Below are 57,171 nucleotides of genomic sequence, written 5' to 3'. Positions count from 1 at the left end.
CGACGGCGCGCTGCAACTGGCGCGGCAAGGCTTCGAGAACGTTTTGACGCGCTACAGCATCGCACCAGCCCTGGAGTCCGGCCGCTGACACTGCGGCGACCGGACGAATGAATACAAACCACCATCGATAGGAGACGACACATGCCCAGCTATAACCCGCCCTTGCGTGACATGCAGTTTTTGTTGCACGAGGTGTTCCAGGTCACGAATGAGTTCAAGGCCATGCCCAGGCATGCCGAGGTCGATGCCGACACCATCAATGCCGTGCTCGAAGAGGCGGGCAAGTTCGCGGTCAATGTGACGTTTCCGCTGAACATCAGCGGTGACGAAGAGGGTTGCACGCTGGACAAGACGACCCATGCGGTGACCACGCCCAAGGGCTTCAAGCAGGCCTATGCCCAGTTTGTCGAAGGCGGCTGGGCGGCGCTGAGCTGCGATCCTGCCTACGGCGGCCAGGGCCTGCCGTTTGTGGTCAACCAGTGCCTGTATGAAATGCTCAACAGCGCCAACCAGGCCTGGACCATGTACCCGGGTCTGTCGCATGGCGCCTACGAGGCCTTGCACGCCTACGGTACCGACGCGCAAAAGCAGCTGTACCTGCCCAAGCTGACCAGCGGCGAGTGGACCGGCTCCATGTGCCTGACCGAGTCGCATTGCGGCACCGATCTGGGCCTGTTGCGCACCAAGGCCGAGCCGCTGCCCGACGGCAGCTACAAGCTCACGGGCAACAAGATCTTCATCAGCGCCGGCGAGCATGACTTCACGAGCAACATCGTGCACCTGGTGCTGGCCCGCCTGCCCGATGCGCCAGTGGGCTCCAAGGGCATCAGCCTGTTTGTCGTGCCCAAGTTCCTGGTGAATGCCGATGGCAGCCTGGGCGAGCGCAACCCGATTTTCTGCGGCGGCCTGGAGCACAAGATGGGCATCCATGGCAATGCCACGGCCCAGCTCAACCTCGACGGCGCCGTGGGCACGCTGGTGGGCCAGCCCAACAAGGGCCTGGCCGCGATGTTCGTGATGATGAATGCCGCGCGCCTGGGCGTGGGCAACCAGTCGCTGGGCCTGACCGAAGTGGCGTTCCAGAACGCGCTGGCCTATGCCAAGGACCGCCTGCAAATGCGCAGCCTGTCGGGCACCAAGGCCAAGGACAAGCCGGCCGACCCCATCATCGTCCATCCCGACGTGCGCCGCATGCTGCTCACGGCCAAGGCCTATGCCGAAGGCGGGCGCGCGCTGTCGACGTTCTGCTCGGTGCTGATCGACAAGGAGCTGCACCACCCTGACGAGAAGGTGCGCCAGAACAGCGCCGAACTGGTCGCGCTGCTGACCCCCATCGTCAAGGCCTTCCTGACCGACAACGGCTGGACCGCGACCACCATGAGCCAGCAGGTCTATGGCGGCCACGGCTTCATCAAGGAATGGGGCATGGAGCAGTTTGTGCGCGACGCGCGCATCAACATGATTTACGAAGGCACGAACGGCATCCAGGCGCTGGACCTGCTGGGCCGCAAGGTGCTGGGCAATCAGGGTGCGAGCTTGAAGAAATTCGGCAAGCTGGTGGGCCAGCTGGTGGAAGAAGAAGGCGTCAACGAGAAGATGGCCGAGTTCATCAATCCCATCGCCATGCTGGGCGAGCAGATGACCAAGTTCACCACCGAAATCGGCTTCAAGGGCATGCAAAACCCCGACGAAGTCGGCGCGGCTTCGGTCGACTACCTGCGCGTGGCCGGCCATCTGGTGTTCGGCTATCTGTTTGCGCGCATGGCCCAGGTGGCGCTGCGTGAAATCGCGGCCGGCAACGCCGACCCGTTCTACCTGGCCAAGCTGCAGACCGCGCGTTTCTACTTCGCCAAGCTGTTCCCTGAGACCGCGACGCTGATGCGTACGGCGCGCGCGGGCAGCCGGGTGCTGATGGACAGCGACGCGGCCCTGGCCTGAGGCCGCCGCCACTCGACGAACTTTTGCCTGTTCTTTCCAGGAGGTGCCGTATGTTCAAAGCTTTTGCCACGTTGGTCTGCATGGCCATCACCGCGCCCGCCTGGGCGCAGATGTCGCCCGTGGGCCTGTGGAAATCGGTAGACGAAAAGACCCATGAGCCCAAGTCCGAGATCCGCATCAGCGAGCAGGGCGGAGGGCTCAGCGGGCGCATAGAGCGGCTGCTGCGCAAGGGGGCCGACCCGGCGGCGCTGTGCACGGCCTGCACCGACGAGCGCAAGGACCAGCCCATGGTCGGACTGGAAATCATCCGCGGCGCAAAAAAGGCCGAAGGCAAGGACGTCTGGGAAGACGGCAAGATTCTCGATCCTGAAAGCGGCAAGTCCTACACCCTGCGCATGACGCCTATCGACGGCGGCAGCAAGCTCGACGTGCGCGGCTCCTTCGGGCCGTTCGGGCGCACCCAGACCTGGGTCCGCGTTCAATAAGTCCCCTTGCTTCAGATCCGCCTGCGCTGCAGGCGGGTGCATTACATGGAACCCAAGATGTCACGATTTCCTGTGAAGAAAGTCGCCGTGCTCGGCGCTGGTGTGATGGGCGCGCAGATCGCCGCCCATCTGGTCAATGTCAAGGTGCAGGTCATTCTGTTCGACCTGCCGGCCAAGGAAGGATCCAAGAGCGCCATCGCCGAAAAAGCGATCGCCAATCTGAAGAAGCTCAAGCCTTCGCCCCTGGGTCTGGCGGATGACGCCGAACTGATTCAGCCCGCGAACTACGAAGAGCACATGAAGCTGCTCAAAGGCTGCGATCTGGTGATCGAGGCCATTGCCGAGCGCATGGACTGGAAGACCGACCTGTATCACAAGATCGCGCCCTTCGTCGCCAAGCACGCCATCCTGGCCAGCAACACGTCGGGCCTGTCCATCACCCAGCTCAGTGAAGCCCTGCCCGAAGCCATGCGCGCGCGCTTTTGCGGCATCCATTTCTTCAACCCGCCGCGCTATATGCAGCTGGTGGAACTGATCGCCACGCCGGGCACCGACGCCCATGTGGTCGACCAGCTCGAAGCTTTTGTCACCAGCGTGCTGGGCAAGGGCGTGGTGCGCGCCAAGGACACGCCCAACTTCATCGCCAACCGCATCGGCATCGCCGGCATGCTGGCGACGATGAAGGAGGTGGAGAAATTCGGCCTGAGCTACGACGTGGTCGACGACCTCACGGGCAAGAAGCTGGGCCGCGCATCGAGCGGCACCTTCCGCACCGCCGACGTGGTGGGCCTGGACACCATGGCCCATGTGATCAAGACGCTGCAGGACAACCTGACTGCCGAGACCGACCCGTTCTACGACAGCTTTGCCACGCCGCCCGTGCTGCAAAAGCTGCTGGCGCTGGGCAATCTGGGGCAAAAGACCGGAGCCGGCTTCTACAAGAAAGTCGGTCGCGACATTCTGCGTTTCGAGCTGGAAAGCGAAGACTATGTACCCGGCGGGCAGAAGGCCGACGAGGTCTATGCGCGCATGCTGAAGAAACCGGCGGTCGAGCGCCTGAAGCTCTTGCGCAACGCCGAAGGCGCGGCTGGCCAGTTCCTCTGGGCTATCTTGCGCAACAGCTTCCACTACGCGGCCGTGCACCTGGAAAGCATTGCCGAGAGCGCGCGCGACGTCGACCAGGCCATGCGCTGGGGCTTTGGCATGCGCCAGGGTCCGTTCGAGCTGTGGCAGGAAGCGGGCTGGCTGGAAGTGGCCAAGATGGTCCAGGAAGACATCGATGCAGGCAAGGCATTGAGCCGCGCGCCGCTGCCGGCCTGGGTCTTCGCCGGTCCGGTGGCCGAGGCGGGCGGCGTGCACCAGGCCCAGGGGTCGTGGAGCCCGGCAAAGCAGCAGTTCGTGCCGCGCCGCAGCTTGCCGGTCTATGCGCGCCAGATCTTTCCCGAGCGCCTTCTGGGCGAGGCCGGAGAGGGCTTCGAAACCGCGGGCACGACGATCAGCGAGACCGATGCGCTGCGCGTCTGGACTTTGGATGCGGCCGGCCCAGGTGCGGCCGGCCCAGGCGCGGCCGAAGGCGAAGGCCGCGTGCTGATTGCCAGCATCAAGAACAAGATGCACGCCATCAGCCCGGCCGTGATGGAAGGGCTGATGGAAGCGCTGGAGCTCGCCGAGTCCGAATATGCGGCCATGGTGATCTGGTCGGGCGATGCGCCATTCAGCGTGGGCGCCGACCTGCAGGCCACCATGCCGGCCTTTGTGGTTGGCGGCGCGGACGCGGTGGAAAGCATTGAGCAGGAGCTGCAGCAGCTGATGCTGCGCCTGCGCTATGCCCAGGTGCCCGTGGTTGCGGGCATCCACGGCATGGCGCTGGGCGGCGGCTGCGAGCTGGCCGTGCACTGCGCGCGCCGCGTGGCGCACATGGAAAGCTATATGGGCCTGGTCGAAGTCGGCGTGGGCCTGGTGCCGGGCGCGGGCGGCCTGACCTATATCGCGCGCCGCGCGGCTGAAAACGCCGCCAAATCCACGGGCAAGGACTTGCTGCCCTTCCTGACCGAAGGCTTCACGGCCGCGGCCATGGCCAAGGTCGGCACCAGCGCGCTGGAATCGCGCCAGTTGGGCTATCTGCTGGAAAGCGACCTGGTTGTCGCGCACAAGGACGAAGTGCTGTTCGTCGCGCTCAACGAAGCCCGGGCCCTGGCCGCGGGCGGCTGGCGTGCGCCGCACAAGCGGCTGTTCCCGGTCGCCGGGCGCAGCGGCATCGCGACCATCCGCGGCTCGCTGGTCAATATGCGCGACGGCGGCTTCATCAGCGACCACGACCAATACATCGCGACGCTGATCGCGCAAGTGGTCTGCGGCGGCGATGTCGACGCGGGCACGCTGGTCAGCGAGGAGTATTTGATGCAGCTCGAGCGCAAGGCGTTTTGCGGCCTGATTGCCCATCCCAAGAGCCAGGAGCGCATCCTCGGGATGCTGTCGACCGGCAAACCTTTGCGGAACTGAAGGAATAGAACATGAAACAGATCCAGGACGCCTACATCGTTGCCGCCACGCGCACGCCCATCGGCCGCTCGCACAAAGGCTTTTTCCGCAACTACCGCCCCGACGACCTGCTGGCCCAGACGCTCAAGAATGCGCTGGCCCAGGTGCCGGGGCTGGACCCGGCCAGCATCGAGGACATCATCTGCGGCTGCGCTATTCCCGAAGCCCAGCAGGGGCTGAACGTGGCGCGCATCGCGGCCGTGCTCGCGGGCCTGCCGACCAGCGTGGGCGGCATCACCGTCAACCGCTTTTGCGCTTCGGGCCTGTCGGCCGTGCAAATGGCCGCCGACCGTATCCGCGTGGGCGAAGCCGACGTGATGATTGCCGCGGGCGTGGAAAGCATGAGCATGGTGCCGATGATGGGCAATGCGCCCAGCCTGTCGCCCAGCATCTTCGCGCGCGATGGCGACGTGGGCATTGCCTACGGCATGGGCCTGACCGCCGAGAAGGTGGCCCAGCAATGGAAGGTCAGCCGCGAAGCCCAGGACGCGTTCGCGCTGGCCTCGCACCAGAAGGCACTGGCCGCCCAGGCCGCGGGTGCGTTTGCCGACGAGATCACGCCCATCGAAGTCACGGACCGCGCGCTGAACCTCGCGACGGGCGAAATCGCGCTCAATACGCGCATGGTGTCGCTGGACGAGGGCGCGCGCCCCGACACCAGCCTCGAAGGCCTGGCCAAGCTGCGCACGGTGTTCGCCGCGCGCGGCTCGGTCACGGCCGGCAACAGCTCGCAGACCAGCGACGGCGCGGGCGCATTGATTCTGGCCAGCGAGTCGGCCATCCAGCGCTACGGCCTGACGCCGCTGGCGCGTTTCGTGAGCTTTGCCAGCAAGGGCGTGCCGCCGGCCATCATGGGCATAGGCCCCATCGAGGCCATTCCCGCGGCGCTGCGCTACGCCGGCCTGCGCCAGCAGGACATCGACTGGTACGAGCTCAACGAAGCGTTTGCTGCCCAGTCGCTGGCCGTGATCAACACCCTGGGCCTGGACCCGTCCAAGGTCAATCCCATGGGCGGCGCGATTGCCCTGGGCCATCCGCTGGGCGCGACGGGCGCGATCCGCGCGGCGACGGTGGTGCATGCGCTGCGCCGCAACAAGCTGAAGTACGGCATGGTGACCATGTGCGTGGGCATGGGGCAGGGCGCTGCCGGAATTTTTGAATCTGTTTGAACCGTGTTGCGCAGCGGTGCTGGCGCTGTATGCTGAGATGGCTTTCGCATCGCTGGGTGGCCGTCGCCAAGACGACGGCCACCGGCACTTCTTCAGCGCACACTTGGCTCTATGACCATGACACATCCTCTTGATTTGGCCTTGCAATTGCAATCGACGTCCAGCGGCCAGTACGAAGGACACACCAGCCCCGGCTACTGGAACATGGTGGGGCCGTTTGGCGGCATCACCGCGGCCGTGCTCGTCAAGGCCGTGATGGACCATCCGGACCGGCTGGGCGAGCCACTGTCGCTCACGGTGAACTATGCGGGCGCGCTCACGGCCGGCCCCTACACCTTGCAGGTCACGCCGGTGCGTACCAATCGCTCGACCCAGCACTGGACGCTGTCGGTGTTGCAGACCGATGGTGAAGGCAATCTGGTGGTGACGACGACGGCGACCGTGGTGACGGCCGTGCGCCGCGAGACCTGGAGCGTCTCCGATGAGCCCATGCCCGAAGTCGCCGCGCCTGGCGATTTACCGCGCATAGAACCGGGCTTTGGCGTGGAGTGGCTGCAGCGTTACGAAATGCGCCAGGTGCAGGGCGGCGTGCCCAAGGACTGGGACGGCTCGACCAGCCCCAGCCTGTCGCAGCTGTGGATGCGCGACAACCCACCGCGTCCGCTCGATTTCCCCGCGCTGGCCGCGTTGGCCGATGTCTTTTTCCCCCGCGTCTGGCTGCGCCGCGCGCGCCAGGTGCCGGCCGGCACGGTGTCCATCACCGTCTACTTCCACGCCAGCCAGGACCAGCTGCAGACCACGGGCACGGGCTATGTGCTGGGCCAGGCCCGGGGCCAGGAGTTTCGCAACGGATTTTTCGACCAGACAGCCCGTTTGTGGAACGAGGCCGGCTATTTGCTCGCCACCAGCCACCAGATTGTTTATTTCAAGGAATGAGCCGCGTTGCGCGCAAAGGAAAATACCGACATGACTGACACCCTCTCCCAAGACATTCTTGTGCACACCGAAGACGGCGTGTGCACGCTCACGTTCAACCGGGTTGCCAAGAAGAACTCCATCACCCAGGCCATGTATGGCGCCATGGCCGAGGCCTTGGCCGCGGCCCGCCAGGACGCCGCAGTGCGCGTCGTGGTGTTCCAGGGCGATCTGGCGATCTTCAGCGCCGGCAACGACCTGGGCGATTTCCTGAACGCGCCACCCCGAAGCCTGGGCGAGGAGACTCCCACGCTACGTTTCATGGGCGAGCTCGCGGATTTCCCCAAGCCGGTGATCGCTGCCGTCTGCGGCCCGGCCGTGGGCATCGGCACCACCATGCTGCTGCACTGCGATCTGGTCTATGCCGGCGACAACGCGGCCTTCTCCCTGCCTTTCGTGAACCTGGGCCTGTGCCCCGAGTTCAGCTCCAGCCTGCTGCTGCCCCAGATGATGGGCCACCACCGCGCGGCCGAAGCCTTGCTGCTGGGCGAGCCTTTCCTGGCCGAAGCGGCGCTGGAAGTCGGCCTGGTCAATCGCGTGGTGCCCCCCAACGAATGCAATGCCCTGGCCCAGCGCCAGGCCCGCAAGCTGGCCGCCAAGCCGCTGTCGGCGCTGATCGAATCCAAGCGCCTGATGAAGATGGGCCAGGCGACGCTGGTGCGCAAGCAAATGCTCGAGGAAGGCCAGAGCTTCGGCCGCATGCTGCACGAGCCGGCGGCGCGTGAAGCGGTGTCGGCGTTTGTGGAAAAGCGTCGCCCCGATTTCAGCAAAGTCTGAGGTGTCGCTGGGCTGTGTGACGACGCAGCCCAGCCGAAACACTGTGTGATCAGGCAAAGATTGCAAGCATTTGAATCAATCGAGCGGGTTGGTTACTTTTATTGCGAGATGGAGGGAATTGTTGCCAGGATGACGACTAGCATGGTCCTTTTCCAAGGAGAGACCATGGCTGTGCAGAACCCGTTTTTTGGCAAGCGTGATACCGACGCATTCACCCCCCGCAACTCCGCCACCGGCATGGCGTCGACTGGCAGCAGCTTCGGTAGCAGCCAGGCTGGCGTGCAGCCCGCAGGCCAGAGCGCCAGCACGGTTTCCGCAGCCGCCGCACCAGCGCAGAGCCAAGGCGGCAGCCGCCTCATCGTTGGTCCCAACATCAAGCTCAAGGGCGTGGAAATCACCGACTGCGACACGCTGGTTGTCGAAGGCACGGTGGAAGCGACCATGGATTCGCGCGTCATCGAAATCGCCGAGCAAGGCGCTTTCCACGGCACGGCTGAAATCGATGTGGCGGAAATCCGCGGCGTGTTCAACGGCACGCTGATCGTGCGCGAAAAACTGGTGATCTACAGCACGGGCAAGGTCAGCGGCAAGATCCGCTACGGCCGGGTGGTGATCGAAGAGGGCGGTGAGCTCACGGGCCAGATCGAGGCAGGCTCGCCAGTGGCGGCGACCGCGGCCCTGGCACTGGGCAACAGCGCAGCACAGAGCCCGGTCGCTTCCGCTGCCAGCGCGGCGACGTCCAGCGCCACCAGCACTTCTTCCGCCAGCCAGTCCAGCATCAACCCGGTGCGCAACGTACTGGGCAGCGTTCCGGCCTGATTCTTTTACCGCCGTGACATGGCCAGCCCCTGGCAGCAGGGCCTGGCCATTTTTGCGTTCAATTGCCGGCTTGGGCCTTCAGCTCGGCATTGCGCTGCGCCGTCTGGCGCCAGGCGGCGGTCTGTGCGTTTTCTGGCAAGGCCTGGGGCGCGCCCTGGGCGTCAATGGCCACATAGGTCAGCAGTGCTTCGGTCACTTTGACAAAGCGGCCCTGGTTGGCAAAGCGCTCGGCATAGACTTCCACGTCCACCGTGACCGAAGTACGGCCCACGCGCTGCACGCTGGAATAGAACGACAGGATGTCGCCCACGCGCACCGGCTGCTTGAAAATGAATTCGTTGACGGCCACCGTGACCATGCGCGGTCCCAGGCGGGACGGCAGGACCGATCCGGCCAAGTCGACCTGTGCCATGACCCAGCCGCCGAAGATGTCGCCATTGGCGTTGACATCGGCTGGCATGGGAATCACCTTGAGCACGAGATCCTTGTCTACGGGCAATGGGTGAGGAGGAAGGTCTGGACGCGGTGGCATGGGCACAATCGGAGGATATAACAACAGGAATTGTCCCCGATGCGCCGTTCTGCCGAGTCTCCTCAGGATTTACCCGTATCAGCATCCACAGCTTCCCGCGCGGAATGGGCGGCGCTCAAGCGCCTGCTGCCCTATCTGTGGGAATACAAGTGGCGCGTGCTGGCGGCCTTGCTGTTCATGGTGGTGGCCAAGGTGGCGAATGTCGGCGTGCCCGTGCTGCTCAAGGAGCTGGTCGACGCCCTGACCTTGAAGCCGGGTGACCCGGCGGCGGTGCTGATCGTGCCCGCGGCCATGCTGCTGGCCTATGGGGCGCTGCGCTTTTCGACCTCGCTGTTCACCGAGCTGCGCGATCTGGTGTTCGCCAAGGCCACGCAGGGCGCGGCGCGCAGCATTGCGCTGTCCACCTTCGAGCATTTGCATGCGCTGAGCCTGCGGTTTCACCTCGAGCGCCAGACCGGCGGCATGACGCGTGACATCGAGCGCGGCGTGCGCAGCACCGAATCGCTGATTTCGTATTCGCTCTACAGCATTCTGCCGACGCTGATTGAAATGCTGCTGGTGCTGTCCATCCTGGCCATACGCTTTGACGTCTGGTTTGCCGTCATCACCTTGGCCGCGCTGGTGGGCTACATCGTGTTCACGGTCAAGGTGACGAGCTGGCGCACCCGTTTTCGCCGTGAGGCCAACGCCCAGGAATCGGCGGCCCATACCAAGGCCGTGGATTCGCTGCTGAACTACGAGACCGTCAAGTACTTCAACAACGAAGCGTTCGAGGCCAGGCGCTACGACGAGAACCTGGAAGAGCTGCGCCGCGTGCGCCTCAAGAGCCAGGTCACGCTGAGCCTGCTGAACACCGGTCAGCAACTCATCATTGCCGCGGCGCTGGTGGGCATTCTGTGGCGTGCCACGCAGGGCGTGGTCGACGGACGCATGACGCTGGGCGATCTGGTCATGGTCAATGCCTTCATGATCCAGCTGTACATCCCGCTGAACTTCCTGGGCGTGATCTACCGCGAAATCAAGCAAAGCCTGGCCGATCTGGACCGCATGTTCGTGTTCATGGACCGTGAGCGCGAGGTGGACGATGCGCCCGATGCCGTGCCATTGCAGCTGGCGACATGCCCGGCCGTGCGCTTCGAAGACGTGCACTTTGCCTACGACCCGGCGCGGCCCATTCTGCGTGGTGTGAGCTTCGAGATCCCGGCGGGCAAGACCGTGGCCGTGGTCGGCCCTTCGGGCTCCGGCAAGTCCACGCTGGCGCGGCTGCTGTTCCGCTTCTACGACGTGCAGCAGGGCCGCATCGCGATTGCCGGCCAGGACATCCGCAGCCTGACCCAGGCCAGCCTGCGCCAGGCCATAGGCATCGTGCCCCAGGACACGGTGCTGTTCAACGACACGGTGGAATACAACATCGCCTACGGCCGCGCGGGCGCCAGCCACGACGAGGTGGTGGCCGCGGCCCAGGCCGCGCGCATCCATGACTTCATCGCCGGCACGCCCCAGGGCTATGCCACGCGGGTCGGCGAGCGCGGGCTCAAGCTGTCGGGCGGGGAAAAGCAGCGCGTGGCGATTGCGCGTACCTTGCTGAAGAACCCGCCGATTCTGATTTTCGACGAGGCGACTTCGGCGCTGGATTCGGCCAACGAGCGCGCCATCCAGGCCGAACTGCAAAGCGCGGCGCGCAACAAGACCACGCTGCTGATCGCCCACCGCCTGTCCACCGTGGTCGATGCACATGAAATCCTGGTGCTGGACGCCGGCCAGATCCTGGAGCGCGGCACCCATGCGCAGTTGCTGGCCCTGGGCGGGCGCTACGCCGAGATGTGGTCGCTGCAGCAAAGCCAGGCCGTGGGCGACGAAGCCCTGGCCTGATGTCGCCGATTCTTTTGTTGTTGGACTGTCTGCCATGAAACCTGTACTGCTTGCGCTGAACTTTCTTTCCCCCGGGCACCTGGCCCAGCTGGCCCGCGCCTTCCCCACGCTGGAGCTGGCCTATGAGCCCGACACCACGCGGTGGGCCGAGGCCATCGCCACGTTCGGCCCGCGTGTGCAAGTGGTGTTGACCATTGGCTCGACGGGCCTGAGCGCGGCGCAGATGCAGGCCATGCCCGGTTTGAAACTGGTCAGTGCCTTGGGCGCGGGCTACGAAAACATCGATCTGGCCCATGCCAGGGCGCATGGCATTCAGGTCGCCAATGGCGCGGGCACCAACGACGAGTGCGTGGCCGACCATGCGATGGGCCTGTTGCTGGCCTCGCTGCGCGGCATCGTGCGGCTGGACCGCCTCACGCGCGCCGGTGTGTGGCGCACGGCCTTGCCCTTGCCGCCCCATGTCTCGCACAAGCGTCTGGGCATCGTCGGCCTGGGCACCATTGGCGCGCGGATTGCGCAGCGCGCCCTGGGCTTCGAGATGGAAGTCGGCTATCACAACCGCCGCCCGCGCGAAGGCCTGGCCTATCGCTACTTCGACGATCTGCTGGCACTCGCGACCTGGGCCGATGTGTTGCTGGTGGCCACGCCGGGCGGCGCGGACACGCGCCACCTGGTGAATGCCGAAGTCCTGGAGGCCTTGGGCGCCAACGGCCATCTGGTGAACATCGCGCGCGGCAGTGTGGTCGATACGGCCGCGCTGGCTGCGGCGATCAGAGGCGGCCGGCTGGCGGGCGCGGGGCTGGATGTCTATGAAAGCGAGCCCCTGCCGCCGGCCGAGCTGCTGGACCTCGACGCCGTGGTGCTCACGCCCCACGTAGGCGGCTGGTCGCCCGAAGCCGTGCAGGCTTCGGTGGACCGCTTCGTGGCCAATGTGCGCTGCCACCTGGAAGGCCGGCCGCTGATTTCTCCGGTGTAATCTGTAGGTAGAAAAAAAGCCCCGCTCTGCGGGGCTTTTTGTCAGTGGAGGGCAGGTTTACTGCTTGCGCTCGGCAATCGCCTTTTCTGCCTTGGCGACCAGGTCGGTGCCGATCTGGCCCTTCCACTTGTCGTAGACCGGACGCGTGGTCTTGACGAAAGCTTCGCGCTCGGCGGGGCTCAGCTGGGTCACGGTCACGCCCATGCCGGCGATTTCCTTGAGCACGGGCTTGTCGGCTTCGATCAGTCCCTTGCGGGCAATGGCGATTTCCTGCTTGCCGGCATCGAGCGCGGCCTGGCGCACGATGGCCTGGTCGGCCGGAGTCCACGAGGCCCAGATTTCCTTGTTGACCACGAACACCAGCGGATCGGCCATGTAGCCCCAGGTGGTGACGTATTTCTGGCCCACGGTGTGCATTTTCAGCACGGTGAACATGAACAGGGGATTTTCCTGGCCGTCCACGGCGCCGCTGGCCAGCGCCGGCTGGGCATCGGCCCAGCTCATCTGCGTGGGGTTGGCGCCCAGGGTGCTGAACATGTCGGAGAAGATGGGTGAGCCGACAACGCGGATCTTCAGGCCCTTGAGGTCATCGGGCTTGCGGATGGCGCGCTTGGAATTGCTGATTTCACGGTAGCCGTTCTCGCCCCAGGCCAGCGGCACGACGCCGGCCTTTTCCAGGTTCTTGAAGATGTCCTTGCCGACTTCGCCCTGGGTCAGCGCGTCCACGGCCGCGTAGTCGGGCGTGAGAAAGGGCAGGGAGAACAGGTTCAGCGACTTGACCTGGGGCGACCAGTTGATGGTCGAGCCCACGGCCATGTCGATCACGCCCTGGCGCAGCGCGCTGAACTCGCGCGTCTGGTCGCCCTGGATCAGCGAGACGCCGGGATAGAGCTTGACGTTGATGCGTCCCTGGGTGCGCTCCTTGACCAGCTTGGCCCAGATCTCGCCGGCCTGGCCCCAGGGCGATGGTGGGCCCAGCACCAGCGACATGCGGTACTCGCTCTTGTAGTTCTGGGCCAGTGCCGCCGGAGCGGTGAAGGCCAGGGCCGCGGCCGCGGCGACCGCGGTGGTCAGAAAGCTGCGCAGTTTCATGTGTTGTCTCCTCTGTTGGTTATTCAAATTCGTGATTCAAGGCGCAGTCCATGCAACTGGCGTGTCCCAGCAAGGGGGCAGCGAGCAAGCGCCGCCGCGCAGCGAGGCTGCCGTCCCCCTCCACCGAAGGATGAGAGGGGGAAGACGCGTAGCGGCTCAGGGGGTGTCATTTCAATATCCCAGCCGGTGGGGCAGCCACAGCGCGAGCTGCGGGAAGGCGATCACCAGCAGCATCACCATGAACATGGCCAGCAGCATGGGGCCGACCCAGCGCACGGTGGACTCCATGCGCACGCCGGCGATGCGGCAGGAAACCATCAGGTTCACGGCCAGCGGCGGAGTGAACTGGCCCAGTGCGACCTTGAGCGTCAGGATCACGCCAAACCAGACCGGGTCCCAGTGGTAGTGCTGCATGATGGGCAGCAGCAGCGGCACGAAGATCAGGAACACGGAAATGCCGTCGAGGAACATGCCGACGGTGATGAGCAGCAGGATCAGCAATGCCAGCACGCCGTATTCACCCAGGCCGGAGTTGACGATGGCCTTGGCCACCGGATCGATCACGCCCAGCGTGGACAGCGAGAACGCGAAGATGCCGGCCAGCGAGACCACCAGCAGGATCACGGCCGACAGTTCGCCGGCTTCGCGCAGGATGGGGAACAGGTCGCGCACGCCGATGGTGCGGTGGATCACCATGCCCACGAACAGTCCGTAGAACACGGCGACCACGGCGGCTTCGGTGGGGGTGAACCAGCCGGCGCGCATGCCGCCCAGAATCAGCACCGGTGCGGCCAGGCCCCAGGCGGCGTCGCGCAGGCTTTTCCAGAACTCGGGGCGGGGCAAGGTGGCTTCGAGCGCGCCCATCTTGTGGCGGCGCGACAGCCAGACGGCCGGCACGATCAGCGCAATGCCGGCCAGCACGCCGGGAATCATGCCCGCGGCAAACAGTGCCGGCACCGAGGCGCCGGGCACGAGCACCGAGTAGATGATGAAGGCCACCGAAGGCGGAATCAGGATGTCGGTGGCGGCGGCGGCGCCGACCACGCTGGCCGAGAACGAGCCGGGGTAGCCGGCGCGGCTCATGGCCGCGATCATCACGCCGCCCACGGCCGCCGCATTGGCCGGCCCCGAGCCCGAAATGCCGCCCAGGAACATGGCCACGGCAATCGCCACCAGCGGCAGCATGCCCGGGCCGCGGCCGACGATGGCGATGGCGAAATTCACCAGCCGCAGGGCCACGCCCGAACGGTCGAAGATGGAGCCCACCAGCACGAACATGGGAATCGCCAGCAGCGGGTACTTGCCCAGGCCGGCGTAGAAGTTCTGCGGCACGGCCAGCAGGCCGAACCATTGGGCGTCGGCGTTGGCCAGCGCAATGCAGGCCGCGCCCGCCAGGCCCAGGGCCGCACCGATGGGGACACCAGCGCACATCAGCGCCACAAAGGCCACAAACAACAGCGTGGCGATCATAGTTGCGGTCCTTGGGGCAGGCTGGACTCAGCGTCGTCTTCGGTGAAGGCGCCAGGCAGGCCCTGGCGCTTGAACAGTCCCAGGGCGCGCAGCATGATCACCGTGGAGAACACCGGCAGCCAGACCGAGTACCACCACTGCGGCACGCCGATGCCCGGAGAGGTTTCATCGAAGCGAAAGTCGTCCCAGACCACGCGCACGCTCAGCACGGCGATCAGGCCGAACAGCAGCGCGACCAGCAGGGAGCCCAGGCGTGCCAGACGCCGGCGGCGCTGGACCGAGCCGCTGTGGGCAAAGTATTCGATGCGGATGTGCTGGTCGCGGGCCACGGCGGCCGAACCGGCGACCAGGGCCAGCACGATCATCAGAAAGACCGAAATTTCTTCGGTCCAGGCAAAAGAGGAGTTGGTGAAGTAGCGCACCAGCACGTTGGCAAACGTGATCAAGGCCAGGGCGCCCATGATGATCACGGTGAGCCAGTCTTCGATGCGCAGGGAGCGGGGAGGGGCCGAGGCGTCATCGCGCTCGGGTGCTGAAGGTGGAAGAGGCATGAAGGCAGGCAGTCAGAAAAACGCGTAACAACGGAGAAAAGACTTCGCCTTGCCCTGTGGTGTTGTGTACCGGAGGGACGTGACGCAGCCCCGCCGGATAGGTGGGGGCAAATCATTATCTGACCCTGTAACGCGTCTGAACATGCGGGTTGGCCCGGGCATAAGAGCCTGTCGCGCGGATAATGCGCGCATGGAAACCAAATGGCTTGAAGATTTTGTGAGCTTGGCTGAAACCCGCAGTTTCAGTCGCTCGGCGCAATTGCGACACGTGACCCAGCCCGCATTTTCCCGCCGCATCCAGGCGCTGGAAGCCTGGGCCGGGACCGATCTGGTCGACCGCAGCTCCTACCCGACCCGCCTCACGCCGGCAGGCAAAACCATGTACGACCAGGCGATCGAGATGCTGCAATCGCTGCAAAGCACGCGCAGCATGTTGCGTGCGCACGTCAGCGCCGGCAAGGGCATGATCGGTTTTGCGGTGCCGCATACGCTGGCGTTCACGTTTTTCCCGGCCTGGGTGTCGAACCTGCACGGTCTGTTCGGGCCGTTTCGCAGCCGGCTGTTCGCGCTGAACGTGCATGATGCCGTGATGCGCCTGGTCGAAGGAGGCTGCGACCTGCTGATCGCTTATCACCACCCTTCGCAGCCGTTCCAGCTCGACCCCGACCGCTATGAAATGGTCAGCCTGGGCCGCGAAGTCCTGGCCCCCTATGTGAAGCCCGATGCCCAGGGCCAGCCCATGCACCTGCTGCCGGGCACCCAGGCCCAGCCGCTGCCCTATCTGGGCTATGCCGCAGGCGCTTACCTGGGCCAGGTGACGGAGCTGATCCTGAAAGAGGCTGGCGAAGCCATCCATCTGGAGCGGGTCTACGAAACCGACATGGCCGAAGGCCTCAAGGCCATGGCCCTCGAAGGCCATGGCGTGGCCTTTCTGCCCTACAGCGCCGTGCGCAACGAGCTGAAATCCGGCCGGCTGGTGAGCGCCGTGCCGCAAGGCGTGGAATCGTTTCGCATGCACATGGATGTGCGCGCCTACCGCGAAAAGCCCACGGCCAAGGACGCGCCCAAGGGCGTGGCGCAAAACCTCTGGACCTTTCTGCAGGAACACGGCAATACGCTGGAGATGGGCCAGCCCTAGGCTCGCCGCGAGCCACACGAAGTGTGGCCTAGGGTAAGCCGGGTCGTGGCGGGGGCATATCGCCGCTAGCATCTAGGGGGCGACAAACTGCCTGGCTTGCGTCGCTGCGCGCCCGTCCGACCCTGCCGGCGTGGATGGTTTCAGCGGATCGGGCCTGCTTCTTGCTAGGTGTTTGCCCTGAGGGCGCGCCCTGTTTTGCCTGAATCGCCATGGTTTTCACCATCTGGCGGGACGGTCAGTAGCAGAATGTCGCAACCGTCGAGTAATGCAAGCGGTCCACAGCGTGTTCCCGCTCCGCTTATTTATCAGCAGTCATCCAGAGGAGATCGGTATGAAGAAACATTTATTGGCAGTCGCAGTCATGGGTTTGCTCGCAGGCAATGTGTGGGCGCAAACCAATGACACGTTGGCCAAGATCAAGTCGTCAGGCACCATCACGCTGGGTGTGCGCGAATCTTCGGGCGCCCTGGCCTATACGCTGGGCGACGGCAAGTATGTGGGCTTTCATACCGAAATGGCCGAGCGCGTGACACGCGATCTGCAGCGCCAACTGGGCCTGACCAAGCTGGAAGTGCGCTACCAGCCCGTGACCTCGCAAAACCGCATTCCCCTGGTGACCAATGGCACCGTTGATCTGGAGTGCGGCTCGACCACCAACGACACCAACCGCCAGAAGGACGTGGACTTCGCCATGACCACGTACATGGAAGAAGTGCGCATTGCGGTGAAGGCCAATTCGGGCATCAACGGCATCAAGGACTTGAACGGCAAGTCGGTGGCCACCACCACGGGCACCACTTCGGTGCAGATCCTGCGCAAGAACGAGCGCGCGCAAGGCATCGACTTCAAGGAAGTCATGGGCAAGGACCACGCCGACAGCTTCCTGCTGCTCGAGTCGGGCCGTGCCGACGCCTTCGTGATGGACGGCTCCATCCTGGCGGGCAATATCTCCAAGTCCAAGAACCCCAAGGACTTCAAGATCGTCGGCGAAGTGCTGTCGGTGGAACCCATCGCCTGCATGGTGCGCAAGAACGATCCAGCCTTCCTGAAGGCCGTGGACGCCAGCATTCAGCGCCAGGTGGCCGATGGCACCCTGGAAAAGAGCTATGACAAGTGGTTCATGCAGCCCATCCCTCCTGCCAACCAGAAGGTGGGCCTGCCTTTGTCCGAAGCCACCAAGAACGCCTGGATGCATCCCAACAACAAGCCAAAGGAAGCTTTCAACAAGTAAGCACGGCTGGCGTGCCTAAGGAAAACCCTCTTCTGGCTGAGCCTGAAGGGGGTTTTTGTGTAAAGGGCCGCGGCCCTTCGCAATGGGATCAAATAAAGGAAATCCTATGAGTTGGGATTGGCAGGTGTTCTGCGAGGACACGCTGGACCGCGTGGCGGTGCAAGGGTGCTTCGGCAAGGGCGGCGACATCACCTATATGGACTGGATGTTGTCGGCCTGGGGGTGGACGGTGTCGGTGTCGCTGCTGGCGCTGCTGATAGCGCTGGTGGTGGGCGGTGTCATTGGTGTGATCAGGACGTTGCCCAACAGCCCCTGGCTGGTGCGTTTCGGCAACGCCTGGGTGGAGCTGTTTCGCAATATTCCCCTGCTGGTCCAGATTTTTCTCTGGTACCACGTGGTGCCCGCCTTCGTGCCGGCGATGAAGTCCGTTCCGGGCTTTGTGCTGGTGGTGCTGGCCTTGGGTATTTTCACTTCGTCACGGATCGCCGAGCAGGTGCGTTCGGGACTGCAGGCCCTGCCGCGGGGCCAGCGCTATGCGGGCATGGCCGTGGGCTTCACGACCTGGCAGACCTACCGCTATGTGCTGCTGCCGATGGCGCTGCGCATCATCATTCCGCCGCTGACCAGCGAGACGATGAACATCTTCAAGAACTCGTCGGTGGCCTTTGCCGTGTCGGTGACGGAGCTGACCATGTTCGCCATGCAGGCCCAGGAAGAAACCGGCCGCGGCGTCGAGGTCTACATGGCCGTCACGGGCCTGTACGTGATTTCGGCGTTTGCGATCAACCGCATCATGGCCTGGATTGAAAAACGCACCCAGGTGCCCGGCATGATTGCCGTCTCGAATGCAGGAGGGCATTGAGCATGAACCTCCAAATCGACTTTGGTTTCTACAACTGGGACCTGCTGAGCAACTTCGTGCTCAAGGGTGTGTACTTCAGCCTGATGCTGACGGCCGTCGCCACCTTGGGCGGCGTGCTGTTCGGCACGGTGCTGGCGCTGATGCGTCTGTCGGGCAAGAAGTGGCTCGTGGTGCCGGCGACGATCTACGTCAACGGCATGCGCTCGATTCCGCTGGTCATGGTGATCCTGTGGTTCTTCCTGCTGATGCCCGCGCTGATCGGCAAGCCCATTGGCGCCGAACTGTCGGCCTACATCACCTTCATTGCCTTCGAGGCCGCCTATTTCAGCGAGATCATGCGCGCCGGCATCCAGTCGATCTCACGCGGTCAGGTGAATGCGGGCCAGGCGCTGGGCATGAGCTACGGCCAGAACATGCGTCTGGTGATACTGCCGCAGGCGTTTCGCAACATGCTGCCGGTGCTGCTGACGCAGACCATCATCCTGTTTCAGGACACATCGCTGGTCTATGCCATCGGCGCCTACGACATGCTCAAGGGCTTTGAAGTCGCGGGCAAGAACTACGGCCGGCCGATCGAGGCCTACCTGGCCGCTGCCGTCGCCTATTTCGTGCTGTGCTATGCGCTGTCCTGGATGGTCAAGCGCCTGCACAAGAAAATCGCAATTATTAGGTAGCACCCCCTGAGCGGCTGCGCCGCTCCCCCCTCTCATCCTTCGGTGGAGGGGGGCGACACCATCGCTGCGGGGCGGCCCTTGCTCGGTGTCCCTGAGTTGGGGAGCGCCAGTGGCTGTACAGGGATGGATCACTGAATACGGATATGGAGAGCAAGCAAATGATTGAAATGAAGAACGTCTCCAAGTGGTACGGCAGCTTTCAGGTGCTGACCGACTGCTCGACCGAGATCAAAAAGGGCGAAGTGGTGGTGGTTTGCGGGCCTTCGGGCTCGGGCAAGTCCACGCTGATCAAGACCATCAACGCGCTCGAGCCTTTCCAGAAGGGCGAGATCTACGTGGATGGCACGGCCGTGCACGACCCCAAGACCAACCTGCCCAAGCTGCGCAGCCGGGTCGGCATGGTGTTCCAGCACTTCGAGCTGTTTCCGCACCTGTCGGTGACGGAAAACCTGACCATTGCCCAGATCAAGGTGCTGGGCCGCAGCCCCGACGAAGCCCGCAAGCGCGGCCTCAAGATGCTCGACCGCGTGGGCCTGACGGCGCACAAGGACAAGTTTCCGGGCCAGCTGTCGGGTGGCCAGCAGCAGCGCGTGGCCATCGCCCGCGCGCTGTCCATGGACCCCATCGTGATGCTGTTCGACGAACCGACTTCGGCGCTGGATCCGGAAATGGTCGGCGAAGTGCTGGACGTGATGGTGGGCCTGGCCCACGAAGGCATGACCATGATGTGCGTGACCCATGAAATGGGCTTTGCGCGCAAGGTGGCCAGCCGCGTGATCTTCATGGACGTGGGCGGCAAGATCCTCGAGGACTGCACGAGCGACGACTTCTTCAACCACCCCGAAGCCCGTCAGCCGCGCACCAAGGACTTTCTCAACAAGATCCTGCAGCATTGAGGCACCCCCTGAGCGGCTGACGCCGCTCCCCCCTCTCATCCTTCGGTGGAGGGGGGCGGCAGCCTCGCTGCGGGGCGGCCCTTGCTCGCTGCCCCTTGCTGGAGCACGCCAGTTTCAAGCGCTGCGAGCCGCGATGAATAACCCGGAGCCTAAGGTTAGATGTTGTGGATAGGGGGGTGGGCGTGGACAATAGCGGCCCATGACCGCCCCCATCGACACCCTCACCATCACCCGCCCCGACGACTGGCACCTGCATGTGCGCGACGGCGAAGCCCTTCGCACCGTGGTGCCGCACACCGCCGCCCAGTTCGCGCGTGCCATCATCATGCCCAACCTCAAGCCGCCGGTGACGACGGCCGAGCAGGCCATGGCCTACCGCGAGCGCATTCTCGCGGCCGTGCCGCCGGGTGTGGCCTTCGAGCCGCTGATGACGCTGTATCTCACGGACAACACCCCGGCCGACGAGATCGCGCGCGCCAAGGCCGCCGGTGTGGTGGCACTCAAGCTGTATCCGGCGGGCGCCACGACCAACAGCGATGCGGGTGTGAGCGACATGCGCAAGACCTACGCTACGCTCGAAGCCATGCAGCGCGAAGGCCTGCTGCTGCTGGTGCACGGTGAAGTCACGGGCAGCGATGTCGACCTGTTCGACCGCGAAGCGGCTTTCATCGACCAGCAGCTGATTCCGCTGCGCCGCGATTTCCCCGAGCTGAAGATCGTGTTCGAGCACATCACCACGCGTGAAGCCGCGCAATACGTGACCGAGTCTGATCGTTTCGTCGGCGCGACCATCACGCCCCAGCACCTGCTGTTCAACCGCAACGCCATCTTCACCGGCGGCATTCGCCCGCATTACTACTGCCTGCCCGTGCTCAAGCGCGAAACCCACCGCCTGGCCCTGGTGGAAGCCGCCACCAGCGGCAACGCCAAGTTCTTCCTGGGCACGGACAGCGCGCCACACGCTGCCCACCTCAAGGAGCACGCTTCGGGCTGCGCCGGCTGCTACAGCGCGCACGCGGCCATCGAGATGTACGCCGAAGCTTTCGACAACGCGGGTGCGCTCGACAAGCTCGAAGCCTTTGCCAGCTTCAACGGCCCGGACTTCTACCAGCTGCCGCGCAACACCGGCACCATCACGCTGCGCCGCGAGTCGTGGATGCCGCCCGAAAGCTTTGCGTTCGGCGAAGCCCAGCTCAAGCCCTTGCGCTCGGGCGATGCGCTGCCCTGGAGAATGGTCACCCCCTGAGCGGCTGACGCCGGATGGCCGGCCCCGGCTTCCCCCTCTCATCCTTCGGTGGAGGGGGGCGACACCATCGCTGCGGGGCGGCCCTTGCTCGGTATCCCCTTGCTGGGCCGCGCCAGTTGCATGGGCTGCCAACCCATTGCACCCCGAAGGCGATGGTGTACGCTGCACTCCTGTGTACCCCACCGAGGATTGCCCATGCTCGCTGAGTCCCCCCTGCGCATTGCATTGCTGATCGATGCGGACAACGCGCCCGCAGACAAGCTCGATGAAATCCTGACCGAGCTGTCGACGCTGGGCGTGATCAACATCCGCCGTGCCTACGGCAACTGGACCAAGGCCGGCTTGCAGGGCTGGCAGGCCCGGCTGCTGGAGTTCGCGCTGCGCCCCATGCAGCAGTTCGACTATTCCAAGCGCAAGAATGCGACCGACATGGCGATGACCGTGGACGCCATGGAGCTGCTCTACACCGAGCGGCCCGACGCTTTCGGCATTGTCTCGTCGGATGCGGATTTCACGCCCCTGGTCATGCACCTGCGGGCCAAGGGCGCGGCCGTCTATGGCTTTGGTGCCAAGCAGACGCCCATGCCCTTCGTCAACGCCTGCTCACGCTTTCTTTATCTCGAGGCCCTGGGCTCGGGCCATGCCGATGGCACGCTCGCCGCGGAAGAGGTCAGCGAAGTGGCGGCGCAGCCGTCCGCCGAGCGTGTGGAGGCGCCGCCGGTACCTGTCGTCCGAGCGGCCAGCCTGCGCGTGCCCACGCAGCAGTTGCGCCAGGACAGCCAACTGCTCAACCTGCTGCGTGACGCGGTCAATGCCACCCAGGACGAGGACGGCTGGGCGCGTGTCGGCGCCGTGGGCACGCAGATCGGCAACAAGGCCTCGTTCGATGCGCGCAACTACGGCTATGCCACGCTGACCAAGCTGCTGGCCGCGACCCAGGCTTTCGAGATGCGCGACGAAGGCACTTCGCGCGTGGCCGTGCGCGACAAACGGCAGGGCCGCGCGCCGTGAAGGAAGTGATGGCGGCCACGACCTGGCCCGCGCTCGACTGGTCGGCGCCCTGGTTTGCGAGCCTGCGTGCCGTCGCCCAGCCGCTATACGCGCGCATTGCCGCCGGAGAGACCGTCGCCGACGCCGTGAACGCCGGCCTGGCCGCGCTGCAGGCCCAAGGCCGGCTGGCGCTGCTCGCCGGCTGGCGTTTCGTGCCGCAGGCGCAGTTGCCGCCGGGCATGGCCTACGAAGCTTTCATTTACCGCCACCAGGCCGTTCCCACGCGCTGCAATCTGCACGATTTCTTCAATGCCATGGTGTGGCTGCATTACCCGCGGCTCAAGCGCCAGCTCAATGTGCTGCAGGCGCAGCAGATCGGCCAGGCCGGCGTCGGGGCCGTGCGCGGCGCGTTGCGCGATGCGGCCACGCTGCTCGACGAAAACGGCGCGCTGCTGCTGGCGCCGCCTGCGCTACAGCAGGCCTTGCGGTCGCGCGACTGGATGCAGCTGGGCGTGGGCCAGCGCAGCCTGTGGCAGCAGGCCCGGCTGCTGCCCATAGGCCATGCGCTGCTGGAAAAGCTGGTGCAGCCGCGCAAATCCATCTGCGCCCATGTGCTGTGCCTGGCCGGCGAGACGCCCGCGGCCGATGTCGACGACGCGCTGGCCTTGCAATGCAGCGCCGACTGGCTGGCGCAAAAGCCTTTCAGTCCCCTGCCGGTGCTGGGCGTGCCGGGCTGGTGGGCGGGCAATGAGGAGGTTTGCTTTTATGATGATCCTTTTGTGTTTCGCAGCGCCCGGCCTGATAAGCCAACACAACAGACAGAACGTACGCTGCGCAGCTTGAACTTTGCCCCCGCCGCCCCCAGATCTGGGCATACGGTGGGAGCCCACCTTTCCCCCTTTGTGGAGAACCATTCCCAATGAAACGAATTGCCCTTTTTCTGTTGACCAATATTGCCGTCGTGGCGGTGTTGGGCATCGTCGCCAGCCTGCTGGGCGTCAACCGCTTTCTCACGGCCAACGGCCTGAACCTCGGCGCTTTGCTGGGCTTTGCCTTCATCATGGGCTTTGGCGGCGCCATCATTTCGCTGCTGATCAGCAAGCCCATGGCCAAGTGGACCTCGGGCGTGCACGTGATCAACGAGCCGCGCAATGCCGATGAAGCCTGGATCGTCAACACCGTGCGCGGTTTTGCCGACAAGGCCGGTATCGGCATGCCCGAAGTCGGCATCTACGAAGGCGAACCCAATGCGTTCGCCACCGGCGCTTTCAAGAACTCGGCCCTGGTGGCGGTGTCCACGGGCCTGCTGTCGGGCATGACGCGCGAAGAAGTCGAAGCCGTGATCGGCCATGAAGTGGCCCACATCGCCAATGGCGACATGGTGACCATGACGCTGATCCAGGGCGTGATGAACACTTTCGTGGTCTTCCTGTCGCGCGTGATCGGCTATGCGGTCGACAGCTTTCTGCGCAAGAACGATTCCGAAAGCTCGGGCCCGGGCATTGGCTACTACGTGACCACCATCGTGCTTGACATCCTGCTGGGCTTTGTCGCGGCCATGATCGTCGCCTGGTTCAGCCGCCAGCGCGAATTCCGCGCCGACGCGGGTGCCGCTCAGCTGATGGGCCGCAAGCAGCCGATGATCAACGCCCTGGCGCGTCTGGGCGGCATGCATCCGGGCGAGCTGCCCAAGAGCGTGGCCGCGATGGGCATCACCGGCAATATCGGCAAGCTGTTCTCTACCCATCCTCCGATGGAAGAGCGCATCGCCGCTTTGCAAAAGGGCTAAAGCACCCCCTGAGCGGCTGACGCCGGATGGCCGGCCCCCGCTCCCCCCTCTCAACCTGCGGTGGAGGGGGCGCCCGGCCAGGGACGACACCATCGCTGCGGGGCGGCCCTTGCTCGGTGTCCCTGAGCTGGGACACGCCAGTTGCACAGGCAGTCGGCTTTGCGAGCCGCGCACTTCATTTTGCCGGTGCGTAGTCCCGCCAACGAAAATGCCCCCGTCCGAAAGGCGGGGGCATTTTCGTTGGCTGTCGCAGGGTTAGGCGTTGCGGCCAATCCAGAGCCGGAAAGGCAGCAGCAAGCCCACGCCCATGGCCAGCTTGACGCCCAGATCGCCAATGGCCCAGGTGACCCAGGGCAGGTCTTCACCCGCAAAACCTATGCTCCAGAACACGGCCGTGTCGAGCATGGCGGCCAGCAGCGTGGCGACCAGCGGCGCACGCCACCAGCGGCCGCTGCGCAGGCGGTCGAAGACATGGATGTCCAGCAGCTGCGAGCAGGCAAAGGCCAGGCCCGAGGCGAGCGCAATGCGCAGCGGCGCCAGCAGCAGCGAGGCCGCGACCGCCACCGCAAAGCCCACATAGGCGATGCGCCGCGCATGCGCAGGGCCGTGGGCGCGGTTGGCCAGCTCGCTGACCAGAAAGGCAAACGGATAGGTGATCGCGCCCCAGGTCAGCCAGTCGTTGATGGCGTACTGCACCAGGATGTTGGAGGCGAGCACCACGACCGCCATGGCCAGCGCGGCCAGCAGCAGCTCCCGCCGGGAGGGGGGCGTGAAAGTGTTTCTGTACGTCATTTCAGTTATCCATGGCCCATGCAACTGGCGCGGCCCAGCAAGGGGGCACCGAGCAAGCGCCGTCGTCCCCCTCCACCGAAGGTTGAGAGNNGGGGCCGGCCATCCGGCGTAGCCGCTCAGGGGGTGTATTCCATTTCAGCGGCGGCTGGGAGGAACTGGTAGACCCAGGATGTCACGCGCCAGGGCTTCGGCCACGCGGATGCCGTCGACGCCGGCCGACAGAATGCCGCCCGCATAGCTCGCGCCTTCGCCGGCCGGGTAGAGGCCGCGCGTGTTGAGGCTTTGGTAGCTGTCGTCACGGCCGATCTTGAGCGGCGACGACGTGCGCGTTTCCACGCCCGTGAGCAGCGCATCGGGCATGTCGTAGCCGCGGATCTTCTTGCCGAACGCCGGCAGGGCTTCGCGCATGGCTTCGATGGCATAGGCCGGCAGGGCCTGGTGCAGATCGCCCAGGCTCACGCCGGGCTTGTACGAAGGCTCGACTTCGCCCAGCGCCGTCGACGGCTGGCCGGCGAGAAAGTCGCCGACCAACTGGGCCGGGGCGTCGTAGTTGCTGCCGCCCAGCACATAGGCGCGGGATTCGAGCTCGCGCTGCAGGACGATGCCCGACAGCGGGTGGAATTCACCGTCCGCGAGGTTTTCGACGCCATGGGTCTGGCCGTCGAAGGCCGCGGCGAAAGCCTGGGCCGTGCGCGGGAAGTCGGGCGGATCGATGGCCACCACCATGCCGGCGTTGGCGTTGCGCTCGTTGCGCGAGTACTGGCTCATGCCATTGGTCACCACGCGGCCGGGCTCGCTGGTGGCGGCGACGACGGTGCCGCCGGGGCACATGCAGAAGCTGTAGACCGCACGGCCGTTGGCGGCGTGGTGGACCAGCTTGTAGTCGGCCGCGCCCAGCAGCGGGTGGCCGGCGTGGCGGCCCCAGCGTGCGCGGTCGATCACGCTTTGTGGGTGCTCGATGCGAAAGCCGATGGAAAACGGCTTGGCTTCCATGCTCACGCCGCGCTCATATAGCTTGGCGAAGGTGTCGCGCGCGCTGTGGCCCAGGGCGATGACCACCTGCGAGGCCGCGAGTTCCGACGTGACGCCCGTGGCCAGGTCTTCGACCACCAGGCCGCGCAGACGGCGCATGCCGTCGGCGTCGGCGGCGTCGACCAGCACGTCGTTCACGCGCTGGCTGAAACGCACTTCACCGCCCAGGGCCGTGATTTGCGCGCGGATGTTTTCCACCACCTTGACCAGCTTGAACGTGCCGATGTGGGGGTGGGCGGCGTAGAGGATTTCGGGCGGCGCCCCGGCGTCGACGAATTCCTGCATGACCTTGCGGCCCAGGTGGCGCGGGTCCTTGATCTGGCTGTAGAGCTTGCCGTCCGAGAAGGTGCCGGCGCCGCCTTCGCCGAACTGCACGTTCGACTCGGGCGTGAGCTCACGCTTGCGCCACAGGCCCCAGGTGTCCTGGGTGCGTTCGCGCACGTTCTTGCCGCGCTCGAGCACGATGGGCTTGAAGCCCATTTGCGCCAGGGCCAGGGCCGCGAAGATGCCGCAGGGGCCGAAGCCCACGACGACCGGGCGCTGGTCCAGGTCGGCCGGGGCCTGGCCCACGGGCTTCCAGGCCATGTCGGGCGTGGGATTCACATGGGGGTGGGTCTCGAAGTCTTCGAGCAGCGCCGCTTCCTGGCTGGGGTCGGCCAGCTCCAGGTCGACGATGTAGACCGCCTGCAGATCGGCCTTGCGCGCGTCGAAGCTGCGTTTGAAGACCTGCAGCCGGCCCAGATCGGCCGGCGCGAGCTCCAGCAACTGGGCGGCAAGCCTGCGCAGCTGGGCTTCGGGATGGAATTCGGTGTGGTTTTCGGGATCGAAAGTGATCGCCGACAGGGGGAGTTTGAGTTCAGTGATGCGGATCATGGGACGGCTCGTACTTATCAAGCAAGGCGGCGATGGTAAGGCAAATGCGGTTTTTTCTGCGCCTTGGCCTGAGGCAACCTTGATCGTCGATCAGATAAGGGCCAGTATGATTTCCCCAGCGCACCTGCGCGCGACACGAGAGAGTTCTAGACACCCCATGCCCCTGTTCCTGCATACGGCTGACTGGCAGATCGGCCGCCAGTTCAGCAGCTTCGACGCCGAAGCTGCCCCTCACCTGGCCGAAGCGCGTTTCGCGGTCGTGCAGCGGCTGGCCCGGATCGCTACCGAGCGCCAGGTCGACGCCGTGCTGGTCGCGGGTGACGTGCTGGACGCGCAAACCGTTTCCGACCGCACGATACGCCGGCTGTTCCATGCCATGGAAGGCTTTCGCGGCCCTTGGCTGCTGATTCCGGGCAACCACGATGCGGCGCTGGCCGAAAGCGTCTGGACCCAGGCGCAGCGCATGGGCGTGGTGCCGGCCAACGTGCACCTGCTGCTCAAGCCCGAAGTGACGCTGTTTGCCGCCCAGGGCTTTGCCGTGCTGCCCGCGCCGCTGACCCAGCGCCACAGCTACAGCGACCTGAGCGCCTGGATGGACGATGCACAGACGCCCGAAGGCCTGCTGCGCATAGGCCTGGCGCACGGCAGCGTGCAAGGCATCCTGCACGAAGGCATAGATTCCACCAACCCGATAGCGCCCACGCGCTGCGAGACGGCGCGGCTGGACTGGCTGGCGCTGGGTGACTGGCACGGCACCAAGTCCATCCATGAACGCATGGCCTACAGCGGCACGCCCGAGGCCGACCGCTTCCATAACAACGATGCGGGCAATGCCCTGCTGGTGGCGATTGACGCGCCCGGCGCCGTGCCGCGCGTGGAGAAGATCGCGACCGGGGCCTATGTCTGGAAAGAGCTGGTCCACAGCCTGCGCGTGGCCAGCGATGTAGACGCCGTGGAGCAGGCGCTGGATGCGCTGGGCGCGAGCGACGTGGTGCGCCTGCAACTGGCGGGCCAGGTGGATCTGGCCGGCCAGCAGCGCCTGGACGCTGCCGTGGCGCGTGCCGATGCCCGGGTGCGCAGCCTACAGTGCGAGCGCACGGCGCTGGCGCTGGTGCCCACGGATGAAGACCTGGCCCAGCTGCAGGCCGATGGCTATGTCGGTGAGCTGCTGGCCGAGCTGCGTGCCGAAAGCGCGGCCGGCGGTGCCGACAGCCCGGCGGCCGCGGCCCTGGCCCTGCTGGCCGCGGCCTTGATGCCCGTGGGAGAACGCGCATGAGCATGCATTTGACAGGGCTGCGCGTGGAGCAGCTGCGCAAGTTTTCCCTGCTGGAGCTGGCCGGCCTGACGCCCGGCCTGAACATCGTCGCCGGCCCCAATGAGGCCGGCAAAAGCACGCTGGTGCGCGCCATTCGCGCGGCTTTCCTGGAGCGCTACAGCTCCAGCGCGGCCGTGGAAGACCTGCGGCCCACGGGCCACAGCGCGGCTTCGCCGACGGTGGTGCTGGATTTTCAGCTCGACGGCGTGGCCCACCAATTGCGCAAAAGCTTTCTGAGCCGCGCGCGCTGCGATCTGCAAATGGGCACGCAGGCGCTGTCGGGCAAGGAGGCTGAAGACCATCTGGCCCAGCGCCTGGGCTTTGCCATGGCCAGTCGGGGTCAAGCCAAGGCCGAGCACTGGGGGATTCCAGGGCTGCTGTGGATAGAGCAGGGCACTGGCCAGGATCTGCCCGTGGAACATGCGCGCGACTACCTGCGCTCGGCCCTGGGTGCCCAGGCCGCCGATGCGCCGGATGTGGCGCCGCTGGCCGGCGGCCTCGCTGCGTCGGTGGGCGACAGCCTGTTGGCGCGCCTGCAGGATGAACGCGACTCCCTGTTGACCAAGGCCAGCAAGCCGCGCGGCGAATATGCCCAGGCCGTGGAGCAGGGCGAGGCCGGCGCGCTGGAACTGCAGGCGCTGGATGCACGCATTGCCGCCTACCGCAGCCAGGTCGACGAGTTGGGCCGGCTGCAGGCCGAGGCCGAAGCCGAACGCTTGCAGCCGCCCGAAACGGCCTTGCGCGCGGCCCTGGAGCAGGCGCGCGTGCAACTGGCGCAGCTGCAGCAGCAGGCGCAGCAAGCGCGTGCCGACGAGGAGCGGGCGCAGCAATTGCAGCGGACCCTGGATGTGCTGGGCCAGCAACTGCTGCACTTCCAGCAGCAGGCGCAGGCGCTGGCGCAACGCGCCCAGGCCCGGAACGAGGCCGAGCAGGCGCTGGCCGTGGCACAGCAGAAACAACAGGCGGCAGCGCAGCAGCTCGAAGCAGCCCGCGCACGCAACGACGCAGCCCGCGAGCACTGGGACAGGGCGCAGCAGGCCCAGGCCTGGCGCGAAGCGCACAGCCGCGGGCAGGAAGCGCTGGCGGCGCAGCAGCATTGGCAGGACGCCGCAGCCCAGGCCGAGCTGCTGCTGGCGCAAATGCAGCAGCTGCGGCAGCAACTCTCGGGCCTGGGCCTGGAGCAGGCCGATATCGAGGCCTTGCGCCGCAGCGAAAAGGAGTGGCAGAAAGCCGAGATGCGGCGCGATGCCGCGGCCACCCGTTTGGAGTTCGCGCTGGAGCCCGGTCAGACCCTGGCCTGGCGTGATGCGGCCGGCCGTGAAGGTCGCCTGGATGGCGGCGGCGCCCAGTGGCTGGACCAGGCCACGACGCTGGACTGGCCCGGCCTGGGCCGCTTGACCATCACGCCGGGCGGCGCGGGAGTGGCCGACGTGGCGCGGGCCTGCGCGCAGGCGCAGTCCGCCCTGGCCCAGGCCTTGGCGCGCCTGGGCGTGGCCGATCTGGCCGAAGCCGAAGCGCAATGGGCGCGCCGCAGCGCGCTGCAAGGCCAACTCGCCCCGCTGCAGAACGCGCTGACGGCGCTGGCGCCGCAGGGCGTCGAGGCCTTGCAGTCCCAGCGCGACCAGGCCCGTGCACGCGCTGCCCAGGCCCAGCAGGCCCTGGCCCAGCACCCGGAGCCGGCCGGCGAGGCCCCGGACTGGACAGGCGCCCAGGCCGCGGCCGAGACGGCGCAAAAGGATTTGTCGCGGGCGCAGCAGGCGCTGGTGCTGGCCGAGCAGGCCCAGGCCCTGGCCCAGAGCCACAGCGCCCAGGCGGCGCGCGAGCATGGCGCAGCCCAGGCGGCCAGCCAGGACCCGGCCCAACGCGTGCGCGAGAGTGAAGCCCAGGAGCAACTGGTCGGCTGTCGCGCCGAGCAGGCGGCGCTGGCCCAGCGCGTGCAGCGCAGCCGCGAGGCCTTGGCGCAGACGCCGCTGGCCTTTGTCGAGCAGGACATGCGCCGCTACGAAGACAGCCTGCGCCAGTTGGCGCAGCGCCAGCAGCTGCGCAGCAACCGGCTGCTGGTGCTGGGCACCGAGCTGCAGGCGGCCAGTGCCCAGGGGCTGGAAGAGCAGCGCGCGCAACTGGCGGGCGAGCAGGCGCGGCTGGCGCTGCGCCGCAGTGAATTCGAGCGCCGCGCCCAGGCGCTGGAGCTGCTGGTGACGCGGCTGGCAGCCAAGCGCCAGGCGGCCTTGCAGCGCTTGCAGGCACCGCTGCAGCAGCGCTTGCAGCATTACCTGGGGCTGCTGATGCCCGGCGCACGGCTGGAAGTGGGGGAGGACCTGGCCCCGGCCAGTCTCACGCGCACCAGCCTGGAGGCCGTGCCCCAGGTCGGAGCGATCACTACACTGAGTTTTGGCGCGCGTGAGCAACTGGGTGTAATCAGCCGCCTGGCCTATGCCGACCTGCTGCAGGCCGCGGGACAGCCTACGCTGCTGATGCTCGACGACACCCTTGTGCACAGCGACGCCTTGCGCCTGGCGCAGATGAAACGCGTGCTCTATGACGCGGCCCAGCGCCACCAGTTGCTGCTGTTCACCTGCCATCCCGAGGACTGGATGGACCTGGGCGTGGAGGTGCGCACCCTGCCCGGGTAAGACGGCGTTGAACTTACATTTGTTTCAAGAATAAAGTATTTCGTTCTTCAAACTTACGTCACTTACCAATGTGACCTTGTGCGCGCAGCCATGATCCGGCGCATGCTGAGTGGTTCCGGTGGCTTGCCGGAACTTTGAAAGGCATATATGAAGCGCAACATCTATGGCATGGCTGCGGTAGGCGCCATCGCCGTTTTCGTACTGACTGCCTGCATGGCGCCGCCAACCCAAGGGGGCGCACAGGGCAGCGCGGATATGGCCTCGCAGGCCCTGGGCCCGGGAGGGATACAGGGACACGCACCTTATGGGGCGGACCCGGAGTCGCACCACCATCGCCTGGCAGAGAACCGCTAGGACATAGCACCCCCACGCTCGCCCACTGCGTGTGGCTCGCTGCCCCCCAGAGGGGCTTCCACCGCCTTGGGGCGGTCTGTGGTGCAAGAGGGCCGTGTTACAGCGGCCCGTCGATAGGCTCGCCCAGGAAACCGCCGCTTTGGTGGGCCCACAGGCGCGCATAGACGCCGCCCAGCTGCAGCAACTGCTGGTGCGAGCCTTCTTCCACGATACGCCCCTGGTCCATGACGATCAGCCGGTCCATGGCCGCAATCGTCGACAGCCGGTGGGCGATGGCGATCACGGTCTTGCCTTCCATCACCTTGTAAAGGCTTTGCTGGATCGCGGCTTCGACTTCCGAGTCCAGGGCGCTGGTGGCTTCGTCGAGCAGCAAAATGGGCGCGTTCTTGAGCATCACGCGCGCAATCGCCACGCGCTGGCGCTGGCCGCCCGAGAGCTTGACGCCGCGCTCGCCGACCTGGGCGTCCAGACCCTGGTTGCCGTGGCGGTCGTTGAGGTGCTGGATGAAGTCGGCCGCTTCGGCGCGCTGGATCGCAGCCTGCAGTTCGGCTTCGCTGGCGTCGGGTCGGCCGTAGAGGATGTTGTCGCGCATGGAGCGGTGCAGCAGTGAAGTGTCCTGCGTGACCATGCCGATCGCCTGGCGCAGGCTGTCCTGCGTTACCTTGGCAATGTCCTGGCCGTCGATCAGGATGCGGCCGTGGTGCAGGTCGTGAAAGCGCAGCAGCAGGTTGACCAGCGTGGACTTGCCCGCACCCGAGCGGCCGATCAGGCCTATGCGCTCGCCGGGGCGAATGGTCAGGTTCAGATGCTCCATCACGGGCTTGCCGTCGCGGTAGCCGAAAGACACGTCGTCGAACACCACTTCGCCGCGCGTCACGCGCAGTGGCTGGGCGTCGGGCGCATCGCGCACCGTGGGCGGGTGGGTCAAGGTGTTGATGCCGTCCTGGATGGTGCCCACGCTTTCGAACAGGCTGGTCATTTCCCACATCACCCAGCGCGCATGGCCCGAAATGCGCAGCGCCATGGCCGTGACGGCCGCCACCGCGCCCGCGCCGACCTGGCCCTGGGTCCACAGCCACAGCGCCAGCCCGCTGCTGCCCAGAATCAGCAGCACGATCAGCACATGGTTGACGATTTCAAACTGGCTCACCAGCCGCATCTGGGCATTGCCGGTGGCGCGGAAAGCTTCCATCGCCGAGCGCGCGTAATCGGCTTCGCGGCGCGTGTGGGCGAACAGCTTGACGGTGGCGATGTTGGTATAGGCGTCGGTGATGCGTCCGGTCATCAGCGAGCGCGCGTCGGCCTGGGCCTTGCCCACGGCGCCGAGCCGGGGCACGAACCAGCAGCAGGCGGCGATATAGGCCGCGGTCCACAGCAGCAGCGGCAGCAGCAGCCAGGTGTCGAAGGACGCGGCCAGCACCATCATGGTGATCAGGTAGACCGTCATGCCGACCACGATGTCGGTGGTGGTGAAAATCATGTCTCGCACGGCGAGCGCGGTCTGCATGATCTTGGTGGTGATGCGGCCGGCGAATTCGTCGGCGTAGAAGGCCATGCTCTGGCCCAGCATCAGCCGGTGGAAGTTCCAGCGCAGGCGCAGCGGAAAGTTGATCGCCAGCACCTGGTGCTTGACCAGGGTCTGCAGCGCCACCAGGCCAATGCTCAGCAGCATGACGGCCACCAGCCCCCACAGCGCGCCACGGTGCTCGGTCAGCAACTGGGCCGGCTCGACGCGGGTCAACCAGTCCACCACCCGTCCCATGACCGCGAACAGCCAGGCCTCATAGGCCGCCGTGACGGCCGCCAGCAGCGCCATGGCCAGCACATGGCCGCGCAGACCCTGGGTGCAGGCCCAGACAAAAGCCACGAAGCCCCGGGGCAGGCCCGTGGGCTCGGCTGCCGGGTAGGGAGGGATGCGTTTTTCGAAATAGCCGTACAAGATCTATCCTTTGTGAACGGATAGATAGTAGAACCTTGGACCGATCTTGTGGCGCTGCCCCGCTATTGCCCTGCGCCACCAAGGCGTTGGCCCGCGGCGCGGGCAAGGGCCGGAAAAAGCAGGCACGGTGCAGGCCGACCAGTTGCACAGGAGGCCGTTATCCTCTGCGCTCGCAAAGCATCCTGCCTATGAAACTGGCGCGCCCTAGCAAGGGGGCAGCGAGCAAGGGCCGCCCCGCTGCGAGGCTGCCGTCCCCCTCCACCGCAGGTTGAGAGGGGGAAGCCGCGCAGCGGCTCAGGGGGTGCCCCCTTTTTTACGGCAAAAAGCCTTCCACCGACAAATAGCGCTCGCCGGTGTCGTAGGAAAAGCCCAGCACCCGGCTGCCGGCCGGCAGTTCGGGCAGCTTCTGGGCGATGGCGGCCAGGGTCGCTCCCGACGAAATGCCGACCAGCGTGCCTTCCTCGCGCGCGGCGCGGCGGGCGTATTCACGCGCCGGCTCGGCTTCGACCTGGATCACGCCGTCGAGCAGGCTGGTGTCGAGGTTCTTGGGGATAAAGCCCGCGCCAATGCCCTGGATGGGGTGGGGTGCGGGCGCGCCGCCCGAAATCACGGGCGAAGCCGCGGGTTCAACCGCATACACCTTGAGCTGGGGGAATTTGGCCTTGAGCACGCGCGCCACGCCCGTCAGGTGGCCGCCGGTGCCGACTCCGGTGATCAGCACATCCAGGCCGTCGGGAAAGTCGGCCAGGATTTCCTGGGCCGTGGTGCGTTCATGCACTTCCACGTTGGCGGGGTTCTCGAACTGCTGGGGAATCCACGCGCCGGGCGTTTGCGCGGCCAGTTCCTCGGCGCGGGCGATCGCGCCCTTCATGCCTTTTTCCTTGGGCGTCAGGTCGAAGCTGGCGCCATAGGCCAGCATCAGGCGCCGGCGCTCTATGGACATGCTGTCGGGCATGACCAGCACCAGCTTGTAGCCTTTGACCGCCGCGACCAGGGCCAGGCCCACGCCGGTGTTGCCGCTGGTGGGCTCGATGATGGTGCCGCCGGGCTGCAGGCGTCCGGTCTTTTCCGCGTCCTCGACCATGGACAGCGCGATGCGGTCCTTGATGGAGCCGCCGGGGTTGGCGCGCTCGGACTTGATCCACACCTGGGCGCCCGGGCCAAACAGGCGGTTCACGCGCACATGGGGGGTGTTTCCTATGGTCTGCAGAATGCTGTCAACTTTCATGGCGTCTCCTTGGGGATGGCGGGGGTAGATCGCACATTCTGGCGCAGTTGATCTGCGTTCTGGGCATATTCTTATGCCGTGGCCAGGCCCTGAAGGCAGGCGCCGGGCGCAGGGCATTGCGCCTGGGTGATAATCCGGGGGTGAAGTTCGCCAGACCGTCGCTGGTGCTAGTGTCGAAAGACCGCACTGGAGGAACGTCCGGACTGCATAGGGCAGCGTAGCAGCTAACGGCTGTCCACCGCGAGGTGAGGATCAGAGCAACAGAGACGAGCCGCTTTAGTGCGGGTGAAACGGGCAATCTCTACGCGCAGCAATACCAAGTAGGCACACGTTGACGGGGCCCCCGGAGTGTGCGGGTAGGTAGCATCGAGCTGGTTGGGCGACCACCAGCCCAGAGTAATGACGGTCACGCGACCGGCGTTCGCAAGAATGTCGGCCGTGCACAGAATCCGGCTTATCGGTGGACTTCACACTTTTCACGCAAAAAGCGCTTGAAACCCAGGAATGGGCTTCAGGCGCTTTTTCTTTGGGGATTCCGATGCAGCGCACAGCCTGTGAAACTGGCGCGGCCCATCTCAGGGGCAGCGAGCAAGGGCCGCCCCTCCCCCTGGGGGGAAGGCGCGCAGCGCCTCAGGGGGGCTAAAATTTTTCCCAGGGCAGCAGATAGCGCCACTGCCCTTCAGGCAGCTTGGCCATGGACACGCGGCCCACGCGCAGGCGCCGCAGGCTCACCACTTCCAGGCCCACTTCGGCGCACATGTCCGCGATCTTGTCGGGCCAGAAGCCCTTGATGGCGAAGCGCAGATGGGTTTCGTTCTGCCAGCTGACCTTGGCCGGCGGCAGGGGCTGGTGGCGGTCCATGATGATGCCGCCCTTGCACAGGCGCTGCAGGCCGCCTTCGACGATCTGGCCCTTGACCCCGACCACGCATTCCTGCTCCAGCGCATAGGCGTCTTCCTGCAGCTTGCGCGCAATGCGCGGATCCTGCGTGTAGATCACCAGGCCGCTGCCCGGCACGGGAATGGGCAGGAAGGCCACCTGGTCGTCAAAGTGGCGCGAGAGCACGCGCACCGGTGCCGGTGTGTCGTACTCGGCCAGGTTGGCTTCGGTCAGCAGGCTGTGCGCGCTGGGCACGCGGCCATAGGCTTCGCCCTGGGTGTAGCCCGCGGGCTTGTGCAGCAGCAGGGTCACGGGAGGGATGGCTTCGGCCTTGGCGCCGGGAGCGAGCCGGACCTCCTGGTCCGGGCCGATATGGGTGCCGGGCACGAGCACGACCTTGCCGTCGACCTGCACGTGGCCGGCTTCGATGTACAGCTCGGCTTCGCGGCGCGAGCAGCTTTGTTGTTCCGCCAGGCGCTTGGACAGGCGAACGGATTCAGTTTGAGACATGCGCCAAGCCTAAAGCACGAATGCGCTCCACATGGGCCAAAAGGGATCTTTCTGCAATCGGCCAGAGGGCAGGGGGGGTGTCGGCATAGGCCAGGCGCACCCAATCCAGGGGCGATCCGTCGGGCGCGGCCTGCATGGCGCGCAGGATTTTGGCCTCGCGCGCCAGCCGGTGGGCCTGCAGATGGGCGATGACGCGGCGCGCCTGGCCCAGCACGTAGCCATGGGCCGGCAAGATGAATTCCACGCCGTGCAGCGCGCAAAGCGTGTCGAGCCGGGTCAGCGAATCGAGGTAGTCGGCCATGTTGCCGTCGGGCGGGTCGATCACCGTGGTGCTGCCATTGAGGATGTGGTCGCCGCTGAACAGCAGCGCATCTTCTTCCAGCAAGAAGCAGACATGGTTGGCCGCATGGCCGGGCGTGAACACGGCTTGCAGGCTGTGGGTGACAAGGCCTTCGGGGCCGGTGGCGCTGAGCACGATGCGATCGCCGTCGACCAGCGGCTGGTCGGGCGTGAAGCGGCTGTTGGCGCGCGCCGTCGGTGCCGAGGCCAGGCCGCGGATGGCGGCGCGCGGGCGGCCGGCGTCAACCAGCAGCGCCTGCAGCAGCGCGGCGCCCGGTGAATGGTCGGCGTGCGAATGGGTGCACAGGATGTGGCGGATGTCGCCGCCCGCGGCATCGAACAGCCGCTGCACATGCTGCGGGTCGCGCGGTCCGGGATCGATGACCGCGAAGCCGGTCGCGGCGTCGCCCACCAGGTAGCTGTTGGTGCCGGGCCCGGTCATCATGCTGGGGTTGGGCGCCGTCAGGCGCAGCAGATTGCGCCGCAGCGCCACGGGCTGCGCGCTTTGCCAGTCCAGCGGATGGAAGATCTGCCCGTCGGGGCTGACCATTTCCAGCTCGCCATAGGCCGACTCGTGCTCCATGTGGCGCCGCTCCTTGCCGTCCAGCAGGCCCGTGCGCGGGCAGCATTGCCACAGCGCCTGCTCGTTCGCCAGCGCCGCGAAAACGGCCTCGGTCGAGGCAAATTCGGCCAGTCTTTCCAGCGTGCGGATGGTCGGGAAAATGATCAGGAACTCGCCATCCGCGTAGCGTTGCAGCGCTTCGGCGGGCGAAACCCACTGGGGCTCGAACTGCTCGGTCTCGTCGGCCACGGGCGTCTGGCCTTCGGGCATGCGCGCCACCAGAAACTGAGTGGCAAAGCGCTTGGGCTGGGTGCGGTCGCCCGTCCAGTGCGCGAGCACATGCAGGGCGTCGGCCGCCAGCGTCAGTCCCCGCGCCTGGCATTGGGCGACGAACGGCGCCGAGCGGTCGAGCGCGGCAATGTCGTCGGCATCGGCCATGCGGCCGTCGGCATGGCGAGCGAGCAGCACGCCCAGCTCTTCAAAGCTTTCGCGGATGGCTGCAATGGACTGGGTCAGGTGCTCGTCGCTTTGCCGGGGCCGGCGCGTGGCAAAGCCATGCGATTGCGCGTCCAGGGCGTCGATGCCGCCGCCGGGGAAGACATGGGCTCCGGGCAGAAAGCTGGCCGTGGGCGAGCGGCGCGTCATGAGCACTTCAAAGCCCGCGCCGTCGGCTCTGTCACGCAGCAACAGGACGGTGGCGGCGGGCCGGGGGGAAGCTGGGGGGCGCTGCGAGCGCAGGAGCTGGCTGGGACGGGTCATGGGATGCATAGCGAAGAAGATCGGGAAAGCGGTCCTGGCGGGCCGGTCGGTGGCTCACTTGCCTTTCGAGTAACCCATGGCGACGACCAGGGCCGTGACGAGAAAGAAGGCCTGCAATTCCAGCGCCCAGCCACCCGAGCTGCCGATAGACAGGAAATGCCCGGAATGGACCAGCACCAGGGCCACCAGCATGTTGACTACGACCACCAGCGCCGCCGGCACCACCCACACGCCGATCAGCAGCAGCAGGGGGGCCACGACTTCGCCCAGATAGACCGCATAGGCGAGCCAGTGGGGCAGGCCATGGCTGGCGACCATTTTTTCGATGCCACCGATGCCGCCCGTGATCTTGGACCAGCCGTGAAACAGCAGCAGCAGGGCCAGCGTGATGCGCAGCACCACCATGGCGGCGCGGGGGTGGTGCAGGTGGTTCCAAAAATTCATGTTGTCTCCTGGGAAAGGATGAAAGGCGGATCGATGGGGCAAAGGCCCGATCTTCGCAGTTGTGCCACAAGAAGGTCGGCGGGACTGTTGCATGCGCGCCAATGTCGGCATGCACGGGGCGCTGGCGTGCTGTGCCGGCCGGGCACCTGTGACGGTGGTGAGTATTTGCGGTCCTGCCTGTAGGCGCACAGGCTGAGCTGCAGCGGCGATGAGACAAATGCCGCGAACACCACTAGCATGGTTGAAGGCCGGGCTTGGATCGGCCGGTATGAACCGCTTGCAGCGCCGCCGGTGCCCGCAAGCCCTCTCAACGTACGGAGGAGATTTCCATGGCGCCCATTTTTGTTCGTTCCTTGTTGGTTGCCGCGGCGGTTGCCGTGAGCGGAGTGGCCATGGTGGGATGCACCACCACCCCACCGGATTCCCAGGGTTCGCCCCGTGCCGACCGCAGCGCGCTGGAAGCCCAGACCAACGCGACCCTGTCGCGTCTGTACGACACGGCGCCTGGTTCGCGCGAGCTCATCAGCCGCGCCAAGGGCGTGCTGGTCTTCCCGGCGGTGATCGGCGGCAGCTTTGTGGTCGGGGTCGAGCATGGCCGCGGCGTGCTGCGTTCAGGCCAGCGCACGCTGGGCTATTACAGCACCACGGGTGCCTCGATCGGCTGGCAGGCCGGCGGCCAGTCCAAGGCGGTGATCTATGTCTTCAACACCCAGGATGCGCTGGACAAGTTCGTGAACGGCAACGGCTGGTCGGCGGGCGTGGATGCCACCGTGGCCGTGGGCAAGGTCGGCGCCAACGGCATGATAGACACGCAGACGGCCCAGGCGCCTGTGGCGGCCTTTGTGATGACCAATGCCGGCCTCGAAGCCGGAGTGTCGCTGCAAGGCTCGAAGATCACCAAGATCGCTCTGTAGCGCGGACTGGCGCGGGCGGATGCCGGCGGGGCCGGTGCCGACCCGCTGGCCAGGGGCGATGGTGGCTTGTCGGCCGATGGTCGGCGACAGAGCGGATAATCGGCACCCATGCATATCCGCTTCACCAAGATGCAAGGCGCAGGCAATGATTTTGTCGTGCTCGACGAAACGCAGGGCCGCCTGGGCCTGTCGCCTGCCCAATACCGTTTTTTGGCCGATCGCCACTTTGGCGTAGGCGCCGACCAAATCCTCAGCGTGCGCCCGGCACCGGCCGAGGGTATTGATTTCGAATATGTGATCCACAACGCCGATGGCGGCGAAGTCGAGCAGTGCGGCAATGGCGCGCGCTGCTTTGCGCGTTATGTGCACGACAAGGGCCTGACCTCCAAGACGACCATCCGTGTGCAGACCCTGGCCGGCGTGATCGCCCCCGAGCTGGCCGCCGACGGCCGGGTCCGGGTGGACATGGGCCGGCCCGAGCTGCAGGCCGAACGCGTGCCTTTCGACGCCAGCGGGCTGGAGCCCCGGCGCCAGGGCCAGGCCCAGACCTGGTCGCTGGCACTCGATGCCTCCGGCCCCTGGATCACGCCCGTCTCCATGGGCAACCCCCACGCCGTGCTGCTGGTCGCCGATGTCGATACCGCGCCCGTGGCCACATGGGGGCCGCAGATCGAACAGCACCCGCGTTTCCCCCAGCGCGTGAATGCGGGCTTCCTGCAAATCGTCAGCCGCGGCGAAGTGCGCCTGCGCGTCTATGAGCGGGGCGCGGGCGAAACCTTGGCCTGCGGCACGGGCGCCTGCGCGGCCGTGGTGGCCGGCATTCGCCTGGGCCTGCTGGATTCGCAGGTGCAGGTACACACACGCGGCGGCCTGCTGAGCATTGCCTGGGCCGGGGCAGATGACGACGCCGTCTTCATGACCGGCCCTGCCACTTTTGTTTTTGACGGTCAGATCGAACTTCCGGAAGTACCATGAACGACAGCACTCGCAGCGCCCACGCCTTGATCCCCAGCGAAGAAAGCATTGCCGCCTACCTGGGCCAGGTCCCCGAGTTTTTTGAACGCCATGCCGACTTGCTGGCCGGCGTGCGCCTGCCCAGCGTGCATGGCCACCGCGCGGTGAGCCTGCAGGAGCGCCAGGCGGAAATGCTGCGCGACAAGATCAAGGGCCTGGAGCAGCGCATCATGGAGATGGTGCGCAACAGCAGCGAAAACGCCGCCATCACCCAGAAGATCCACCGCTGGAATTGCGACCTGGCCAGCATCGGCGATGCGCGCGGACTGCCCCATGCGGTCACTGAGGGGCTGCGCGCCGTGTTCGACGTGCCGCAGGCCGCGATCCGCGTCTGGGATGTGGCGCCGCCGTTTGCCGGCTCGCTGTTCACCATGGGCGTGAGTGCGGATGTGAAAGCCTTTGCCTCCTCCCTGACCATGCCGTTCTGCGGTCCCAACCTGGGGTTCGAACCCACGGCCTGGCTGCAACGCGTGGACGACGTGCAATCCCTGGCCTTGCTGCCGCTGCGTGACGGGCCCTTGAGCAGCCCGTCGCCGGCGTTCGGCATGCTGGTGCTGGGCTCGCCCGATCCGCTGCGCTTCGATGCCACCATGGGCACCGAGTTTCTGACGCGCATCGCCGAGCAGGCCAGCGCGGCGCTGGCGCGCATGCGCCCGGTGGCGGGCGCGCGCCAACTGACTTCGGTCTGACCATGGAGGGCGGTGCCGCGCCCGAGCTGCCGGCCGCGGTGCAGGCCTATCTGGACTACGTGCGGGTGGAAAAGCGCCTGGCCGAGCGCACGCACACGCTCTACACCCTGGATCTGTGCAAGTTGCTGGAGTTCGCCCAGGCGGCCCAGACGCCCTTGCTGGCGCTGCAGCCCGCGCACATCCGCCGCTTCGCGGCCCAGATGCACAGCAGCGGCCGCAGCGCGCGCGGCATTGCGCTGATTCTTTCGGGCTGGCGCGGATTTTTCCAATGGGCGGCGCGCCAGGCGCTGGTGCCGCTCAATCCGGTGGAAGGCGTGCGCGGACCGCGCGCGCCCAAGCCGCTGCCCAAGGCGCTGGCCGTCGAAGATGCGCTGCAACTGGCCGACCACGCTAATGCTGAAGCCGACCCCTGGCTCGAAGCCCGCGACGCGGCTATCACCGAGCTGCTCTACAGCAGCGGCCTGCGCGTGGGCGAGCTGGTGGGACTGGACGTGGCTCCCGGGCCTGACACCGAGCGCCTGGCGCGCGGCTGGATCGATTTCGCGGCCGGCGAGGCCCATGTGCTGGGCAAGGGCAGCAAGCGCCGCATCGTTCCCGTGGGCGGCGCGGCGCTGCGTGCGCTGCAGTCCTGGCTGGCGTGCCGGGCCCAGCCGTTCGCGCAGGGGTTGGAGCCGGCGCTGTTCATCGGCCGGCGCGGGGCGCGGCTCACGGCCCAATCGGTCTGGGTGCGGCTGCGCGAGCGCGCGCGCCAAGCCGGCTTGACGACGTCGGTGCACCCGCATGTGCTGCGCCACTCGTTTGCCAGCCATCTGCTGCAGTCCAGCGGTGATTTGCGTGCCGTGCAGGAGCTGCTGGGCCATGCGAGCATCGCCACCACGCAAATCTATACGCGGCTGGATTTCCAGCACCTGGCACAGGCTTACGAAATGGCCCATCCCCGAGCGAAAAAGAAATAGCCCCCCAAATGCATTTGGCCTTGGGGCCGTCTGCCGCCTTGGGGGCCGCCGAGGGGCTTTTCAGGCGCTCTGTCGCGGTTGCCAGCATCCTGTGGCCCATGCGGCATCCTCCGGCACGCAGCCAAGCCATCCCGGGCATGAAGAGGCCTTGAATCCGCCGGTAAACTCCCCATATTCGTTGTTTCAGGCAGGGCCTGCGCGCGCCAAAGGGGCGCGGGCGCCTGCGCTTTGCGCGCAATTACTTTCTAGGCCATTCCATGTCTCTCATTCCTGTCACCATCCTCACGGGCTTTTTGGGCTCCGGCAAGACCACATTGCTCAAGCGCGTGCTCGGCGAAGCCCATGGCCAGAAGATCGCCGTGATCGAAAACGAGTTCGGTGAGGAAAACATCGATGCCGACATCCTGAAGACCCAGTCCAAGGAGCAGATCGTGCAGATGAGCAATGGCTGCATTTGCTGCACCATCCGCGAAGACCTGCGCGAGACGCTGCAGCTGCTGGCCGCCAAGCGCCGCCAGGGCCTGGTCGAGTTTGAGCGCATCATCATTGAAACCACGGGGCTGGCCGATCCAGGCCCGGTGGCGCAGACCTTCTTCATGGACGACGAGGTGGCCGAGTCCTACCTGATCGACTCCATCATCACCCTGGTCGATGCCAAGCACGCCGGCCAGCAGCTCGACGACCGCCAGGAAGCGCGCCGCCAGGTGGGCTTTGCCGACCAGATCTTCCTGTCCAAGACCGACCTGGTCAGCGACGAGGAGCAGCAGGCGCTGATCCACCGCCTCAAGCACATGAACCCGCGCGCGCCCATCAAGGCCGTGCATTTTGGCGAAGTGCCGCTGGCAGAAGTGCTGGACCTGCGTGGCTTCAACCTCAACGCCAAGCTCGACATCGATCCCGACTTTCTCAAGGAAGAGGACGCGCATGACCATGGTCATGACCACGGCCACGACCATGGCGACTGCGATCACGACCACGGCCACTGCGCGCACGAGGAGCATGGTCACGACGCCCATGCCGGCCACGACCATGCGCCGGGCGAGGCCTGCAACCACCCGCACCACCACCACCACCACGATGACGATGTGAAGAGCTTTGTCTACCGTGCCGACCGTGCGTTCGATCCGGCGCGTCTGGAGGACTTCCTGGGCGCCATCGTCAATATTTACGGCCCCAAGATGCTGCGCTATAAGGGTGTGCTCAACATGCAGGGCACGGAGCGCAAAGTGATTTTCCAGGGCGTGCACCAGTTGATGGGCAGCGACCTGGGGCCGGCCTGGGAGGCTGGTGAGCAGCGCCAGAGCAAGATGGTGTTCATCGGCATCGATTTGCCGCAGGACATTTTCCGCTCAGGCCTGGACCAGTGTCTGGCGTAACAGCGGCCGGTCGGCCGGCCGTTTGACAAGCGGTCGGCTGACAAAATGCCCGAACTTCCGCTTCGGGAGAAGGGGTTATTTGTATGCAGATGTTAATTTTTAACGTAAATTGAGTGCAAATTCTCGCGTCCTGTGGAATACCCGTATGTTGGGTATCCGCAACGTTTTGTTGGGCCTTGCCTGTGGTCGATACAATCGCGCCCCTAAAGAGAACCCGGAAGACAAGACCCTCTCGGACTTGTTCCCCTACCCGGGGCCGGTAGTACTGTGAGGAGACAGGAAGTGAATGCCGAATCCAGCAAAGTGAAAGCAGCTGCCAAATCACCCGCAGCCAAAAAAGCTGTTGTGAACGCGTCTGCCAAGACCGCTACCCAGGTCGCGAAGAAGCTTGCGCCCAAAGCCGTGGCCCAGCCTGTATCCCCGCCGGTGGCGCCAGCCACAACGGGTGGGGGCGCCGGCGGCCTGGCTCGCAGCACCCGCCCCTCCGCTCGGTTGGCCCAATTGACCGTACCCTCCATGGCCCCGGCCGCCGCCTTCGATGCGGCCAAAGCCAGCTACATAAATACCATGCCTACAACCATGCAAGCGCCTTCGTTGATTGCTGCAAAGAAAGACCCCAAGTTGGCAAACAACTGGAAGACCAAAACTGCTGAAGAGCTGACCGACGCTGAAGTCATGGCCATGCCTGAAGATGAGTACATGAACGACAAGCAGATGGCGTTTTTCCGCCATAAGCTGGTCTTGCTCAAACAGGACATGCACAACAACGCCGGTGAGACCGCGGAAAACCTGCGCGAAGACACCGTGGTGGTGCCTGATCCCGCCGACCGTGCGACCATCGAGGAAGAGCACGCGCTGGAGTTGCGCACGCGTGACCGCGAACGCAAGCTGCTCAAGAAGATCGAGCAGTCGATTGCCCGCATCGACGCAGGTGACTACGGCTACTGCGACGAAACCGGCGAGCCCATCGGCGTCGGTCGTCTGCTGGCCCGGCCTACAGCCACGCTGTCGCTGGAAGCCCAGCAACGCCGCGAGCTGAAGCAGAAAATGTTCGGCGATTGAGCTGAATCAAGCCCATGCACAGGCCACTTGCGCTACGCTGACCTTCTATGACCAAGGATGACAGCAAGGCCGGTGGCCTTTTTTCCAAGGTGGTGCGCTTTGTGCGCCATCCCACGGTCAACTGGTCGGAGCTGGATGCGCTGGCAGACGACCTGTCGGCTGCGCCCGACAAGCAGGCCTTGCGACAAATGCTCGAGCGCAAGCGCCGCAACGATTTTGTGCGCCAGCGTGAATTCGATCAGCTGCGCAAACTGCGCCAGAAAGAGGCCTTGTCTGCAGGCGCGGCTGACGTGCCGGCGGAGCCTGCCAGCCTGCCGTCGGGCTTTCACAGCAGCCTGACTTCGGCCGACGCACGCGCCGTCACCGTGCAAAAAATCGACGCCATCGAAGAGCAGATGTCGCAGCAGTGGTGGCGCAACAAACAGCCGGCAGACGCTTCTACGCTGCCCATGGAACTGGTGTCGGCCTTGCCCCCGCTGGATTCGGTGCGCGTGGCCGCGGCCCCGGGCTCTGGCCCGGCGTCCCTGCCCCTGGGTTTTGCGCCCACCGTGCCCTTGACCTGGGGCGGGGAGCCTGCGCCCGCATGGCCGGCGTCACAGCGGCTCTTGCAAGGCGAAGAGCGGGTGGCCCTGGCGACGACTTTTGCGGCAACCCAGCTGCGCGACCCTCCGGCCTGGGACGCGATTGCGCCATCGGCCCTGGCCGGCGCAGCCCCCTTGCCCGCACCCACGTTTGTGCACGACCCGGATTTTGAAGAAGCGGCCATCGCGTTCGCCAATGGCGACGTCGTGGGCGCCGAAGCCGCGCTGCTGGAGCTGCTGGCGCTGCGTGCCGCTCAGCCCGACCACCAGCAATCGGTGTGGCTGGCCTTGTTCGATCTGTACCGCGCCGCGGGTCTGGCCGAGCGCTTCGACGTGCTGGCCATCGATTTCGCCGACCAGGTCGGGCGCTCGGCGCCACTGTGGTTTTCGCTGCCGGCGCAGCTGGGTTTGGCGGGTCACGCCGCGCAGACGCCGGCGCAAGAGCCGGAGGGCGCCCATGCCTGGCGCTGGACGGCCCCGGCGGTGATGACGCGGCAATCGGTGGCCGCGTTGCAGGCTGCCAAGGGGCGAGCGACCACCCCCTGGACCCTGATCTGGACGGCGCTGGAGCGCATCGAGGCCGACGCCGTACCGCTGTTCGAGCGTGTGGTGACCGAGTGGGCGCAGACGCCGGGACAGATCCAGTTCCTGGACGCGCAGGTACTGGTCCAGTATCTGCAGGCGCAGACGGTTTCCGGCAACCGCGAGGCCAGCGTCGATGGCTGGCGCCTGCGCATGGCCGTGCTGCGGCTGATGGAGCAGCACGACAGCTTCGAGCTGGCGGCGCTGGATTACTGCGTGACTTACGAAGTGTCGCCGCCCTCATGGACGCAGCCCCTGAGCAGCTACGTCGACGGTTCGACGGTCGATACCGCGGCGGCCGGTGCCGCAGTGGCCGATGCCGTGGCGGGCGCGGTGCCGGAGGCTGCTGCTGCTGAGGCGGTCGACACCGCGGAGGCCGCGCCGACCAGCAACCGCAAGAGGGCTTGTCTGGCCGGCTGCATCGCCAGCGATGCCACGCCCTGGCTGCTGGCGCTGGAAGCCCAGGCCCAAGCCGGCGTGCCGCTGGTGGTGGATTGCTCTCAGCTGATTCGCCTGGACTTCGCGGCCGCGGGCTCGGTGCTCAACTGGTCGGCGCACATGCAGGCCCGGGGCCATGATCTGTGCTTCGACCGCCTGCACCAACTGGCCGCCGTGTTCTTCGGCATGATCGGCATCAGCGAGCACGCCCGGCTGGTGCCGCGCAGTGACTGAAAAAATGACCAGGGCCGCTTGCAACCCGGCGATTCGCCCCCAGATAGCAAGGCTATGGAACAGTATCACGGCACCACCATCATCAGCGTCCGCCGCCAGACGGCAGACGGCATTCAAGTCGCCATTGGCGGCGACGGCCAGGTCACTCTGGGCAATATCGTGGTCAAGGGGACTGCGCGCAAAGTGCGCCGCCTCTATCACGGCACCGTGCTGGCCGGCTTTGCCGGGGCCACAGCCGATGCTTTCACGCTGTTCGAGCGTTTCGAGGCCAAGCTGGAAAAGCACCAGGGTCATCTGACGCGTGCCGCCATCGAGCTGACCAAGGACTGGCGCACCGACCGCGTGCTGCGTCGCCTCGAAGCCATGCTGGCCGTGGCCGACAAGACGGCGTCGCTGATCATCACCGGCAACGGCGATGTGCTCGAGCCTGAACAGGGCATCGTGGCCATCGGATCGGGCGGAGCCTATGCGCATTCGGCCGCCAAGGCCTTGCTGACCAATACCGATCTGGGCGCCGCCGAGATCGTCAAGAAGTCGCTGGAAATCGCGGGCGAGCTGTGCATCTACACCAACATGCACCACACGATAGAGACCCTCTGAGCTGGCCTGCCCCTTGTTTGCTGGCTTGCAGCCCTGGCCTTTGCCGTGCTGTGGGCCCATTGGATTAATGACATGTCTTCCATGACCCCCCAGGAAATCGTTTCCGAACTCGACCACCACATCGTGGGCCAGCAGGGCGCCAAGCGCGCCGTGGCGATTGCGCTGCGCAACCGCTGGCGCCGCCAGCAGGTCGAGGATGGCTTGCGCCAGGAAATCACCCCCAAGAATATTCTGATGATCGGTCCCACCGGCGTGGGCAAGACAGAAATCGCGCGCCGTCTGGCGCGGCTGGCCGATGCGCCTTTCATCAAGGTCGAAGCCACCAAGTTCACCGAAGTCGGCTATGTGGGCAAGGACGTGGATGCCATCATCCGCGACCTGGCCGAGATCGCCGTCAAGCAGACGCGTGACTGGGAAGTGCGCAAGATGCGCGTGCGCGCCGTGGATGCGGCCGAAGACCGCATCCTCGATGTGCTCGTGCCCCAGGCGCGCACCACTGACACCCCGGTCGACAGCACGGCGCGCCAGGTGTTTCGCAAGAAGCTGCGCGAAGGGCAGCTCGATGACAAGGAAATCGAGATCGACCTGGCCGAAGCGCGCCAGCCGCTCGAAATCATGGGCCCCCAGGGCATGGAAGAGATGGCCGAGCAGTTGCGCGGCATGTTCAGCCAGATGGGGCAGGAGCGGCGCCACACGCGCAAGCTCAAGATCGCCGAGGCGCTCAAGCTGCTGACCGACGAGGAAGCCGGCAAGCTGGTCAACGAGGAAGAGATCAAGGTCCGCGCGATCGCCAATGCCGAGCAGAACGGCATCGTCTTCATCGACGAGATCGACAAGGTCGCGACCCGCCAGGAAACCAGCGGCTCGGACGTGTCGCGCCAGGGCGTGCAGCGCGATCTGCTGCCGCTGGTCGAAGGCACGACCGTGTCGACCAAGTACGGCATGGTCAAGACCGACCACATCCTGTTCATCGCGTCGGGCGCGTTCCACCTGTCCAAGCCCAGCGACCTGATTCCCGAGCTGCAGGGGCGATTCCCCATCCGCGTCGAACTCGAATCGCTGTCGGTGCAGGACTTCGAAGCCATCCTGACGCAAACCCATGCGTCGCTGGTCAAGCAGTACCAGGCGCTGCTGGCCACCGAAGGTGTGCTGCTGACGTTCACTCCCGACGGCATCACCCGTCTGGCGCACACGGCCTTTCTGGTCAACGAGCGCACCGAAAACATCGGCGCCCGCCGCTTGTCCACGGTGATGGAGCGCTTGCTGGACGAAATCAGCTTCGATGCGGCCTCCCTGACGGGCCAGACCATCACCATCGACGCCGCCTATGTCGACGCGCGTCTGCAGACCCTGAGCCAGGACGAAGACCTTTCCCGTTTCATTTTGTGACACTTGGCGCGCAAAAGCAGGGAAGTCTTTCCCTGTTGCGCCCGCTTGGCCGCGCCTGATGTATGCATCTGCAGCTGGTGCGCGGCTGAGAGTTCACTTGCACTGAATTGAGTAAGTGCTTATGGGGCAAGGACTTTTTGCCCAAACACCCATTCTCTTTGCGTGCTAAGTCCTTGATTTCATTGCAAATAATTGTCACACCCCTTGTGGCAGCTCAACGAATTGCTGCTACAGTGCAAAAAAGTGCAATTAAGTGGTGAAACCTGCCTTTTTCGCCCATTTTGAGGCGGAGAGCGGCAGTCGTCAGTCCGAGGGCAATTCAATGTTTCAAGGGGCTTCTTCGCTCAGTCTGGATGCGAAGGGTCGGCTGTCAGTGCCGACCCGGCACCGTGACGCCTTGAATGAAATGGCCCAAGGTCAGGTCACCATCACCAAACACCCCCATGGTTGTCTCATGCTTTTCCCCCGGCCCGAGTGGCTGCAGTTTCGCGAACGCATCGCGCAGCTGCCCATGTCCGCGCAATGGTGGAAACGGATTTTCCTGGGCAACGCCATGGACGTGGACATGGATGGGACCGGTCGCGTGCTGATCTCGCCCGAACTGCGCCAGGCCGTGGGCCTGAGCAAGGAAGCGGTGTTGCTCGGCATGGGCAACCACTTCGAGCTATGGGACAAAGCCACTTATGACGCCCAGGAGGCACAGGCCATGCAGGCCCAGATGCCAGACGTTTTCCAGGATTTCGCTTTCTAATAAAGGGCGCGCGTTTGAACCAGCCCCTCCAACACATTACCGTTCTGCTCGACGAAGCCGTGGATGCACTGCTCGGCGCAGCAGGACCGACCCCTTCCGGCCAGTGGATAGACGGCACTTTCGGCCGAGGGGGTCACTCCCGGCGCATTCTGCAGCGATTGGGGCCTGATGGCCGGCTGACGGCCTTTGACAAGGACCCGGAAGCCATCCAAGAAGCTGCGCGCATCACCGATGCGCGTTTTTCCATTCGGCACGAGGGCTTTAGCAATCTGGCCGATCTGCCCGAAGGCAGCGTGCAGGGCGTGCTGATGGACCTGGGAGTGAGCTCGCCCCAGATCGACACCCCCGAGCGCGGATTCAGCTTCCGCTTCGACGCTCCCCTGGACATGCGCATGGACACCACGCGTGGCCAGAGCGTGGCCGAGTGGCTGGCCGATGCGGACGTGCAGCAGATTGCGGAGGTGATACGTGACTATGGCGAAGAACGGTTTGCTGGGCCTATTGCAAAGGCGATTGTTGCGCGGCGCCAGGAAAAGGGCCCTCTCACAACCACCAGCGAGCTCACCGAGCTCGTGGCTGGCCAGGTCCGGACCCGCGAGGCGGGGCAAAACCCCGCCACCCGGACATTTCAGGCTCTTCGGATTTTCATCAATGCCGAATTGCAGGAGCTTGAACAAGCGCTAGAAGCCAGCCTGCGCGTGCTGGCACCGGGCGGCCGGCTGGTGGTGATCAGCTTCCATTCGCTGGAAGACCGCATCGTCAAGCAGTTCATCGCCAAGCATTCGAAAGAGGTCTACGACCGCCGGATGCCTTTTGCGCCGCCGACGCCCATGCGCCTGGTGGCGCTCGACCGCATCAAGCCCAGCGCCGCCGAAGTGGCGGCCAATCCGCGCTCGCGCTCGGCGGTGATGCGCGTCGCCCAGCGCACCGAGGTGCCCGCATGAAAATGCACCACCCCCTGAGCGGCCTAGGCCGCTTCCCCCTCTCATCCTTCGGTGGAGGGGGACGACACCGTCGCTGCGGGGCTGCCCTTGCTCGGCGTCCCCTTTCCGGGGCACGCCAGTTTCAGGTGCTATGGATAGCTGACATGCGGAAAGGCCTGCCGTGCTGCGCCTGAACCTCATGCTGCTGGCGGCGCTCATGGCGAGTGCCCTGTTTCTGGTGCACTCGCAGTACGAGTCGCGGCGCCTGTTCACCGAGCTCGACCGCTCGATCAACGAGTCGCGCCGGCTGGCCACGGACAACCAGCGCCTGGAAGTGGAAAAGCGCGCCCAGGCCACGCCCAACCGGATTGAAGGCCTGGCCCGCGATCAGCTGAAAATGCATTCCGCGACCCCGGCCATCACCCAGTATGTCGGCGACAACGCCGGCACGGGAGCCGCGCCATGACACGCAGCGTGCTCTACACCTCCAGCCCCTTGCTCGCGAGCAAGACGCCCCTGTGGCGCAGCAAGATGATTGTGGCCATGCTGGCCCTGGGTTTTGTGGGCCTGGGCGCACGTGCGGCCTATGTGCAGGTGTTTGGCAATGATTTCTTCCAGCGCCAGGGTGCAGTGCGTTTCGCGCGCACGCTGGAGCTGCCGGCCAACCGCGGCCGGATTCTGGACCGCAACGGCCTGATCCTGGCATCGAGCGTGCCCGCGGCCAGCATCTGGGCCATTCCCGAAGACGTGGAAAAGGAAGACCCGGAAGTCCAGGCCAAGCTGCGCCAGCTGGCCAAGCTGCTGGAAATGACGCCGGCCAGTCTCGACGCCAAGCTGGCCGACGAAGACAAGACCTTTGTCTGGATCAAGCGCCAGCAGGACTGGGACATCGGCGAGAAGATCAAGGCCCTGGGTATCAAGGGCATCTACCAGCGCAAGGAATACAAGCGCCAGTACCCCGAAGGCGAGCCCGCGGCCCACGTGGTCGGCTTCACCAACGTCGAGGACCAGGGCCAGGAAGGCATGGAGCTGGCATTCAACAAGGAGCTGGGCGGCAAGGCCGGGTCCCGGCGCGTGATCAAGGACCGGCTGGGCCGGGTGGTCGAAGGCGTGGGCGAAGAGGTGCCGCCCATGGACGGGCAGGACATCCAGCTGTCGATCGACAGCAAGGTGCAGTACTTTGCCTACCAGAAGCTGCGTGACCAGGTGGAGAAGTTCAAGGCCAAGGCCGGCAGCGTGGTCGTCATGGATGCGCGCACCGGAGAACTGCTGGCCCTGGCCAACTATCCCAGCTATGTGCCGGACAAGCGCCAGCACCTGACGGGCGAGCAGCTGCGCAACCGCGCGATCACCGACGTGTTCGAGCCCGGCTCGACGATGAAGCCCATCACCATCGGGATTGCGCTGGAAACCGGCAAGTTCAAGCCCGAGACGCCGATCGACACTTCGCCCGGGCGCATCAATGTGACCGGCTCGACCATTTCCGACACCCACAACTACGGCCTGCTGACGGTGGCCGGTGTGATCCAGAAGTCGAGCAACGTCGGCACGACCAAGATTTCCCAGCAACTCACCGCCCAGCAGATGTGGGAAGGTTTCTCGGCCGTGGGTTTTGGCCAGAAACCGCAGATTGCCTTCCCTGGCGCGGCCAGCGGCCGCCTGCGCCCTTACAAGACCTGGCGGCCCGTCGAGCAGGCCACCATGTCCTACGGCTACGGCCTGTCGGCCAGCCTGCTGCAGATGACGCGCTCGTACACGGTGTTCGCCAACGACGGCCGGGTGATTCCCGCGACCATGCTCAAGCGTGACGAGCCGCCCGTGGGCGTGCCTATCTTTTCCGAGCGCACGGCCAACCAGGTGCGCCACATGCTGGCCCTGGCGGCGGGCCCGGGCGGCACCGGCCAGAAGGCCCAGACCGTGGGCTACTCGGTGGGCGGCAAGTCGGGCACGGCGCGCAAGCAGGTCGGCAAGAACTATGCCGCGGGCAAGTACCGCGCCTGGTTCACCGGTCTCGCACCGATTGAAAAGCCGCGCGTGATCGTCGCCGTGATGGTCGACGAGCCCACCCAGGGCAGCGTCTACGGCGGCACGGTCGCGGCGCCCGTGTTCAGCGAAGTGGTCCAGCAGACGCTGCGGCTGATGGGCGTGCAACCCGACATGGCCGTGGTGCCGCAAATCGTCGCCAACCCGGTGGAGGAGTCCCTGTGAGCATTTTTCAACTGACTTCCACGCCGCAGGCCTATGAATGGCTGCGCAGCCGGGTCAAGGGCGGCCTGCAGACCGACAGCCGCCAGGTCGCGCCCGGCGATGCCTTCATTGCCTGGCCGGGTGCCGCCACCGATGGCCGCGCCCATGTGGCCATGGCCCTGGCGCGTGGCGCCGTGGCCTGCCTGGTCGAGGCCGAAGGCGTGGAAGCTTTCCATTTTGACGATGCGCGCATCGCCGCGCTGCCAGGCCTCAAGGCTGCCAGCGGCGAGATTGCCGCACTGTGGTTCGACCGGCCCAGCGAACAGCTGCAGGTGCTGGCCGTCACGGGCACCAACGGCAAGACCACCACCGCCTGGTGGCTGGCCCATGCGCTGGCCCAGCGCGCGCTGGACGGCAAGCAGGGCTGTGCCCTGGTGGGCACGCTGGGCGTGGGCGTTCCGCCGCGGCTGGAAGACACGGGCATGACCACGCCCGACCCGGTGCGCCTGCAGCGCGCGCTGCGCGAGTACGTGGACGCGGGCGTTGCCGCCTGCGCCATGGAAGCTTCGTCCATCGGCCTGGCCGAGCACCGCCTGGCGGGCACACGCATACGCGTGGCGATCTTCACCAATTTCACCCAGGACCACCTCGACTACCACCTGAACATGGACGCCTATTGGCAGGCCAAGAAGGCCTTGTTCGATTGGCCAGGCCTGCAGGCGGCAGTGATCAATGTGGACGACGCCCATGGCGCCCGCCTGTGGGCCAGCCTGCAGGCGCGCGATCTCGATGTCTGGAGCGTGTCCACCCAGGGGCCGGCGCGCTTGCAGGCCAAGGACATCAGCCTGGGCCGCGAAGGCCTGCAGTTCACCGTCATCGAAGAAGCGCACAGCCATGTGCTGCAGACCCGCCTGGTCGGACAGTACAACGTGACGAATCTGCTGGGCGTGCTGGCCTCGCTGCGCGCGCTGGGCCTGAGCCTGGACCAGGCCGTGGCGGCCTGCGACCAGCTCGAACCCGTGCCCGGGCGCATGGAGCAGATCGTCCAGCCCGGCCAACCGCTGGTGGCCATTGATTACGCGCACACGCCGGATGCACTGGAGCAGGCGCTCAAGGCCTTGCGGCCCGCGGCCCGCCAGCGCGGCGGTCGCCTGTGGTGCGTGTTCGGCTGCGGCGGCAACCGCGATGCGAGCAAGCGCCCGCTGATGGGCGAGATGGCCCAGCGCCACGCCGACTGCGTGGTGGTGACCAGCGACAACCCGCGCAATGAAGATCCGGACGCCATCATGGCCCAGATCCTGGGCGGCATGTCGCCGTCCAAAGTGCTGCATTCGGAAGTGGACCGCGCGGCGGCCATTGCCCAGGCACTGGCCGAAGCCGGTCCCAAGGACGTGGTGCTGATCGCCGGCAAGGGACACGAGGAATACCAGGAGAGCGGGGGCGTCAAGCGCCCGTTTTCCGACATGGCCCAGGCGCGCAAGGCGCTGGCGGCCCGCGAAGGAATGCACCGGTCATGATGACCTTGAACCAAGCGCTGGCCCTGATCCAGCCCCACATCCCCCATGCCCGTCTGGTCGGCGACGGCCAGACCCTGGTCACGCGCGTGCACACCGACACGCGCAGCCTGCAGGCCGGCGATTTGTTCGTGGCCCTCAAGGGCGAGCGTTTCGACGCCAACGATTTCCTGGCCCAGGCCAAGGCCAGCGGCGCGGCCGCGGCCATCGGCCATTGCGGCCGCCTGGCCGAAGCCGGACTGTCCGGCATCGAAGTCGATGACAGCCTGGCCGCGCTCGGCGCCCTGGGCGCTGCCTGGCGCGCCCAGTTTTCCCTGCCGCTGATCGCCGTCACCGGCAGCAACGGCAAGACCACGGTCACGCAGATGATTGCCGCCATTCTGTCGGCCCAGGCCGGCGAGGCCGCCCTGGCCACGCGCGGCAACTTCAACAACGACATCGGCGTGCCGCTGACGCTGCTGCGCCTGACGGCCGCCCACCGCCTGGCGGTGGTCGAGCTGGGCATGAACCACCCGGGCGAGATCGCCCAGCTGGCGCGCATGGCCCAGCCCACGGTGGCGCTGGTCAACAACGCCCAGCGCGAGCACCTGGAGTTCATGCACACCGTGCAGGCCGTGGCCGAGGAAAACGGCGCCGTGCTGGCCGCGCTGCCCGCCGATGGCGTGGCGGTGTTCCCCGCGGGCGAGGAATTTACGGCGCTGTGGCAAGGCCTGGCGCAAGACCGCACCTGCCTGCAGTTTGGCGAGCAGGCGGCCGGCGTTCCGGCGGCAGGCGCTCCGGCGGCCGGCGCACCGGTGCATGCGCTGGCGGCCACCTGGCAGCAGGGCGCCTGGCAGGTGCGCATTGCCACGCCCCAGGGCGAATTCGAGGCGCGCCTGCAGATTGCCGGCCGCCACAACGTGCGCAATGCGCTGGCCGCGACCGCCTGCGCGCTGGCCGCGGGCGTGCCGCTGGCGGCGATTGCCGCGGGCCTGAGCGCCTTCCAGCCGGTGACCGGACGTTCGCGCGCCTTGAGCGTGGCGATCCAGGGCCGCGGCATCACGGTGGTCGATGACAGCTACAACGCCAACCCCGATTCCATGCGGGCGGCGATCGACGTGCTGGCCGAACTGCCCGCGCCGCGCTGGCTGGTGATGGGCGACATGGGCGAAGTCGGCGACCAGGGGCCGCAGTTCCACGCCGAGGCCGGTGCCTATGCGCGGGAAAAAGGCATCGAACGGCTGCTGGCGCTCGGAGCGCAAAGCACGCACGCTGTCGCGGCCTGTGGCGCGGCGGCCCAACATTTTGAAGACATGGCATCGCTGCTGGCAGCGGTGCGGGAAGGGCTGCCCGCGGTGGGCAGCCTATTGATCAAGGGATCTCGGTTCATGAAGATGGAACAGGTAGTGCAGGCCGTTCAGGCCAGCGCAGACACAAGCCCCCGTGCAGCATCGGAGTCCACATGCTGCTGATACTCTTCCAATGGCTGCAAGGCTTGTCGCCGGAATTCGGCTTTCTGCGGGTCTTCCAGTACCTGACGCTGCGCGCCGTGATGGCCGCGCTCACCGCCCTGGTGATCGGCCTCGCGGCCGGCCCGCGCGTGATCCGCCTGTTGACTTCGCTGAAGATCGGCCAGCCGGTGCGCGGCTACGGCATGGAAACCCATCTGGTCAAGAGCGGCACGCCCACCATGGGCGGCGTGCTGATCCTGTTGTCCATCGCCATTTCCACGCTGCTGTGGTTCGACCTGTCGAACCGCTTTGTCTGGATCGTGCTGCTGGTGACGCTGGGTTTTGGTGCCATCGGCTGGGTCGATGACTGGCGCAAGGTGGTCAACAAGGACCCCGAAGGCATGCGTTCGGGGGAAAAGTACTTCTGGCAGTCGGTGATCGGCCTGCTGGCCGCGCTCTACCTGGTGTTCAGCATTTCCGAGAACAACAACGTCCAGGTGTTCGAACTGTTCATCCGCTGGGTGCAGTCGGGCTTCTCCATGGACTTGCCGCCCAAGGCCGGCCTGCTCGTGCCTTTCTTCAAGGAAGTCAGCTATCCGCTGGGCGTGCTGGGTTTTGTCATCCTGACCTATCTGGTGATCGTGGGATCGAGCAACGCCGTCAACCTGACCGACGGCCTCGACGGCCTGGCCATCATGCCGGTGATCATGGTCGGCTCGGCGCTGGGCGTGTTCGCCTATGTGACGGGCAGCGTCAACTTCGCCAAGTACCTGCTGTTCCCGCACATTCCCGGCTCCGGTGAGCTGCTGATCTTCTGCGCCGCCATGGCGGGCGCGGGTCTGGCTTTCCTGTGGTTCAACGCCCACCCGGCCCAGGTCTTCATGGGCGACGTCGGCGCGCTGGCCCTGGGCGCGGCGCTGGGCACGATCGCCGTGATCGTGCGCCAGGAAATCGTGCTGGCCATCATGGGCGGCATCTTTGTCGCCGAAGCCGTGTCGGTGATGCTGCAGGTGGTCTGGTTCAAGTACACCAAGAAGCGCTACGGCCAGGGCCGTCGTCTGCTGAAGATGGCGCCGCTGCACCACCATTTCGAGAAAAGCGGCTGGAAGGAAACGCAGGTCGTGACCCGTTTCTGGATCATCACCATGCTGCTGTGCCTGATCGGCCTGTCGACGCTGAAACTGCGATGAATACCGCTTCCACTCCACTGCCCACCGACGGCCTGCTGCCGCACGAGCTGGCGTCCGTGCCCGAGGCGACGGACGCCGCGGCCTTGCCCACGGCCTTGCCCGTGGCGGACGACGCTCAGGCGGAAGCAGTGTCCGAAACGGCGGCAGTGCTGCCGCTCGATGTCCCCGCGCCGGCACAGCCCGTGCCGCCATTGAGCAGCCTGCGTGCGGCCGAAGATGCCGCGGCCTTCGTGGCCCAGATTTTTGCCCAGGTGGCCGCGCCCGACGCGGCCCCCGAACCAGGCGCCGATGCGGCCCTGGCGGCGCCTGAAGCCGAGCCTGCGCTGCCGCCCGTGCCCGCGGGCTGGCCGCAGGCGGACGCGCTGCCGCTGCAAGGCCAGCAACTGCTGGTGCTGGGCCTGGGCGCTTCGGGCCTGGCCATGGCCCGCTGGTGTACCCGCCTGGGTGCGCAGGTGACCGTGGCCGATACGCGTGAAGCGCCGCCGCAGCTGGCGGTGCTGGCGCAGGAGCTGCCCCAGGTGCGCTTTGTCGCTGGAGCCTTCGACGCGGCCCTGCTCGACGGCCAGAATTTCGCCGCGGTCTACCGCTCTCCCGGCCTGAGCCCGGCGCAGGTTGCGCCCGTGCTGGATGCGGCCCTGGCCCTTGGCATGCGCCTGGGCGGTGAGCTCGATCTGTTTTCCCTGGCCTTGCAGGCCTTGGCCGCGGGCCACGGCTACCAGCCGGCGGTGCTGGCGATCACCGGCACCAACGGCAAGACCACGGTCACTTCGCTCACGGGCCAGCTGCTGGAGCATGCGGGCCTGAGCGTGGCCGTGGCCGGCAATATCGGCCCGACCCTGCTGGACACGCTGGCCGGCCATATCGATGCCGGCAATCTGCCCCAGGCCTGGGTGCTGGAGCTGTCGAGCTTCCAGCTCGATGCGGCCACGGGCTTCGAGCCCACGGCGGCGGCCGTGCTCAATATCAGCCAGGACCATCTGGACTGGCATGGCAGCCTCGCGGCCTATGCCGCGGCCAAGGCCCGGATCTTCGGCACCCAAGGCCTGATGGTGCTCAACCGCGAAGACGAGGCCGTCATGCAGATGCTGCCGGCGCCCACACGCGTCAAGCTGCAGCGTCCGCAGGAGCGCGCCCATGTGACTTTCGGCGGCGACATGCCGCGCCGTCCGGGCGACTTCGGCATCGAAGTCGTGGCCGGCATGGCCTGGCTGGTGCGCGCGCTCGAAGCCGACGAGGCCGGCAAGCGCGCACGTGCGCCGCAGGACGACTTGCACATCCAGCGCCTGATGCCCGCCGATGCGCTGCGCATTCGCGGACGGCACAACGCCATCAACGCCTTGTCGGCGCTGGCCCTGGCCACGGCCGCGGGCGGCGCGCTCGCGCCCATGCTGTTCGGTCTGCGCGAATACCGCGGCGAGCCGCACCGTGTCGAGCCTGTGGGCGTGGTCGGCGAAGTCGAGTACTTCGATGACAGCAAGGGCACGAACGTGGGTGCCACCGTGGCCGCCCTGACCGGCCTGGGGGCCGATAGACGCCTGGTGGTCATCATGGGCGGCCAAGGCAAGGACCAGGATTTCTCGCCGCTGGCCGCGCCCGTGGCGCGCTATGCGCGCGCCGTGGTGCTGATCGGGCGCGATGCGCCGCTGATCCGCGCGGCCC

49 protein-coding genes and 1 other RNA gene (2 of these 50 only partly in view) are annotated in these 57,171 nt (G+C 66.0%); 39 read left to right on the top strand and 11 right to left on the bottom strand.

Features of this window, described 5'->3' with window-relative positions; translation table 11 throughout:
• The 8 genes from N0K08_RS06925 to N0K08_RS06890 all read left to right on the top strand — a co-directional run.
• Positions 1-88, top strand: partial view of a TetR/AcrR family transcriptional regulator gene (locus N0K08_RS06925; RefSeq protein ID WP_261499365.1) — the end only. 584 nt of this gene lie to the left of the window's left edge; the window shows 88 of its 672 coding nt (coding positions 585-672); its start codon lies off the left edge, out of view; the stop codon is at positions 86-88.
• A 53-nt stretch (positions 89-141) separates the two neighbouring features.
• Positions 142-1,938 (top strand): acyl-CoA dehydrogenase C-terminal domain-containing protein, encoded by a 1,797-nt coding sequence (locus tag N0K08_RS06920; RefSeq protein ID WP_261499363.1) that lies wholly within the window; start codon positions 142-144, stop codon positions 1,936-1,938.
• 50 nt (positions 1,939-1,988) lie between these two features.
• Positions 1,989-2,423, top strand: a complete 435-nt coding sequence (locus N0K08_RS06915; RefSeq protein ID WP_261499362.1) for a DUF2147 domain-containing protein — start codon at positions 1,989-1,991, stop codon at positions 2,421-2,423.
• A gap of 57 nt (positions 2,424-2,480) precedes the next feature.
• A complete protein-coding gene (locus N0K08_RS06910) occupies positions 2,481-4,925 on the top strand; it encodes a 3-hydroxyacyl-CoA dehydrogenase/enoyl-CoA hydratase family protein (protein ID WP_261499361.1) in 2,445 nt (814 codons plus the stop codon).
• An 11-nt stretch (positions 4,926-4,936) separates the two neighbouring features.
• Positions 4,937-6,133 (top strand): acetyl-CoA C-acyltransferase, encoded by a 1,197-nt coding sequence (locus N0K08_RS06905; protein WP_261499360.1) that lies wholly within the window; start codon positions 4,937-4,939, stop codon positions 6,131-6,133.
• A gap of 111 nt (positions 6,134-6,244) precedes the next feature.
• A complete protein-coding gene (locus N0K08_RS06900) occupies positions 6,245-7,069 on the top strand; it encodes an acyl-CoA thioesterase (RefSeq protein WP_261499359.1) in 825 nt (274 codons plus the stop codon).
• Positions 7,070-7,099: 30 nt separating this feature from the next.
• Positions 7,100-7,885 carry an enoyl-CoA hydratase gene (locus tag N0K08_RS06895; protein WP_261499358.1) on the top strand — a complete coding sequence of 262 codons (786 nt, stop codon included), beginning with the start codon at positions 7,100-7,102 and terminating at the stop codon, positions 7,883-7,885.
• A 165-nt stretch (positions 7,886-8,050) separates the two neighbouring features.
• A complete protein-coding gene (locus N0K08_RS06890) occupies positions 8,051-8,704 on the top strand; it encodes a bactofilin family protein (protein ID WP_261499357.1) in 654 nt (217 codons plus the stop codon).
• A gap of 58 nt (positions 8,705-8,762) precedes the next feature.
• Here N0K08_RS06890 and N0K08_RS06885 read toward each other — a convergent pair whose 3' ends face one another.
• Positions 8,763-9,236: an acyl-CoA thioesterase gene (locus N0K08_RS06885; RefSeq protein ID WP_261499356.1), complete on the bottom strand. Its 474-nt coding sequence runs from the start codon at positions 9,234-9,236 to the stop codon at positions 8,763-8,765.
• 39 nt (positions 9,237-9,275) lie between these two features.
• Here N0K08_RS06885 and N0K08_RS06880 point away from each other — a divergent pair, with 39 nt between their 5' ends.
• A complete protein-coding gene (locus tag N0K08_RS06880) occupies positions 9,276-11,108 on the top strand; it encodes an ABCB family ABC transporter ATP-binding protein/permease (RefSeq protein WP_261499355.1) in 1,833 nt (610 codons plus the stop codon).
• A gap of 34 nt (positions 11,109-11,142) precedes the next feature.
• Entirely contained in the window at positions 11,143-12,084 is a 942-nt protein-coding gene (locus tag N0K08_RS06875) for a 2-hydroxyacid dehydrogenase (protein ID WP_261499354.1), read from the top strand.
• Between the two features lie 57 nt (positions 12,085-12,141).
• On the opposite strand, the gene N0K08_RS06870 is transcribed toward N0K08_RS06875, so the two are convergent.
• The 3 genes from N0K08_RS06870 to N0K08_RS06860 form a co-directional block, all read right to left on the bottom strand.
• Positions 12,142-13,176 (bottom strand): DctP family TRAP transporter solute-binding subunit, encoded by a 1,035-nt coding sequence (locus tag N0K08_RS06870; RefSeq protein WP_261499352.1) that lies wholly within the window; start codon positions 13,174-13,176, stop codon positions 12,142-12,144.
• 171 nt (positions 13,177-13,347) lie between these two features.
• Complete coding sequence (locus N0K08_RS06865; protein ID WP_261499350.1) at positions 13,348-14,646, bottom strand: TRAP transporter large permease; 1,299 nt, start codon at positions 14,644-14,646, stop codon at positions 13,348-13,350.
• Positions 14,643-15,197: a TRAP transporter small permease gene (locus N0K08_RS06860; protein ID WP_261499349.1), complete on the bottom strand. Its 555-nt coding sequence runs from the start codon at positions 15,195-15,197 to the stop codon at positions 14,643-14,645. The genes N0K08_RS06865 and N0K08_RS06860 overlap by 4 nt, the downstream gene beginning before the upstream one ends.
• Before the next feature lie 190 nt (positions 15,198-15,387).
• On the opposite strand from N0K08_RS06860, the gene N0K08_RS06855 reads away from it, so the two are divergent.
• From N0K08_RS06855 to htpX, 9 genes are all read left to right on the top strand, one after another.
• Complete coding sequence (locus N0K08_RS06855) at positions 15,388-16,335, top strand: LysR substrate-binding domain-containing protein (RefSeq protein WP_261499348.1); 948 nt, start codon at positions 15,388-15,390, stop codon at positions 16,333-16,335.
• Between the two features lie 331 nt (positions 16,336-16,666).
• Entirely contained in the window at positions 16,667-17,566 is a 900-nt protein-coding gene (locus N0K08_RS06850) for an amino acid ABC transporter substrate-binding protein (RefSeq protein WP_261499347.1), read from the top strand.
• A gap of 106 nt (positions 17,567-17,672) precedes the next feature.
• Positions 17,673-18,428 carry an amino acid ABC transporter permease gene (locus N0K08_RS06845; RefSeq protein ID WP_261499346.1) on the top strand — a complete coding sequence of 252 codons (756 nt, stop codon included), beginning with the start codon at positions 17,673-17,675 and terminating at the stop codon, positions 18,426-18,428.
• Between the two features lie 2 nt (positions 18,429-18,430).
• Positions 18,431-19,102 (top strand): amino acid ABC transporter permease, encoded by a 672-nt coding sequence (locus N0K08_RS06840; protein ID WP_261499345.1) that lies wholly within the window; start codon positions 18,431-18,433, stop codon positions 19,100-19,102.
• Positions 19,103-19,260: 158 nt separating this feature from the next.
• The gene (locus N0K08_RS06835) at positions 19,261-19,998 is read left to right on the top strand and encodes an amino acid ABC transporter ATP-binding protein (RefSeq protein WP_261499668.1); all 738 of its coding nucleotides are present in this window, start codon (positions 19,261-19,263) and stop codon (positions 19,996-19,998) included.
• Positions 19,999-20,197: 199 nt separating this feature from the next.
• Complete coding sequence (gene pyrC, locus N0K08_RS06830; protein ID WP_261499344.1) at positions 20,198-21,244, top strand: dihydroorotase; 1,047 nt, start codon at positions 20,198-20,200, stop codon at positions 21,242-21,244.
• 195 nt (positions 21,245-21,439) lie between these two features.
• Complete coding sequence (locus tag N0K08_RS06825) at positions 21,440-22,255, top strand: NYN domain-containing protein (RefSeq protein ID WP_261499343.1); 816 nt, start codon at positions 21,440-21,442, stop codon at positions 22,253-22,255.
• Positions 22,256-22,263: 8 nt separating this feature from the next.
• The gene (locus tag N0K08_RS06820; protein ID WP_261499342.1) at positions 22,264-23,157 is read left to right on the top strand and encodes a DUF3025 domain-containing protein; all 894 of its coding nucleotides are present in this window, start codon (positions 22,264-22,266) and stop codon (positions 23,155-23,157) included.
• Positions 23,154-24,023 carry a protease HtpX gene (htpX, locus tag N0K08_RS06815; RefSeq protein WP_261499341.1) on the top strand — a complete coding sequence of 290 codons (870 nt, stop codon included), beginning with the start codon at positions 23,154-23,156 and terminating at the stop codon, positions 24,021-24,023. Before N0K08_RS06820 ends, htpX begins: the two co-directional genes overlap by 4 nt.
• 255 nt (positions 24,024-24,278) lie before the next feature.
• Here htpX and N0K08_RS06810 read toward each other — a convergent pair whose 3' ends face one another.
• Together N0K08_RS06810 and N0K08_RS06805 are read right to left on the bottom strand one after the other, a co-directional pair.
• On the bottom strand, positions 24,279-24,815 hold the full coding sequence (locus tag N0K08_RS06810; protein WP_261499340.1) for a VUT family protein: 537 nt from the start codon (positions 24,813-24,815) through the stop codon (positions 24,279-24,281).
• Positions 24,816-24,950: 135 nt separating this feature from the next.
• A complete protein-coding gene (locus tag N0K08_RS06805; protein ID WP_261499339.1) occupies positions 24,951-26,720 on the bottom strand; it encodes an NAD(P)/FAD-dependent oxidoreductase in 1,770 nt (589 codons plus the stop codon).
• Positions 26,721-26,877: 157 nt separating this feature from the next.
• Here N0K08_RS06805 and N0K08_RS06800 point away from each other — a divergent pair, with 157 nt between their 5' ends.
• On the top strand, positions 26,878-27,996 hold the full coding sequence (locus tag N0K08_RS06800; protein ID WP_261499338.1) for a metallophosphoesterase family protein: 1,119 nt from the start codon (positions 26,878-26,880) through the stop codon (positions 27,994-27,996).
• On the top strand, positions 27,993-30,668 hold the full coding sequence (locus N0K08_RS06795; RefSeq protein ID WP_261499337.1) for an AAA family ATPase: 2,676 nt from the start codon (positions 27,993-27,995) through the stop codon (positions 30,666-30,668). Before N0K08_RS06800 ends, N0K08_RS06795 begins: the two co-directional genes overlap by 4 nt.
• A gap of 451 nt (positions 30,669-31,119) precedes the next feature.
• On the opposite strand, the gene N0K08_RS06790 is transcribed toward N0K08_RS06795, so the two are convergent.
• Both N0K08_RS06790 and cysK read right to left on the bottom strand, forming a co-directional pair.
• A complete protein-coding gene (locus N0K08_RS06790; protein WP_261499336.1) occupies positions 31,120-32,961 on the bottom strand; it encodes an ABC transporter ATP-binding protein in 1,842 nt (613 codons plus the stop codon).
• A 313-nt stretch (positions 32,962-33,274) separates the two neighbouring features.
• Positions 33,275-34,189 (bottom strand): cysteine synthase A, encoded by a 915-nt coding sequence (gene cysK / locus N0K08_RS06785; protein WP_261499335.1) that lies wholly within the window; start codon positions 34,187-34,189, stop codon positions 33,275-33,277.
• Between the two features lie 142 nt (positions 34,190-34,331).
• On the opposite strand from cysK, the gene rnpB reads away from it, so the two are divergent.
• Positions 34,332-34,662: RNase P RNA component class A (gene rnpB, locus N0K08_RS06780), an RNA gene on the top strand.
• Positions 34,663-34,828: 166 nt separating this feature from the next.
• On the opposite strand, the gene N0K08_RS06775 is transcribed toward rnpB, so the two are convergent.
• From N0K08_RS06775 to N0K08_RS06765, 3 genes are read right to left on the bottom strand one after another with little or no spacing between them, the layout of a single operon-like run.
• Positions 34,829-35,578 (bottom strand): RNA pseudouridine synthase, encoded by a 750-nt coding sequence (locus N0K08_RS06775; protein WP_261499334.1) that lies wholly within the window; start codon positions 35,576-35,578, stop codon positions 34,829-34,831.
• On the bottom strand, positions 35,565-37,238 hold the full coding sequence (locus N0K08_RS06770; protein WP_261499333.1) for an MBL fold metallo-hydrolase: 1,674 nt from the start codon (positions 37,236-37,238) through the stop codon (positions 35,565-35,567). The genes N0K08_RS06775 and N0K08_RS06770 overlap by 14 nt, the downstream gene beginning before the upstream one ends.
• Positions 37,239-37,292: 54 nt before the next feature.
• Positions 37,293-37,682, bottom strand: coding sequence for a DoxX family protein (locus N0K08_RS06765; protein ID WP_261499332.1), 390 nt, complete (start codon positions 37,680-37,682; stop codon positions 37,293-37,295).
• A gap of 329 nt (positions 37,683-38,011) precedes the next feature.
• Here N0K08_RS06765 and N0K08_RS06760 point away from each other — a divergent pair, with 329 nt between their 5' ends.
• The 17 genes from N0K08_RS06760 to murD all read left to right on the top strand — a co-directional run.
• Positions 38,012-38,596, top strand: a complete 585-nt coding sequence (locus N0K08_RS06760; RefSeq protein ID WP_261499331.1) for a BPSL1445 family SYLF domain-containing lipoprotein — start codon at positions 38,012-38,014, stop codon at positions 38,594-38,596.
• Between the two features lie 108 nt (positions 38,597-38,704).
• Positions 38,705-39,571 (top strand): diaminopimelate epimerase, encoded by an 867-nt coding sequence (gene dapF, locus N0K08_RS06755; RefSeq protein ID WP_261499330.1) that lies wholly within the window; start codon positions 38,705-38,707, stop codon positions 39,569-39,571.
• Positions 39,568-40,299, top strand: a complete 732-nt coding sequence (locus N0K08_RS06750; protein ID WP_261499329.1) for a DUF484 family protein — start codon at positions 39,568-39,570, stop codon at positions 40,297-40,299. The genes dapF and N0K08_RS06750 overlap by 4 nt, the downstream gene beginning before the upstream one ends.
• Before the next feature lie 2 nt (positions 40,300-40,301).
• Complete coding sequence (locus N0K08_RS06745; RefSeq protein ID WP_261499328.1) at positions 40,302-41,255, top strand: tyrosine recombinase XerC; 954 nt, start codon at positions 40,302-40,304, stop codon at positions 41,253-41,255.
• Between the two features lie 257 nt (positions 41,256-41,512).
• Positions 41,513-42,631 (top strand): CobW family GTP-binding protein, encoded by a 1,119-nt coding sequence (locus N0K08_RS06740; RefSeq protein WP_261499327.1) that lies wholly within the window; start codon positions 41,513-41,515, stop codon positions 42,629-42,631.
• A gap of 516 nt (positions 42,632-43,147) precedes the next feature.
• Positions 43,148-43,693 (top strand): RNA polymerase-binding protein DksA, encoded by a 546-nt coding sequence (gene dksA, locus N0K08_RS06735; protein ID WP_408642910.1) that lies wholly within the window; start codon positions 43,148-43,150, stop codon positions 43,691-43,693.
• Positions 43,694-43,740: 47 nt separating this feature from the next.
• Positions 43,741-45,528, top strand: a complete 1,788-nt coding sequence (locus tag N0K08_RS06730; protein WP_261499325.1) for an STAS domain-containing protein — start codon at positions 43,741-43,743, stop codon at positions 45,526-45,528.
• Between the two features lie 54 nt (positions 45,529-45,582).
• Positions 45,583-46,128: an ATP-dependent protease subunit HslV gene (gene hslV, locus N0K08_RS06725; RefSeq protein WP_261499324.1), complete on the top strand. Its 546-nt coding sequence runs from the start codon at positions 45,583-45,585 to the stop codon at positions 46,126-46,128.
• A 72-nt stretch (positions 46,129-46,200) separates the two neighbouring features.
• Complete coding sequence (gene hslU, locus N0K08_RS06720; RefSeq protein ID WP_261499323.1) at positions 46,201-47,517, top strand: ATP-dependent protease ATPase subunit HslU; 1,317 nt, start codon at positions 46,201-46,203, stop codon at positions 47,515-47,517.
• Between the two features lie 322 nt (positions 47,518-47,839).
• On the top strand, positions 47,840-48,268 hold the full coding sequence (mraZ, locus tag N0K08_RS06715) for a division/cell wall cluster transcriptional repressor MraZ (RefSeq protein ID WP_261499322.1): 429 nt from the start codon (positions 47,840-47,842) through the stop codon (positions 48,266-48,268).
• Between the two features lie 14 nt (positions 48,269-48,282).
• Complete coding sequence (gene rsmH, locus N0K08_RS06710) at positions 48,283-49,212, top strand: 16S rRNA (cytosine(1402)-N(4))-methyltransferase RsmH (RefSeq protein ID WP_261499321.1); 930 nt, start codon at positions 48,283-48,285, stop codon at positions 49,210-49,212.
• Positions 49,213-49,372: 160 nt separating this feature from the next.
• Positions 49,373-49,657, top strand: a complete 285-nt coding sequence (gene ftsL / locus N0K08_RS06705) for a cell division protein FtsL (RefSeq protein ID WP_261499320.1) — start codon at positions 49,373-49,375, stop codon at positions 49,655-49,657.
• Positions 49,654-51,399 carry a peptidoglycan D,D-transpeptidase FtsI family protein gene (locus N0K08_RS06700; RefSeq protein ID WP_261499319.1) on the top strand — a complete coding sequence of 582 codons (1,746 nt, stop codon included), beginning with the start codon at positions 49,654-49,656 and terminating at the stop codon, positions 51,397-51,399. The genes ftsL and N0K08_RS06700 overlap by 4 nt, the downstream gene beginning before the upstream one ends.
• A complete protein-coding gene (locus tag N0K08_RS06695) occupies positions 51,396-52,895 on the top strand; it encodes a UDP-N-acetylmuramoyl-L-alanyl-D-glutamate--2,6-diaminopimelate ligase (protein ID WP_261499318.1) in 1,500 nt (499 codons plus the stop codon). Before N0K08_RS06700 ends, N0K08_RS06695 begins: the two co-directional genes overlap by 4 nt.
• Complete coding sequence (locus tag N0K08_RS06690) at positions 52,892-54,343, top strand: UDP-N-acetylmuramoyl-tripeptide--D-alanyl-D-alanine ligase (RefSeq protein ID WP_261499317.1); 1,452 nt, start codon at positions 52,892-52,894, stop codon at positions 54,341-54,343. The genes N0K08_RS06695 and N0K08_RS06690 overlap by 4 nt, the downstream gene beginning before the upstream one ends.
• Positions 54,334-55,512: a phospho-N-acetylmuramoyl-pentapeptide-transferase gene (gene mraY / locus N0K08_RS06685; RefSeq protein ID WP_261499316.1), complete on the top strand. Its 1,179-nt coding sequence runs from the start codon at positions 54,334-54,336 to the stop codon at positions 55,510-55,512. Before N0K08_RS06690 ends, mraY begins: the two co-directional genes overlap by 10 nt.
• Positions 55,509-57,171: the 5' portion of a UDP-N-acetylmuramoyl-L-alanine--D-glutamate ligase gene (gene murD, locus N0K08_RS06680; RefSeq protein ID WP_261499315.1), read on the top strand. 218 nt of this gene lie beyond the right edge of the window; only the first 1,663 of its 1,881 coding nucleotides appear in the window; its start codon is at positions 55,509-55,511; its stop codon lies off the right edge, out of view. Before mraY ends, murD begins: the two co-directional genes overlap by 4 nt.

The organism is Acidovorax bellezanensis (assembly GCF_025421555.1).
In the GTDB taxonomy this organism is placed as follows: domain Bacteria; phylum Pseudomonadota; class Gammaproteobacteria; order Burkholderiales; family Burkholderiaceae_C; genus Comamonas; species Comamonas bellezanensis.
This window is presented reverse-complemented; position numbering and strand designations above follow the sequence as displayed.

Bases quoted from the DNA above. Each gene is read 5' to 3' on its own strand.
- N0K08_RS06805 (WP_261499339.1), bottom strand. From the start codon at position 26,720: ATGATCCGCATCACTGAACTCAAACTCCCCCTGTCGGCGATCACTTTC.
- mraZ (WP_261499322.1), top strand. From the start codon at position 47,840: ATGTTTCAAGGGGCTTCTTCGCTCAGTCTGGATGCGAAGGGTCGGCTG.
- N0K08_RS06875 (WP_261499354.1), top strand. From the start codon at position 11,143: ATGAAACCTGTACTGCTTGCGCTGAACTTTCTTTCCCCCGGGCACCTG.
- N0K08_RS06775 (WP_261499334.1), bottom strand. From the start codon at position 35,578: ATGTCTCAAACTGAATCCGTTCGCCTGTCCAAGCGCCTGGCGGAACAA.
- N0K08_RS06795 (WP_261499337.1), top strand. From the start codon at position 27,993: ATGAGCATGCATTTGACAGGGCTGCGCGTGGAGCAGCTGCGCAAGTTT.
- N0K08_RS06865 (WP_261499350.1), bottom strand. From the start codon at position 14,646: ATGATCGCCACGCTGTTGTTTGTGGCCTTTGTGGCGCTGATGTGCGCT.
- N0K08_RS06730 (WP_261499325.1), top strand. From the start codon at position 43,741: ATGACCAAGGATGACAGCAAGGCCGGTGGCCTTTTTTCCAAGGTGGTG.
- N0K08_RS06870 (WP_261499352.1), bottom strand. From the start codon at position 13,176: ATGAAACTGCGCAGCTTTCTGACCACCGCGGTCGCCGCGGCCGCGGCC.
- N0K08_RS06900 (WP_261499359.1), top strand. From the start codon at position 6,245: ATGACCATGACACATCCTCTTGATTTGGCCTTGCAATTGCAATCGACG.
- pyrC (WP_261499344.1), top strand. From the start codon at position 20,198: ATGACCGCCCCCATCGACACCCTCACCATCACCCGCCCCGACGACTGG.
- N0K08_RS06920 (WP_261499363.1), top strand. From the start codon at position 142: ATGCCCAGCTATAACCCGCCCTTGCGTGACATGCAGTTTTTGTTGCAC.
- N0K08_RS06810 (WP_261499340.1), bottom strand. From the start codon at position 24,815: ATGACGTACAGAAACACTTTCACGCCCCCCTCCCGGCGGGAGCTGCTG.
- N0K08_RS06905 (WP_261499360.1), top strand. From the start codon at position 4,937: ATGAAACAGATCCAGGACGCCTACATCGTTGCCGCCACGCGCACGCCC.
- N0K08_RS06840 (WP_261499345.1), top strand. From the start codon at position 18,431: ATGAACCTCCAAATCGACTTTGGTTTCTACAACTGGGACCTGCTGAGC.
- N0K08_RS06835 (WP_261499668.1), top strand. From the start codon at position 19,261: ATGATTGAAATGAAGAACGTCTCCAAGTGGTACGGCAGCTTTCAGGTG.
- N0K08_RS06880 (WP_261499355.1), top strand. From the start codon at position 9,276: ATGCGCCGTTCTGCCGAGTCTCCTCAGGATTTACCCGTATCAGCATCC.
- N0K08_RS06910 (WP_261499361.1), top strand. From the start codon at position 2,481: ATGTCACGATTTCCTGTGAAGAAAGTCGCCGTGCTCGGCGCTGGTGTG.
- N0K08_RS06740 (WP_261499327.1), top strand. From the start codon at position 41,513: ATGTCTCTCATTCCTGTCACCATCCTCACGGGCTTTTTGGGCTCCGGC.
- mraY (WP_261499316.1), top strand. From the start codon at position 54,334: ATGCTGCTGATACTCTTCCAATGGCTGCAAGGCTTGTCGCCGGAATTC.
- hslU (WP_261499323.1), top strand. From the start codon at position 46,201: ATGTCTTCCATGACCCCCCAGGAAATCGTTTCCGAACTCGACCACCAC.
- N0K08_RS06860 (WP_261499349.1), bottom strand. From the start codon at position 15,197: ATGCCTCTTCCACCTTCAGCACCCGAGCGCGATGACGCCTCGGCCCCT.
- N0K08_RS06890 (WP_261499357.1), top strand. From the start codon at position 8,051: ATGGCTGTGCAGAACCCGTTTTTTGGCAAGCGTGATACCGACGCATTC.
- N0K08_RS06765 (WP_261499332.1), bottom strand. From the start codon at position 37,682: ATGAATTTTTGGAACCACCTGCACCACCCCCGCGCCGCCATGGTGGTG.
- N0K08_RS06750 (WP_261499329.1), top strand. From the start codon at position 39,568: ATGAACGACAGCACTCGCAGCGCCCACGCCTTGATCCCCAGCGAAGAA.
- N0K08_RS06760 (WP_261499331.1), top strand. From the start codon at position 38,012: ATGGCGCCCATTTTTGTTCGTTCCTTGTTGGTTGCCGCGGCGGTTGCC.
- cysK (WP_261499335.1), bottom strand. From the start codon at position 34,189: ATGAAAGTTGACAGCATTCTGCAGACCATAGGAAACACCCCCCATGTG.
- htpX (WP_261499341.1), top strand. From the start codon at position 23,154: ATGAAACGAATTGCCCTTTTTCTGTTGACCAATATTGCCGTCGTGGCG.
- hslV (WP_261499324.1), top strand. From the start codon at position 45,583: ATGGAACAGTATCACGGCACCACCATCATCAGCGTCCGCCGCCAGACG.
- N0K08_RS06690 (WP_261499317.1), top strand. From the start codon at position 52,892: ATGATGACCTTGAACCAAGCGCTGGCCCTGATCCAGCCCCACATCCCC.
- N0K08_RS06885 (WP_261499356.1), bottom strand. From the start codon at position 9,236: ATGCCACCGCGTCCAGACCTTCCTCCTCACCCATTGCCCGTAGACAAG.
- N0K08_RS06770 (WP_261499333.1), bottom strand. From the start codon at position 37,238: ATGACCCGTCCCAGCCAGCTCCTGCGCTCGCAGCGCCCCCCAGCTTCC.
- N0K08_RS06700 (WP_261499319.1), top strand. From the start codon at position 49,654: ATGACACGCAGCGTGCTCTACACCTCCAGCCCCTTGCTCGCGAGCAAG.
- N0K08_RS06745 (WP_261499328.1), top strand. From the start codon at position 40,302: ATGGAGGGCGGTGCCGCGCCCGAGCTGCCGGCCGCGGTGCAGGCCTAT.
- N0K08_RS06845 (WP_261499346.1), top strand. From the start codon at position 17,673: ATGAGTTGGGATTGGCAGGTGTTCTGCGAGGACACGCTGGACCGCGTG.
- N0K08_RS06855 (WP_261499348.1), top strand. From the start codon at position 15,388: ATGGAAACCAAATGGCTTGAAGATTTTGTGAGCTTGGCTGAAACCCGC.
- N0K08_RS06820 (WP_261499342.1), top strand. From the start codon at position 22,264: ATGGCGGCCACGACCTGGCCCGCGCTCGACTGGTCGGCGCCCTGGTTT.
- N0K08_RS06850 (WP_261499347.1), top strand. From the start codon at position 16,667: ATGAAGAAACATTTATTGGCAGTCGCAGTCATGGGTTTGCTCGCAGGC.
- dksA (WP_408642910.1), top strand. From the start codon at position 43,148: ATGGCCCCGGCCGCCGCCTTCGATGCGGCCAAAGCCAGCTACATAAAT.
- N0K08_RS06895 (WP_261499358.1), top strand. From the start codon at position 7,100: ATGACTGACACCCTCTCCCAAGACATTCTTGTGCACACCGAAGACGGC.
- N0K08_RS06915 (WP_261499362.1), top strand. From the start codon at position 1,989: ATGTTCAAAGCTTTTGCCACGTTGGTCTGCATGGCCATCACCGCGCCC.
- dapF (WP_261499330.1), top strand. From the start codon at position 38,705: ATGCATATCCGCTTCACCAAGATGCAAGGCGCAGGCAATGATTTTGTC.
- N0K08_RS06800 (WP_261499338.1), top strand. From the start codon at position 26,878: ATGCCCCTGTTCCTGCATACGGCTGACTGGCAGATCGGCCGCCAGTTC.
- N0K08_RS06825 (WP_261499343.1), top strand. From the start codon at position 21,440: ATGCTCGCTGAGTCCCCCCTGCGCATTGCATTGCTGATCGATGCGGAC.